Genomic DNA, 57671 nt, shown 5'->3' with positions numbered 1-57671 from the left:
CAACTCCGCGTAGGCTAATCGCACATTTAATTATTACGGATCGCAGATGGATAAACTACTTATTACCGGAGGTCGCCCACTGGATGGCGATATCCGTATTTCCGGCGCAAAAAACTCAGCATTACCTATTTTGGCGGCAACCCTGTTAGCAGAAGGGCCGGTTCGTATTGGTAACCTGCCTCACCTGCATGACATCACAACCATGATCGAGCTATTAAGCTGCATGGGTATTGAACCGGTTGTCGATGAAAAGATGCGTATTGAGGTGGATGCCCGAACGATCCGCAATTGTCACGCTCCCTATGATCTCGTGCGTACTATGCGCGCTTCCATTCTGGTGTTGGGACCCTTGCTGGCTCACTTTGGCGAAGCTCAGGTATCGCTGCCCGGTGGTTGTGCCATTGGTAGTCGTCCGGTGGATCTTCATATTCGTGGTCTTGAAGCCATGGGCGCCGAGATTCTGGTTGAAGATGGTTATATCAAAGCCAAGGTTAATGGTCGCCTGAAAGGTGCTAATATCCTGTTTGATACGGTAACGGTAACCGGTACAGAAAATATCCTGATGGCGGCCTGCCTTGCCGAAGGCACCAGTGTTATTGAAAACGCTGCTCGTGAGCCTGAAGTCACCGACCTGGCTGAATGCCTGATCGCCATGGGGGCAAACATCAAAGGTCTTGGTACTGACCGACTGGTAGTAGAAGGTGTTGAGAAGCTGCACGGTTGTCAGCATGATGTTGTGGCTGACCGTATTGAAACCGGTACTTATCTGGTTGCTGCGGCAGCATCCCGTGGTCGTATTCTGGTTAAAGATACCCGTGCCGATATTCAGGATGCAGTTCTTCTGAAGCTTCAGGAGGCCGGTGCGCATATCTCCACCGGTGAAGGTTTTATCGAGCTGGACATGAAAGGCAATCGCCCTAAAGCGGTTAACCTGCGTACAGCGCCATATCCTGCTTTCCCAACCGATATGCAGGCACAGTTTGTTGCGATGAATGCTGTCGCCGAAGGCACCTCAAGTGTCACCGAAACCATCTTCGAGAACCGCTATATGCACGTTCAGGAAATGTTGCGTATGGGTGCCAAAATCGATGTTCAGGGTAATACCGCGATTATTCAGGGTGTTGAACGCCTGAAAGGTGCCCCGGTAATGGCAACGGATTTACGGGCATCGGCCAGCTTGGTTATTGCTGGTCTGGTGGCTGACGGGGATACTCTGGTTGATCGTATCTATCATATCGACCGTGGCTATGAGTGCATTGAAGAAAAGATGCAACTTTTAGGTGCTAAGATCCGTCGAATCCCAGGCTAACAGGTTTTATTTGTTACTATGAGTCAATCGCAAGAACCGCAACAACTGATTATCGCTCTGTCAAAAGGGCGAATTCTGGATGAAACTCTGCCGCTGTTTGAGCAGGCAGGAATATATCCGCTGGAAGATGTTCGCAAAAGTCGTAAGCTGATTTTTGATACCAATCTGGATCACGTTAAACTCATCATTATCCGTGCTACCGATGTGCCGACGTATGTTGAACTGGGTGCTGCCGATATGGGTGTATCCGGTAAGGATGTGCTGATGGAACATGGTGCGAAAGGTATTTATGAGCCGTTGGATCTGAACATTGCCCGTTGCCGTCTGATGACGGCAGGCATGAAAGGGCAGGAACGCCCTGATGGCCGAATCCGTGTAGCAACCAAGTTTGTTAATGTTGCCAAGCGCTATTATGCGGAGCAGGGCGTTCAGGTTGATCTGATCAAGCTGTATGGCGGTATGGAGCTGGCTCCGATTATGGATCTGGCGGATGAGATTGTTGATATCGTTGATACCGGTAATACGCTGAAGGCGAATGGTCTGGAAGCCCGTGAAGATATCGCCCATATCAGTACACGTTTAGTGGTCAGCCAGGGTGCCATGAAAATGAAGCATCAGCTGATTCAGCCGATTATTGAGCAGCTGCGTTCTGCAGTAAGCTAATAAGACGCAAGCGAGACAACTGACGCTAGGTCGTTTCGCTTTCTGTCCGGAGGTAACTTTCATCCTCCGGTCACTTTTCCTTTAGTCTCTTTTTGGAACCGGAAAATCCCTATGTCTTCGAACGTTTCTGTAAAACGACTTGTTTCTTCTCAAGCTGACTTTTCTCAACAGCTTGATACTCTGCTTGCCTGGGAATCTGTATCAGATACCGCGGTTAACCAAGCGGTTACCGATATTCTGCATCAGGTTAAAAGCCATGGCGATAAAGCGGTTATGGAGTTTACAGAGCGCTTCGACCATTTGCATGTGGATGAATTCTCCCAGCTGGAAATGAGCAAAGAGCGTTTGCAGGAAGCTCTTGATGGACTGCCTGCAGATCAGCGTTCAGCCCTTGAACAGGCCGCAGAGCGCGTTCGTCGCTATCACGAAAAGCAGGCTCAGGGTTCCTGGGAATATACGGAAGAAGATGGCACCCTGCTGGGCCAGCAGGTAATGCCAATGGACCGCGTAGGTGTCTACGTTCCGGGCGGTAAAGCGTCCTACCCATCTTCTGTTCTGATGAATGTGATTCCTGCTAAAGTTGCCGGTGTTGATGAAATCATTATGGTTGTACCGACACCCCGTGGTGAGCTGAACGAACTGGTTCTGGCTGCTGCATGCATTTCGGGCGTAGATCGAGTCTTTACGATCGGTGGTGCTCAGGCGGTTGCGGCATTGGCATACGGTACAGAGACTGTTCCTCGTGTTGATAAGATCGTTGGTCCGGGCAACATCTTTGTCGCGACTGCTAAGCGCATGGTGTTTGGTGCCGTGGGTATTGATATGATTGCTGGGCCATCAGAGATTCTGGTGGTTTGCGATGGTAAAACCGATCCGGACTGGATTGCTATGGACCTTTTCTCTCAGGCTGAGCACGATGAAGATGCCCAGCCAATACTACTGAGTTGGGATAAAAGTTTTATCGATCAGGTGGAAGCCAGTATTCAGAAACTGATGCCAACTATGGAGCGTGAGCCGATTATTCGTGTTTCAATGGCAGAGCGCGCCGCCCTTGTTCAGGTTAAAGATCTGGATGAAGCGATCGAAGTGGCGAACCGTATTGCCCCTGAACACCTTGAGCTTTCTATAGAAGATCCTCAGGCGGTTGTGGGTAAAATTCGCCATGCTGGCGCTATTTTTATGGGGCGTTACACCGCTGAAGCGCTGGGTGACTACTGTGCTGGCCCGAATCACGTATTACCGACCTCAGGCACAGCACGTTTCTCATCGCCACTGGGTGTATACGATTTCCAGAAGCGTTCATCGCTGATTATGTGCTCAGCTGAGGGTGCCTCTGAAATGGGTAAGACCGCATCGGTACTGGCGCGGGGCGAAAGTCTTACAGCTCATGCCCGTTCAGCGGAATATCGCATTAAAGATTAAGCAAGACAGCACTTAAACAGAAAACCGGCCCTGATAAAGGTGCCGGTTTTTTTGTGTCTGACATTTGGCCGTGTCGTCGATTAACTCTGTGACAGCTCGCTTTCTGATGACACTTCGTTTGTTGATCTTAGCTTTGCTTTCGGTGGATTGGCGATGAGACCTCCGGAAATGACCAATACCAGTGCTGTCAGCAGTATCAGGCTCCAGTCACTGATACCTGCGATGACCAGGCTGAATGCTGTGATTAAAGGGGCTGCAAAACTGGATATGGCCAGCAAAGATCGGTTTCCGTGTTTCATACCCGCATCCCACAAGTAAAAAGCACCGCCTACGGGGCCTAAACCCAGCAGTAAAGCGCCTAGGACTTCTGTTTGCGTGAATGGTAAGTAGGTCTTCTCCAAGAGCAAGTGTGCGGTTAGGGATAGCGCGGCAACTGCCAGGGAAAGCCAGCCAATATCGTCAGCACTGCCGCCGTTCTTTGCCAGAGACCAAGAATAAAATGACCAGATCAGAGCGCAGCAAATCGCAAGGGCATAGCCCGTGAGATACTGAGGTGAGATGACAGAGGCAGCTGCACCGGTCTGGTTTTGTGTGATCACCAGACTCACACCAATAAAGCCTGTCATACCTCCCAGTAATGCTCTTTTTCTCTGCCCGGGAGTTGCCACCAACACTGTCAGCAGAAGAGGCCAAAGATAAACGATCAGGCTGACTTGCATGGCAGGCGCAAATTTAAGAGCCATAAAGTAGCAGAAATGAAAACCGAATAAACCTGATATGCCAGTAAGCCATTGATTAACAGTCATATCGGGGCCTTTAAGCACAGGGCGTTTTTGCAATATCCGATTAAGAAACATCAGAGTTGCTGAAATTGAAAAGCAGATGAAAAGTAACTGGAAAGCAGGTACCCGAGTTGTCAGGCTTCCCAGAAGAGCTAATCCACCCCATAACGTAATCGCTGACAACCCTAAAAAAGTAGGCATATCTTCTTCCTGTTGAATAGTTACTGAGATTTGAATGAACACTATTCTAGTGGGATGAAGGTAAAAAAATGTGCTGAAAAGCCGCTGTGATGTTTCGGGAATCTGCTTTTCAGTGGGTTAGGGATCCTAAGAGGGACGATAATCCTTAGGTGACTGACCCCAATAGCTTCGGAACCGTCGACTGAAAGCCGAAGCATCCGAGTAGCCCACAAGCAGGGCAATGAGAGCGATTGGCGTATCGCTGTGACTGAGCAAGGCCCTGGCTTTTTTCATGCGCAGATGCAACAGATACTGGAGGGGTGTTTCCCCCGTAATGGCGCGAAACTTCTCTTTGAAGTGACTCAGACTAAGGCAGGCAAGTTCAGCCAGTTCTCTGAGTTCCGGTGTCCGGCTTAGATCCGATTCAAGGTAGGCTAAGACACGTTCAATACGCTTATCCGTCAGATTGTAAGCGCTTTGCTGAGCGAGCAGGCGGACAAATATATCGGTCATTGCTGTTTCGATTTTTGGGTCAAACTGACTGTTCAGTTGTTGCTCCGCAAACAGGCAAAAATTGAAAAAATGCTCGCTTACACTGAGTAGCGGGGAGCGGCCTGTTGCGGGAGGTTCTGGTAATTCTGCAATATCCGCCACCAGAAAACGTGCGTTTTCATGGGAGGAGAAGCGGTGAATCACCCCGTTTTCAATCAGAACCGCTTGTCCGACCCCTAGTTCAGACTCAAAGAACGCAGAGGTTGGCTCGATAGCATCAAACAGATCTAGGATGATTTTTCCTTTAAGAGGGACTACCACCTGAGCGTAATCATGGTGATGGCTTCTGGGATTTCGGGTATAGGAACGGATTGAAATTCGAGGCTGCACGATTGAATCTTAACCGCTGATGGTAAGCGTTTCAGGGAGAGGGGGGAGTTGGATTTGAATTTTCAGCCCCATGCCAGCTTCCGAGTGGACCTGAATGCTTCCCGTTAGTGCCTGAAAAATCTGGTTATAAACGATATGCATACCTAAACCAGTACATCCGCTACTGCGTTTGGATGTGTGAAAGGGCTCGAAAATCTTTTCCAGCTCTTCTTTGCTCATACCGATGCCATTGTCTTCGTAACAGATATCGAGCCCTTTAGAGTTTTCGGTAATGGTGATCCGAATAAGGTTATCCGGCTTAGCATCCGAAAAACCGTGAACAAGGCTGTTGTCGATTAGCTGATGAAAGATTTGTACCCAGCTATGGGTGATTGTTGGCCAGTTGAGGTTATCCTCACATTCCAGTTGGACACTGACCTGTTTTTTTTGCAGCTTCTGCTGAAGACCTATGATTACGTCACCGAGTAACTGCTTGACGAATACCGATTCAACTTTGTTCTTACCGTTGTGGGCCGCGGTTTGTTTAAAAACCTGTACCAAGCGAACAACCCTTTGTAGATTATCCTGCATAAGCTTGTAGGCTTCGTAGTTGTAGTCACTATTAGAAGGCGGCTCCAACATACTACCTGCCGTAATCGCGACGCCCAGTGGTGTGTTAATTTCATGGGCTATACCGGAAATCAGAGAGGCAAGTGATGCCATTTTTTCCCGTTCAATCAATTGGTTTTGAGTGATTTCAAGCTCACGAAGAGAGTTTTCCAGCTCAAGGGTTCGTTGAACAACTCTTTTTTCAAGGGTGTCATTAAGCTCCTGCAAGGCTTGTTCGGCCCGCTTCTTAGAGGTGATTTCTACGGCAGAGCCGCGCATCACAGCGCTTTGAGACTCTGAATTGACCACCTTGCCATTAAAAACAAAAATTCGCTCTACGCCTTGGATTGCTAACCTAACTTCCAGTCCCTTGAAATCATGTCTGCTTTCAATCGCTGAGGTCAGTGCCTTATCTGGAATCAGGTCGATAAGCTTACGGTTGTACGCCTGGATATCGATGAGCTCCAGTTGGTACAGCATCTGCTCGGATGCAAAAATCAGTTTGTCGTCCTGATCGGTCTCCCAGAGCCAGTCCGAGGCGGCATTGGCAAAATCGGTAAAACGGTCGCGCTCTGTTTCTATTTCAGCATAAAGCCGGTTCAGTGTGTGGCTCAGCTGATTAATAGATAGTGCCAGAATACTGATCTCATCCCGTGCAGAGGTCACAAAAGGTGTTTGTTCCAGTGCCAGAGGCTGATGCCTTTGGTTCGGGCGGAAGTGATCAAGATAACCAAGAATCCCGGTAATACGTCGGTTTACACTAAGCTGGAAAACCCAAAGAATCAGTGCCGAGACAATAAAGGTCTTAATACCATTCGCGATCAGAAGAGAGAGGAACGTCTCCAGAAGTTGCTGATAGATACGTTCACTGGAGGATTCAACATAAAGCTGCCCCAGCATGAAACGGGCGTCACTGCCTTGGTTATTGTATTCCAGTGGGATCAGTTGAGTGATTTTGTCGCCTTTAACCGGAGAGCCGGCTTGCCAGCTCTGACTGCCGGTAGCGGAAGTGACCTGAATAAAAGAGATATCCGGAAGTTTAACCAGCCCTTCAAGTCGGATATTTAACTGCCGTTCATTAAACTCCCAAAGGTTGATCGTCAGAGATTCAACGTGAACGTCTTTCAGCTCCTGAAATCGTGTTTCAACAGCGCTGACTTCATCGTGGTAATCGCCATAGAGCTGAATGATTGTGGAGATTAGGGTGATCAGGCTGCTGATAATTATCAGAATGATAATTATCCGGCGACCAATAATGCTGGCGAAAGGGTGGCGTGAGAGTTTATTCGCGTTCGACAGTTGCATAGAGACTACGGGTCTCCCAACGTAGAAATCATAAATAAATAACTGTTTTTTTCAGCATAAAGGCTGAACACAGGACTCGCAACTTTATTCGGCGCGGTTCGATTGAGTAGAAAAACAAAACCCCGAAATTACTTTCGGGGTTTTGTCAGGCAGCCTGTCTTGTAGTGATGTCGGACAGGTTTTTACGGGGTATTAATGACGGAAGTGGCGCATGCCGGTAAATACCATTGCCATGCCGTGTTCGTCAGCCGCATCGATCACTTCCTGATCGCGCATAGAACCACCCGGCTGAATTACCGCGCTGATACCGGCTTTAGCAGCTGCATCAATACCGTCACGGAACGGGAAGAAGGCATCAGATGCCATCACAGATCCCGGTACTTCCAGACCTTCGTCTTCCGCTTTGATACCGGCGATTTTAGCGCTGTAAACACGGCTCATCTGACCGGCACCCACACCGATCGTCTGACCGTTGCGTACGTACACGATCGCATTGGATTTAACAAACTTTGCTACTTTCCAGGCAAAGGCCAGATCGCGCATCTGCTCTTCGGTCGGTGCTTTCTTAGTGACCACTTTCAGGTCTTCATCAGTCACCATACCCAGATCACGATCCTGAACCAGCAGGCCGCCGTTCACACGCTTGTAGTCTAAGCTGTGATCGCGCTCGCCCGGCCAGTTGTCGCCGCAGTCCAGCAGACGCACGTTAGCTTTGGTTGCCACAATAGCGCTGGCTTCTTCAGAAACCCCCGGTGCGATGATCACTTCCACAAACTGACGATCAACAATCGCTTTTGCAGTGTCAGCATCCAGCGGACGGTTGAACGCGATGATGCCACCGAACGCAGAGGTAGGGTCGGTCTGGAACGCCAGTTCGTAAGCCTGCAGTGGGTTGTCTGCAATAGCTACACCACAAGGGTTAGCATGCTTAACGATCACACAGGCTGGCTCAACGAAGGATTTAACACATTCAAACGCGGCATCAGTATCGGCAACGTTATTGAAAGACAGTTCTTTACCCTGCAGCTGTTTCGCGGTGGAAACACTGGCTTCAACCGGGTTCTTCTCAACGTAGAAGGCCGCTTTCTGGTGTGGGTTCTCGCCGTAGCGCATCTCCTGCTTCTTCTCGTACTGAACATTGTATGTACGGGCGAAGTTTTCGCTGCCACCTTCAACCAGACGGCCGAAGTAGTTGGCGATCATGCCGTCGTAAGCTGCCGTGTGTTCAAAGGCTTTGATGGCCAGATCGAAGCGGGTTTGTTGTTCAACCGCACCGTCGTTGGCATCCATATCCGCCAGAATACGGCTGTAGTCGTTTACATCAACCACGATAGAAACAAAGGCGTGGTTTTTAGCGGTAGAGCGAACCATGGTCGGACCGCCGATGTCGATGTTTTCCACAGCCATTTCCAGGGTGCAGTCATCACGGGCAACCGTGGCTTCGAACGGGTACAGGTTAACGGCAACCAGGTCGATGCCCTGAATGCCATTTTCAGCCATCACGGCATCATCCATACCGCGACGCGCCAGAATGCCACCGTGAATTTTAGGATGCAGTGTTTTAACACGGCCATCCATCATTTCAGGAAAACCGGTGTAATCAGAAACTTCAACTGCTGGTACGCCCTGCTCTTTCAGCAGTTTGTACGTGCCGCCGGTGGACAGAATTTCAACACCGCGCTCGCTCAGAGCTTGGGCAAATTCAACAACACCTGTTTTGTCGGAAACGCTGATAAGCGCTCGGCGAACAGGCAGGTTTTGTGCTTTGGCAGACGTTGTGGCTGACATAGTTTGCTCTTCTTTCTCAAAGGGTGATAAGAAAACAGAAAGCGGCAGATGTTATCTGCCGCTTTCATTAAAAAGTCGGTTTTGGGTTACAGCATGCCGTAGGTTTTCAGCTTTTTGCGCAATGTACCCCGGTTCAGACCCAGAATCTCGGATGCCTGGCTCTGATTATCCTTGGTATAGGTCATAACGGCTTCAAGCAGCGGCGCTTCTACCTCGGCCAGTACCATCTGATACAGGTTGCTTGCGGGCTGACCGTCCAGATGTTCAAAATAGTTTTTCATCGCTTCTTCTACGCTGCTGCGCAGAGTGCGGGGACGATTCTCAGCCTGATTGACGATCTCAGAAGTATTATCGGAGCTATCCATATTGTTCATGTTCTTATCAGTTAGGGCGGTCATAGTACTGTTTCCGCCGCTGGGGTCATCAGGTGGTTAAGCTGCTCGGGTTCCAGGATGAAACTCCTGATCGCCGCCTGCTGGGCTTCTGGCTGATCCAGCTGGTTAAAGTAACGTCTGAAATGACTGCCGGACTCCTGGGTCCCCAGATACCAGTTCACATGTTTGCGTGCGATTCGTACCCCCATTAGCTCACCGTAAAAGGCGTACAGCGCATTGAGGTGGCGGCTGAGGATCTCGTGTTTGGTCTGGTCTTCAGGTTCAGGAAGTTGCTCACCGGTGGCCAGATAATGGCTGATCTGCTTAAAGATCCAGGGTCGCCCCTGTGCGCCACGACCTATCATAACGGCATCGGCTCCGGTGTAGTCCATAACATAGCGGGCTTTTTCCGGAGATGTAATATCACCATTGGCGAATACCGGAATTGAGATGGTCTGTTTTATATCGGCAATGGTGTCGTATTCTGCGTTACCTTTATAAGCATCAGCCCTGGTACGGCCATGGACTGCCAAGGCTGTAATACCGGCATCTTCTGCGATACGGGCAATGGTCACACCGTTACGGTTTTCCGGATTCCAGCCTGTGCGTATCTTGAGGGTAACCGGGATATCCACAGCCCCGACAACGGCTTCAAGAATTTCTGAGACCAGCTTTTCATCTTTCAGAAGTGCTGATCCGGCGGCTTTATTGCAGACTTTTTTCGCCGGGCAACCCATGTTGATGTCGATAATCTGGGCACCATGCTCTGCGTTTAAGCGTGCTGCTTCAGCCAGCATCTCAGGATCGCCCCCCGCAATCTGAACGGAGCGGGGTTCCTCTTCACCGGTGTGATCCATTCTTAAACGGGATTTTCGGGTATTCCACAGGCTGACATCTGAGGTCACCATTTCAGACACCACAAGGCCTGCACCCAATTCGCGACAAAGCTGTCGGAAGGGGCGATCCGTTACCCCTGCCATAGGGGCAAGAATAACCGGTGAGGCTAAGGTGTAAGAACCAATTTTGACCATGGGTAACCGTAAGTATTCAACTTCGTCAGACAGACGAGATGATTAGGGCACGGGACTGCGAAATGTCCGCAAGACCTCGCCAATCGGGCATATCGAGGGGCGCTAATGATACTAGGAATCCTGCAAGAGTAAAGCTGAAGAGGGAAAGATTGATTAAAAAATAGCCAGAAATAGTGCTTCGACGGAGCAAAGAAGCACTTTACCTGTTCAGAATATCAAGGTTACTGAGTGGCAGGAGGGTAGTAGCGAACGGATAGATTTTCGATATTGCTGATTTTTGCCTGGATTGGGAAAGACAGGGCAACCGGTAGCTCGGGGGGTAACATATGATCCGCGAAAGGTTTGTCTTTCAGGTAGGTATCTGGTTGATAAATAATCTCGGATATTATTTTTCCACTACGGTCTCTCAGTTCCAGCATAATTGCGGGGAAAGGGAGTGGGTTGCCCGTTGGGTTATTGAGTACGAGCTCAGCGATGAGTTGTTTGTTAACTTCAAAAATCGCCAGCTGAGAGGCTTTAAGCTCATCAAAATCAGAAGGCAGGTAGTGTTCACAGCCGGTCATACCACAGATCGCTTCTGCAAAACCTGATAAGCCCGGTGATTCACTCAGAGCACGGGTATTTCCCCAAAGCAGTACCAGTATGAGCAGGATAAGGCTGGCTGCCAACGTAGCTGGAATCCAGGGGAGTCCTGTTGCATTTTTAGCTACGGGCTTTTCTTTTGGTTTCTTTTCGTGAGGCTCGTGATCCGGTTCTGCACTGAAGTGCAGCTCTGGGTTGAAGTTAGGCGCATCATCATTGCGGTCTGCTTTTAAAGAAACATCCAACTGATGCTGACGCAGCTCCGGGGCCTGTCGGGCATCACGAATAGCGGACAGATCATTGTCATCCAGCATGATATCCGGAGCATCCGGCAGCGTTTCCAAAAATTCTTCTGTGTTTGCAGGCGTATCGGCTGTCGTTTGTGGGTTGTCAGCAGGCGCTGATTTTTTATCGGGGGAAACGCTTGCGGGTTCCTCCTCAGTTCGATGAGATGCCGCAGGAGCGGTTTCCTGTTCTACAAAGGATTCCGGTGTATCAGCAATGGCGCTAGCAGAGGATGCCAGAGAAACCGAGTTATCATCCGCTTCAAGTTCAAACAGGTGGTTTGCTGCATTGAAGATTTTTTTACAGCGTCCACAGCGAGCGACGCCGAATGCCTGTTGCAGATCCGCATCAGAAATAGCAAAGCAGGTTGAGCAGTGGGGGCAACGGGTTAGCCGGTCATCCATCATCGGTGAGTCATTCTTCCAACAAGAGTCTGAGTTACATCATAAGATTATGAAAGCAAACAGGCAATCCCGTTCAAAGGGGATCACCTGTTTATAACAGCTTCAAGTTATTGAGGAAAGTATGCTTTTTTCGCTGTAGTGTCCGTTAGTGGGTTGCTTCAGGACTGAACCTTAGTGGCACTCAGGCAAACCCACTCATCCTTCTGTTTAATGGGATCGAAGTTGAACCACGGCGCGTAGGCTGCCTTAACATCGTCAGCCTGATGGGAAAGAATGCCGGAAAGCACCAGCTTGCCCTGATCTTTAACAAGAGCTGAAATAGTGGGGGCCAGGTCAATGAGTGGACCCGCCAGAATATTAGCCAGCATCAGATCAGCTTTAACATCACCGATTTTTCCGGGGTAAAACACATCAAAGCTTTCAGCAGGGAGGCCATTACGATTGGTATTTTCTCGGGTAGCGACCAGAGCCTGAGGATCGTTGTCGATACCGTAAGCTTTTTCTGCACCCAGCAGAAGGGCTGCAACACCCAAAATACCTGATCCACAGCCATAATCGATCACCGTCTGACCATCAACGGCGTTTTGATCCAGCCACTCAAGACACATAAAGGTGGTGGGATGGGTGCCGGTTCCGAAGGCAAGCCCCGGATCTAACTGAAGATTGGTTGCGTTAGGGTTTGGTGCTTCTTTCCAGCTTGGGCAGACCCAGAGACGATCACCAACCTGAATCGGGTGGAAGTTTTCCATCCACTCTCGTTCCCAGTCTTTATCTTCCAGGATTTCGATGCGTGGTGACGGGAAGGCCTGATCCGGAAAAACAGAAGCCCAGCCTCTTTGTAAATTTTGCAGCATCGCATCACTATCTTGCTCGGCATCGAACAAACCCGTAATGCGGGTTTGGCTCCAGAGCGGCGTCGTGCCCCGGATAGGCTCGAAAAGAGGCTGATCGGCACCATCTTCCAGAGTAACCGCATTGGCACCTGCGGCCAGTAGAAACTCTTCCAGTACTTCAGCATGAGCTGGATTAGTGTCCATTTTAATTTGAAGCCAAGGCATCTGTGTCTCCGGGTATATTCAGAACGGTTTGAGAACAATAAATGCGAGCCGTAAGGCTCTGTTTGGCGCTATTGTACACCGAATTGTCTGCTTCGTGGGCGATGTTGAGGGGTGTGGGAAGAAGGGGGATCTATATACCTGCAGACGAAAAAAACCGGAAGCGGTAGCTTCCGGTTTTTCAGGTCGTTGTAATCAGAGCTGATGGTTATCAGCGGGCCAGATTACAGAGACAGCTTCTTCTCGAGGTAGTGAATGTTAACACCACCTTCCATAAAGCCACTGTCACGAACTAGATCCTGCTGCAGACCAATGTTGGACTTGATACCGTCAATCACGATCTCATCCAGAGCATTACGCATACGGGTCAGTGCGATCTCACGGGTTTCACCCCAGGTGATCAGCTTGCCGATCAGGGAATCGTAGTACGGTGGTACCACGTAGCCGTCATACAGATGGCTGTCCATACGAACACCCAGACCACCCGGTGAATGGAAATGATCCACTTTACCCGGAGATGGCAGGAAAGTTTTCGCATCTTCCGCATTAATACGGCACTCGAAAGAGTGTCCGCGGATAACGATATCTTCCTGCTTGATGGTCAGAGGCAGACCGCTGGCGATGCGCAGCTGCTCTTTCACGATATCCACACCGGTTACCATTTCAGAAACCGGGTGCTCAACCTGAACACGGGTGTTCATTTCGATGAAGTAGAAACCGCCATCTTCATACAGGAATTCGAAGGTACCGGCACCGCGGTAGCCAATTTCGATACAAGCCTGTACACAGCGTTCCTGAACTTCGCGGCGGATATCATCCGGAATACCCGGTGCCGGTGCTTCTTCCAGAACTTTCTGGTGGCGGCGCTGCAGGGAGCAATCACGGTCGCCCAGATGGATCGCATTGCCCTGGCCGTCAGCCAGAACCTGAATCTCAACGTGACGAGGGTTCTGCAGGAATTTTTCCATGTAAACGGTATCGTCACCGAAAGCGGCTTTAGCTTCAGCTTTGGTTACCTGAACCGCATTTACCAGGTGGGCTTCTGTGTGAACAACACGCATACCACGACCACCGCCACCCGCGGCAGCTTTGATGATCACCGGCAGGCCGATGCGACGTGCGGTCTGAACCACATACTCAGGATCATCCGGCAGAGGGCCATCGGAACCCGGAACGGTAGGAACACCGGCTTTTTTCATTGCGTCGATGGCAGAAACTTTGTCACCCATCAGGCGGATAACGTCTGCTTTTGGACCGATAAATTTGAAGCCGCAGCGTTCAACCTGTTCGGCGAAGTCTGCGTTTTCAGCCAGGAAACCATAGCCTGGGTGGATGCCTTCTGAATCGGTAACTTCAGCAGCGCTGATAATTGCCGGAATATTCAGATAGCTATCGGTAGAAGAAGCCGGACCAATACATACAGATTCGTCTGCCAGACGAACATGCATCAGATCACGGTCTGCTGCAGAGTGAACGGCTACCGTCTTAATGCCTAATTCTTTACAGGCACGCAGGATACGTAGCGCAATTTCACCCCGGTTTGCAATAAGTACTTTATCAAGCATGATCGAGCCTTATGAATTCTGGAGTCAAAAGAAGGTTGTCTGTCGTTGTTAGCAATGGCTTAAACGATAGAAACCAGCGGCTGATCGAACTCAACCGGCTGACCATCTTCAACCAGAATTTCACCGATAGTGCCGTCTTTATCCGCTTCGATCTGGTTCATCATCTTCATCGCTTCAACGATGCAGATGGTGTCACCTTTCTTAACTTGCTGCCCCACTTCAACGAACACTTTTGCACCTGGCGCCGGAGAACGATAGAAAGTACCAACCATTGGAGAAGTCACCAGATGGCCAGCATGTGCCGCCGCCGCAGGTGCTGCTTCTGCTACCGGAGCAGCAGCGGGGGCCGGAGCAGCAGCAGGGGCAGCAGCAAGAGGAGCTGGTGCGTAATGAACCTGAGCACCGCTCATGTTACGGCTGATGCGAACAGATTCTTCGCCTTCCTGAATTTCGATCTCAGCGATGTTGGACTCTTCCAGCAGCTCAATCAGTTTTTTAACTTTGCGAATATCCATGATTAATCTCTTTTCACTTGTGTGTGGAATATGAGCCGAGGCTGCGCATCGGCTATTGTGAGTTTTCTGCAGATGCAGAGAATTTCGGCCAGACCGGAGCGTGTCCGATCAGACTAATTTGGGTGCTTTATTTTCCAGAAACCGGATCGCTGCCATTAGCGCAAAATCATAACCCTGGGCACCGAGACCGCAGATTACTCCCTGAGCCACATCGGACAGGTAGGAATGATGGCGGAAAGATTCCCGGGCATGCACATTTGACAGATGCACTTCAATAAAGGGGATCTGAACACCCAGCAGTGCATCGCGAAGAGCGACACTGGTGTGGGTAAATGCAGCAGGGTTGATAATGATGAAGTCGACACTTTCATCCCGGGCGGCATGAATGCGATCGATCAGAGCGTGTTCTGCATTACTCTGAAAGCACTCCAGTTGATGGCCCTGACTCGATGCTGTTTCCGCAAGAAGCTCTGAAATGTCAGCTAGCGTTTGGCTGCCATAAATTTCGGGCTCGCGGGTGCCGAGCAAGTTCAGATTGGGGCCGTTTAACACCAGAATGGAAGCCATAATCAACAGAGTATCCAGGTGACAAAAAAGCGAAAATAAAAAAGCAAACAGGTGTTTAACTCTGTTTGCTGCTAAAATCGTTAAAAGTAAGTTTAACTGCATTTAATATCGGTTAAATGATGATAAAAAAGCAGTTTTTACTTAGCAAGTAGGCGTAGTTTGCCGAATTTGACAGTTCTTGTCCAGTTTTCGTCTGTTCTGCTTTGTTTGGTTGCTTTTTACTGCGTGTTACTGAATTTTACCTGTTTGTACCTTAAAAGGTAAAATCCAGGTTTTAGTGATCTGAATCAGACAAAAAACGGTCTGTTAATGATGTTATTTACCGGCTTCTTTGGTGGCTGATAAATAGAAATAACCTGCAGGTTGTGCAAGGGCGTTTTTGACTTTAAAAGTGGGCTTTTAAGGCTCTGTTGCCCACCTCTTAATGAACAGTGATTGATCTATCTTGGGATCAGGTTCAGTTGTTGTCGGTGAGGAGGGTAGCAAAGTCCTGCTTCCGCGCAGCCCTGAAAGATGACCTCGACAACAACGCCTTCTTTAAGCTCAGAATCACTGAGATCGAACTGATAAATCAGTTGGACCTTGTCCCGAAGAATTTCAACCCGTCCCTGAAATTCATCATCTACCTTCTCTCCATTGGGAATGCTTACTGGGATAAGTTCAGCATTCTCAGGAACCAGGCTGCGGACCTTAAAGCGTGATCGATAGAGATAGTGAGCCGGTTCAATTTCCCATGTGAGGGTCAGTGTAGACGCTTTTAATGCCCCTTCAAGTCGGAATGCTTCTTCAACCGGCAGAAAGCCTTCAGCAGACGAGCTGCTGAACCCTGAGGTTTTATTGTCAAAAAAACCTGCCCAGCTTGGGCTGGGGGGAAAAGACAAAGCGATGAGTGACAGAGATATCAGCAGCTTATAGGTCAAACGGGAGCGTTTTCTGATCAATAAAATGTTCACCAATGGGGATCCTGTAGACGGTTTGAGATCATTCCTTAACTGAACATCCTGTTCAGCCTCATGTACTGCATTGGGTTTTCAATTAATAAGCCCCATAATACAGATAATGTCGGTCAGATGAGACGCTGTCTTTGTCACAGGGTTCCGGCCAAAGTGAAATTATCAGCACGCATGAGGAATACAGAATGTTAAAGCAGCTAGGAGCGAAAGTCGCTGACCAGTGGGATAACCTCAAAGATCATTTACCCGGAGGGACGCTGGGAAAGGTGGTTGGCGGTGGTCTTGCGCTATACCTGATTGGTGCTGTCGGTGTGGGCTGGTACTGGAGTCAGGAGCCGGAGTCATTTTCCGTTGCAGAGCATGTCCGAACCACCGCAGAGCTTAATGGCCAGACTGAGGATGCTGCTGTAGTGGGTTATGCGACAACAACGACTCTGATTCGTATTGCTGAGACTTTGTTGGATAAGCCGGGCGGCTATTTGGCGAATGATCGTTTTCCACCGGGAGTTTGGCTGGATAACATTCCCAGTTGGGAATATGGGGTTTTGATCCAGCTCAGGGATATGAGTCGTTCTCTGCGTAAAGATATTTCCCGTTCCCAGTCTCAATCGACGGAAGACAAAGATCTGACGATTGTTGAGCCTCAGTTCAACTTTGACAGTAACAGTTGGATTCTGCCCTCCACAGAGGGCGAATACCGTCAGGGTATTAAAGCGCTGATCCGCTATCGCGACCGTTTGGCGGATGACAATCAGAACGATGCTCAGTTTTATGCACGCTCTGATAACCTGCGAAACTGGCTGATGGATGTTGAAACCCGTCTGGGCAGTTTGTCTCAGCGCTTAAGCGCCAGTGTCGGAAAATCTCAGGTGAATATCAATCTGGCGGGTGATCCCTCTGCGACTCAGTCTACCCGTCAACCGGATCTTCAGGAGGTAAAAACCCCCTGGACAGAAGTTGATGATGTTTTCTATGAAGCCCGCGGAACCGCCTGGGCACTGATCCACATTCTGAAAGCAGTTGAGACTGATTTTCAGGGCGTTTTGAAAGATAAAAATGCAGAGGTCAGTCTGCGCCAGATTATTCGTGAGCTGGAAGCAACTCAGGAGCCGCTGTGGAGTCCTATGATCCTCAATGGTAGTGGTTTCGGCATGTTTGCTAACCATTCGCTGGTGATGGCGTCTTACATCTCCCGGGCTAATGCCGCGATTATCGACCTGCGTGAGTTGTTGTCACAGGGCTGATCATCTTTATCGGTATAGGTGAGTATGACCTGACTCAAATTAATCATTAATAGCCATAGGCTTACAGCAAAAAACGGTTTTGTTTGCTTTGCTTTAGCCCGTTTTTTTGTCACTCTCACTTAGCGTTTTAGTTAATAAAACAAAGAATACAAGGATATAAAAGATGAGTACGGAGCATTTTAAGATTGCGGTTATTGGCGCAGGTCATGCCGGTATTGAGCTGCTGCAGAAGCTTTTTGAAGCTGAATTTGTTGATATTATTGGTGTGGCAGATACCAATCAGGATGCACCTGGCATGCTTTTGGCCCGTGAAAACCGGGTTCCTACAACGACCGACATGAATGATCTGTTGGTAAACAGTCAGGAGATCGACATTATTATCGATGTGACTGGTGTAAAAGCGGTGCGGGATGGGCTGCGCAGCCATATGCAGGAGAGTGGTAACTACCATACCGTGATCATGCATGAGCGAATTTCAGCTCTGTTGCTGTCTCTCTTTAGTGGTGAGATGGTTCAAACTAAAGCAAGTGATGATTTCTATTAAGCATTACTGTTTTTAGTGGGTCAGGGTTTTTATTTCCCTGATACAAAAAGGCTCCTTCGGGAGCCTTTTTGCTTTCTATCGCTTTCTATCGCTTTGTTTTCGGTCGGTTTCACTTTCCATCAGCTAAGACCGTTACCATTTTAGCGCTCAATCAGCATGGCAATACCCTGACCACCACCGATACAGAGGCTGATCACCGCATATTTACCCTGCACACGTTCCAGCTCGTAAAGTGCTTTAACGGTGATAATTGCACCTGTTGCACCAACCGGGTGACCCAGAGAGATACCACTACCATTAGGGTTCAGCTTATCTTCCGGCAGGCCCAGATCTTTAGCCACCGCTAATGCCTGCGCGGCAAACGCTTCGTTTACTTCCCAGACATCAATATCGTCAACAGACAGCTTGTGTTTTTCCAGCAGCTGACGAATGGCCGGAACCGGACCAATTCCCATATATTTAGGCTCAACGGCAGCGAAGCTATAACCAACCAGTTTTGCCATTGGTGTCAGCCCGAGTTTCTGGGCTTCTGCTTCAGACATCATGGTGACGGCAGCAGCAGCATCGTTCAGCCCTGATGCATTGCCCGCTGTAACCGAGCCCTCTTTCTGAAATACCGGGCGCAGTTTACCCATATCATCAGCGGTGCAGTCCTGGCGGATATGCTCATCCGTTGCAAACTCAGTGGTGCCTTTACGGGTTTTCAGCTCAACCGGCATGATCTGATCTTTGAAACGCCCCTGTTCGGAGGCTGCCTGTGCACGCTGATGACTGAGTGCCGCCAGCGCATCCTGCTGTTCACGGCTGATCTCCCACTTCTCAGCAACATTCTCGGCAGTGACTCCCATGTGGTAGTTTTCCATCGGGCAGGTCAGAGCACCGGTCATAGAATCGACAATCTGGCCATCGCCCATACGCTGACCAAAACGTGCCGCAGGAACCCAGTACTGAGCACGGCTCATGGACTCTGCACCGCCGGCAACAGCAGCATCACAAACACCCAGTTCAATTTGCTGGGCAGCAGTAATAATCGCCTGAAGGCCGCTGCCACACAGACGGTTTACGGTCAGTGCCGGAGTGTTAACCGGCAGACCTGCTTCAAGGGCTGCAACACGGCTGATGTACATATCGCGACGATCCGTATGCAGAACATTACCAAACACCACATGGCCGATCTGTTCCGGCTGAAGATTCGCGCGGCTAACGGCTTCGCGAGTTACTGATGCTGCCAGCGTCGTCGCGGGGGTGTCTTTCAGACTACCGCCAAAACCGCCAATCGCGGTACGAACACCGCTGAGAAATACTACTTTTTGAGTCATGCCTTGCTCCTGATTCCCGCGATCTGTTCAGACCGCGGGGCTGTGTTAGGTATAAAGTTTACGTCTGACAGAAATTCTGCCAGAGCCTATCGTTGAAGAGGCCCCGGTTATCCGCTCTTAATTCAGCTGCGCACGGATCTCTTTCTTGTTGATCTTACCGACCGATGTTTTCGGGATATCGTCCACCATGCGAATCTGATCCGGAATCGCCCATTTAGAGAGGCGGCCGGAGTCCACATATTGGTTCAGGTGTTCTTGCAGTGCTTCCTGAGTCAGGTCCGGTGTTTTTGGTACAACCATGGCGAAAGGTCGTTCACCCCATTTTTCATCGGGAACGCCAACGACGGCGACGGCGGCAACATCAGCATGCTGGCTGATCAGGTTTTCCAGTTCAATAGAGGAGAGCCACTCACCACCGGTTTTAATCACATCTTTGATGCGATCTTTGATCTCAACAAAGCCATTTTCATGGATGCTGGCGACATCGCCGGTGTGTAACCGACCGCCTTCCCACAGCTCTTCCTGCTTTTCGCTCTCTTTGAAGTAACCCTGTGTCAGCCAGGGAGCCTGAACGGTAATTTCACCAACGGATTGGCCATCATGTGCGACCTTGTTGCCATCGGGCTCGGTGATGGTCAGATCAACCAGGTTTGTTGGGACACCCGTTAGTGTTCGGTATTTTAACTGTTGCTCAACGGGCAGTGACCTTTGTTCTTTATTCAGATGAGTTACTGTCAGCAGCGGGCAGGTTTCAGACATGCCATAGGCGCAATAAATATCGGCCCCTTTGTCCATCGCGGCCTTGGCCAGTCCCTGAGGCAGTGCGCTACCACCGATCAGGATTTTCCAGTTATCAAAGCGTGCATTTTGCCCGCTTTCACAGCCCAGAAGCATCTGCAGAATAGTGGGTACGCAGTGGGAAAAAGTAACGTTATGTTCATGAATCATATTCACTAACATATCGGGCTCATAACGTCCCGGATAGATCTGTGTGCAGTTCAGCATCACTGCTGCGTAGGGTACTCCCCAGGCATGAACATGGAACATAGGGGTGATCGGCATATAAACCGAGTCAGATCTTAAAAGTGGAATACCGGCATAGCTGCCCAGCATGCTCACCATATTCAGGGTATGCAGTACCAGTTGGCGATGGCTGAAGAACACGCCTTTTGGATTGCCAGTCGTACCTGTGGTGTAAAAGGTGGTGGCGATGCTGTCTTCGTCAAAATCAGGGAATTTGCAAGTCGGTTCCTCAGCACGTAGCAGACTTTCGTACTCACCGATAAAGTCGACGTTGCCAACGGCTTCACTACCGGGTTGATCCGTTAGGCGAACATAGTGCTCTACGGTATTCAGGTGATCATTCAGTTGCTGAATCAGAGGGATGAAATCGTCGTGAACCAGTACCACTTTGTCTTCGGCATGATTCATTGTATAAGCGATCTGCTCCGGCGACAGGCGGATGTTTACGTGATGCAGAACCGCACCCAGCATAGGAACCGCAAAATAGCATTCCAGATAACGATGGCTGTCCCAGTCCATGACAGCAACAGTATCACCGGCCTGCACTCCGGCGGCTTTTAACGCATTGGCCAGCTGCTGAACCCGTTGATGGAACTGGCGGTAGCTGAAGCGGGTGTCACCCCGATAAATAATTTCATTGTCTGGCTCAAACCGACCTGCAGAAGCAAAAATCTGTTTGATTAGCAGTGGATAGGACTTAGCGGCTTTTGCACCCTGTAAAATTTTAGTTGGCATACTGCATCTCCGATTGTTTTTGTTATGAAGTCAGAAGCCCGCTTATGCCCTATGGGGCAACCAACAGTGCTTCCCGTTGACCTGAGGGGGACTTTGTTAGAGGTGATTCAGTTACGGGGTGTTCACCCCTGAATAATGTTCGTTCTCAAATCAACCCGTCTGATTTTTGAGCGAAAGCGAGGTCAGCAACAAGATGCTGACGCCCAAAGAATAGTTAATGGCGTGAAATGATAATTTTTTTGCCCTAATATGATGCCTGAACAGACAGTGTGGTAACGGACTCATGAGTCACTCTAATTGGCAGGAGCTGTAACTTGAGCGAAATTGTGATCCGGTCTTCAGAGCGTTATGAGGCAACAGTGATTGGCAGTTGGCCTTTGGTAATCAGTCGGGCATTGGATCAATATCATATTGATGGCAGCTCGCTGCTGGCGCGGGTGGGTATCGAACAAAGTGTGGCTAACCAGCCGGAAACGCGTTATCCACTGGCGACCATTGACCGTCTCTGGCGATTGGCCCGAAATCTGACGGGTGATGAAGCGGTAGGTTTGACCGTTGCCCGTTTTGTAAGGCCTACATCCTGGCATGCCCTGGGGTTTGCTATTTGGGCAAGTGACACTCTGATGGAGTGCTTCAGAAGGCTAGCAGAAAATCTGCGCATGTTTGCTGATTACGCTGAAATGACCATTACTCCCTTTGGCGCAGATATTGAGATCAGTGTTTGTCGTCGGCCGGGTCTGAGCAGGGAGCAGTTGTCACCGGAAGAGATGGATGCATTTATCGGTACTTCTGTACTGACATCGCGTCATATCTATCGCCCGGGATTTTCACCTAAAAGTGTTTGGTTAAGCCGCTCTCAGCCGATGGATCCAACACCCTGGCAGCGTCTTTTTAAATGCCCTGTCTTTTTTAATGCTTCCCATGACAAGATTATTTTTGAGGCTGCCGCTATGTACCAGCCTCTGCTGACAGCGAGCCCTGAGTTAGCGGAACAGAACGATGCGCTGGTGGCCGAGTATCTGGCCCGGCTGGGCCGGAGTGATCTGAGAACCCGCCTTGAGTCTCTGTTGTTGAATCATCTGCCTCTGGGGCGTTTGTCTATAGAAGAGGTCGCGGGGCAGCTCAATATGAGTCCGCGAACGCTTCAGAGAAGACTTCAGGAGAAAGCGACCAGTTATCAGCAAGTTCTGGATGAACTGCGTCAAAAGCAGGCATTGCACTGGGTTCGTCTGAATTATCTCAGCATAGGTGAGATCAGCTATCGTTTAGGGTTCAATCATCCTGCTAATTTTACCCGGGCGTTTAAGCGCTGGTTTGATGAGACGCCAAAGAAACTGCGTCAGAGCCTTGTGCGGATGGATCTTTCATAACGACGCAAGGTGCCGCCTTAAAAAACGACATGGGAATAAATAACAGGCATAAAAAAACGCCGGACTGACCGGCGTGTTTTTTCGAGCCATAAAACGTAAGCTTATTTGCTTGCGTTGAAGGCTTCGATAGATTTAACGATTGCGTCACGCGCTTCTGCAGCGTTGCCCCAACCTTCAACCTTAACCCACTTACCTTCTTCCAGATCTTTGTAGTTCTCGAAGAAGTGAGTGATCTGCTCACGCAGCAGAGTAGGGATATCGTCTACGTCCTGAATCTCTTTATAAACGGTGGTCAGCTTGTCGTGTGGAACAGCAACCAGTTTAGCGTCAGGACCGGCTTCGTCAGACATGTTCAGAACGCCAACAGGACGGCAGCGGATTACTGAACCTGGCAGAACCGGGTATGGAGTGATAACCAGTACGTCCAGGGCATCGCCATCTTCAGACAGGGTGTTCGGAATGAAGCCGTAGTTTGCAGGGTAGAACATTGGGGTTGCCATGAAACGGTCAACCATGATCGCACTGTAATCTTTCTCAATCTCGTACTTGATTGGAGAGCTTTGTGCCGGAATTTCAATGGCTACATAGATATCGTTTGGTGCGTCTTTGCCCGCTGGAATTTTATCAAAATCCATAGTTCTGACCCCAGAAAGAGAAATGTGAATAGTAAAGTAGGGACTAACCCCTCTTAAAAGCTGGCAGGATTATATAGTTACCGAAGTTTGATTGCCATTGCTCAGGCTTCGATTCCTACTAAAGAACACACTCTGCGCGGTGTTGGGCTCAGGGGGAGTCATTAATGACGTCAAAAAGACGGGATTTTGTCACATACCTTTTGGGTGAGGGATAGGCAGGCTGGCAGACACTATTGCATAATATTTGCATAGCCCCAGATGAGTTAACCTGTTGCGGGTTAGCGGCCCTCTTACGCAGTATTTTGGGCAGATCTGAAGAGCAAAAACGAGCAATTTATGGAAAACCGATCCGAGTTGGTGCAATGACCCGAGACAGTCAACTAAAAATCAGTTATGGCCAGGCTTTTATTGCGCCGGACAGAAGTTCTATACGCTCTACCATGTCCATCAGAATTCCTGAAGGGTCTGGTTTGGCCGCTAAGGGCATTTCTGCTGTTGTCGCTGACTCTACCTGGCGTAATGTCATTGCGAAGCAGGCAGCGGAGACCTGTGTGCGGGGGTTTTTGGCAGATTACTATGCCACGCCCGACAACTGGGATGTGAAAACCTCAGCGACGAAGGTACTGAGTGCCCTGAACGGCTGGTTGTTCAGCCAGGGTAAAAATGTCACTAACGGTAATTACATCAGCTCCTTCAGTGGCGTGGTGCTGAAAGGCCGTCATGGTCATCTTTTTCACATGGGCGATACGCTGGTTTATCGCCTGCGCGGTGGTGAGTTTGAACAGCTTAACCGTGAACATACCAACTTTATCGGCGGCTATCGTTATCCTTCCCGTGCGCTGGGGCTTGATCCCAGTGTGGATATTGATTACCACCAGTTCTCGATTAAGCAGGGTGATATCCTGCTGTTCACCACTCAGGCCAGCAAAGGCACTCTGGTGGCGTCTGATTATGTGCAGCAGATTCGCCATAATGCATCTGACCTGAATGAAGCCTGTGATCAGCTCCTGAATGTTGCTATGGAGAAAGCCAGCGCCCGGGGTTACAGCAGTACGCATTTTTGTTTTCAGTTGGTGCGTATCGATATGTTACCGGAGGAATCCGGTGACACCATCGGTGAAGCTTTTGGTGCGCTTCCTGTCCCCCGTGAGCTTAATGTGGGTGATGATCTGGATGGCTATCGGGTGATGGAAGTGCTCAACAAGAGCAATATGAGCTGCATCTATCGGGTTGAAGATAAACATACCGGCCGTGTGATGGTATTAAAGGCACCCTCGCCGCAGCTTGAGAGTCGCAAAGATTTCCTCCGGCAATTTATCATGCAGCAATGGGTGGTAGAGCGCGTAAACTCGCCTTATGTTGCCAAGATTGTCGATGCTTCACGACCACGCAATTACCTCTATTATCTGCGGGAATATGTCGATGGTCGTACGCTTACAGACTGGATGGCCCAGAATCCGCATGCTGAACTACGTCGACTTATTGATCTGATCGAGCAGATGGTGAAGGCGATTCGCGCTTTGCATCGCCGGGATATTCTCTGCCAGGGTCTCCACCCGGATAACATCCTTGTGGATCAGCAGGGTATGATCAAACTGATCGACTTTGCTTCCTGTGCGGTGCCGGGAACAGATGATCTGCCCTCGCCCTTGTCGATTCTGCGGATGGTGGGTTTAACACCCTATAGTGCTCCGGAGTATCGTCTGAACCGTGAGCCGGGGCCGAATGCGGATCAGTTCTCACTGGCAGTGATCGCCTACTGGATGCTGACCGGCCAGCAACCTTATGCGGATCAGATGGATAATTTCCATAGTCGGGCGGATTTTTCCCGTTTGGAATACCTGCCCAGTTATCAGTTCAATCCTATGGTGCCTGTCTGGTTAGATGGGGCTTTGCGTCGTGCGTTGCAGCCGAATCCTGAGTTGCGTTATCGGCGCTTGTCCGAATTTATCTACGATCTGAAAAAGCCCAATCCTCACTACATGAAAGAGGGAAGCATTCCCTTGGCCGAGCGTAATCCGCTGATGTTCTGGAAAGGCTTATCAGGTATCCTGCTACTTTTACTAATTGGCAGCATGGTTTTTTAGACAGGCGGTTGATCTTATTCAGATAGCCGTGCAGACCCGCCGACAGCTAAACAGAGTATTAATACAAAAGGAGTCGTTTCGGCTCCTTTTTAGTTAGGGCACTCAGCCTGATTCAGAATGATCCTTTAGAGAAATGAGTTAAGTAATGACCGAACGAGCACAACCGGATAACTCTCCACAGGCCCCCTCACAGAACCCTTCTCGTCAGAACAGCAATAAAGACCCGCTGCATGGCGTTAAATTAGAGCAGATTCTAAAGGAACTGGTGGCTGAATATGACTGGTCAGGGCTGCATCAGAAAATTGCCGTCAACTGTTTCAAGTCTGACCCGAGCATCAAATCCAGTCTTAAGTTCCTGCGCAAAACGCCATGGGCACGGCAAAAGGTTGAGAGCTTGTATCTGAGGATGAAAGGCTTCTCCACCGCCAAGCGTGCAACCAAAACGGAGGCGCAGCTGGTTGCTGAAGTGAAAAAAAGTATTCGTCAGAATATAGACAGTGCTGGTGCTAAAAGCGCTACGGCTGGAATCTGGGCGGCTGCCCGTAAAAATCTGGCGGATAAAGACTAATGAGGATTGGAGTGACCCTAGTCTAGGTCATCTGAAGAGAAGTGAGGCATCCTGCCTCGCCGTCATCCGTTACGGCTATTCCATACAAGCTTTCCTGAAACGAAACTGGCTAAACCCTGAGAGCCTCTGCATCGGCTCTTAGGTTGAAGAGGACCTGTTTCTCTTCAACCTGATCACACTTTACCCCGTTGCTGTGACAGTCTTATGACAGCTTACGCCGGTTTAAACTCGGCTTGTGCGAAACGTTTTGGTGTCAGGGGCAGATGTACCAGAGCGGCCAGTAAACCAAGACCCGCGCTCAGGCTCAGGGCGATGCTGTAGTCGCCATACCATTCAAATAACAAACCGCCCCACCAGCTACCGAAGAAGGCTCCAACCTGATGGCTGAACATCACGATACCAAACAAAGAAGCCAGATTTTTGGTGCCAAACAGGTGTGCTACACAGCCACTGGTCAGAGGGACTGTCGAGAGCCAAAGCATCCCCATGACGATGGAAAAGGCATAAAACACCTCGTAGGTCGGTGGCAAAATCATCAGCATGATAATCAGCAGGGTTCTCAGGCCGTAGATAAGTGTCAGTAGGTAGGGTTTGTGCCAGCGATCACCTGCCCAGCCAACGGTGACGGCCCCGATTACATTGATCAGGCCAATCAGAGCGATAGAGTTTGAGGCAACGCTGGAAGGCAATCCGCAGAAATTTACAAAACCCGCCATATGCACCGTGATAAAGGCAACGTGGAAACCGCAGACAAAGAAGCCAATATTCAGCAGTTGGTATTCCGGCACCCTGATCGCTTTACCAATCGCCTGCCAGTCAAAAAGCCGGGTTGGTGAGCTGATCTGGGCCTCCCGCCTTTCTTCCCTGAGCTGTTTGCTCTCGGCCAGTAACCAGGCCAGTGCAAAGACTACCAGAGTAGAGCCGGCAAACCACATGAAGGTATCGGACCAGCCGATGACCGGGCTGATTTTTCCGAGAATAAAAGCATAACCAAACTGTCCCAGAGAGCCCCCCGCACTGGCAATACCAAGAGCCAGGGTGCGTTTACGGGCAGGGAATTTCTGACCCACAGCGGCGAGAACAATCGGAAAAGTTGTGGCTCCAACACCAATACCCACCAGCAGGGCATTACCGATAAAGAACAGGGTATTGTCCTGTGCAATAGCCGCCAGGACCATGCCCAATCCATAAAGCACCGCACCGATCAGCAGGACACGGACAGTGCCGAATCGTTCTGCCAACAAACCCGCAACGGGTGACACCGCCCCCCAAAGTAGATTCTGTACCGCAAAGCCAAAGGCGAGGTCTGCCTGACTGATGCTGATATCGCGATTGATATCCGGAATCAGAAGACCAGTGGAAAGGCGAACGCCCATGTTGTAAGCCAGAATAACGCCAGCGGCGAGAACAACCCACCAGGGGTTAATACGTGCGGTGTTCATATTTGAGTCCCTATTCAGCAATCCCCCCTTAGATGAGGATCGAATATGTTCCTTCAAAATGGTTATTAAGTGAAATGAGTTTTGTGAATAAAGGTTATTCGTAGGGGAAGGACTGTGGAGAGAGCATAGAAAAGTGTAAGGGGTCATAAACGAAAAAGCCCCGATGAATTCATCGGGGCTTTTTCTTGCCGGTGCTAAAGCGGGTATCTAATGATATTACGCTTTAAATTCCGGCAGTTTCTTTTCAGCCAGCTGATGGCTCAGACGAACATAAGTCGGCAGACCGGTTTTCTCGTCGTAAGGCAGTTCTGCTTCACCACGGATCAGAGGTTCCAGATATTCACGGCACGCTTCGGTGATACCAAAACCGTCTTCAGTGATAAAGTCGCGTGGCATGAATTTCTCAACGTTTGCTACTTTATCCAGAGGCGCTTCTTCAATCACCCACTCAAACGGCGCGTTGCTCTTACGGATGATCGCTGGCATGACGGCATTCTTGCCTTCAACCGCCATCTCAACCGCGGCCTGACCTACGGCGTAAGCCTGCTCAACGTCCGTTTTGGAAGAGATGTGACGTGCGGCGCGCTGCAGGTAGTCCGCAACCGCCCAGTGGTATTTGTAACCCAGATCTTCACGCACCATGTTTGCCAGAGTCGGAGCGACACCGCCCAGCTGAGTGTGGCCGAAGGCATCTTTCGTACCGGCATCTGCGATGAAGGTTCCGTCTTCGTAGTGAGCACCTTCAGACACGACGATGACACAGTAGCCGTTGTCTTTAACGCTCTGATCGACTTTCTTCATGAAGGCTTCACGGTCGAAAGCGATCTCAGGGAAGATGATGATATGTGGCGGCTGACCTTCAGCCTGCTGTGCCAGACCACCGGCTGCAGCGATCCAGCCTGCGTGACGGCCCATCACCTCAAGGATAAATACCTTGGTAGAGGTTTCGCACATAGACTGAATATCCAGACCTGCTTCCATCGTGGACAGCGCGATGTACTTAGCCACAGAACCAAAACCCGGGCAGGTATCGGTGATTGGCAGATCGTTGTCTACAGTCTTAGGAACGTGGATCGCTTTGATCGGGTAACCCAGCTTCTCAGAGATCTGAGACACTTTCAGACAGGTGTCTGCAGAGTCGTTACCGCCATTGTAGAAGAAGTAGCCGATATCGTGGGCTTTGAATACTTCAATCAGACGCTCGTACTGCTCGCGGTGTGTCTCGATATCTTTCAGCTTGTAACGGCAGGAACCGAAAGCACCGCCTGGAGTATGACGCAGAGCGGCAACGTCCTGTTCAGAGATCGCATTTGTATCGATCAGCTCTTCAACCAGCGCACCAATGATGCCGTTCTGACCTGCATATACGGTACCGATTTTGTCGCTGTGTTTACGTGCGGTTTCGATCACACCACAGGCACTGGCATTGATAACTGAAGTCACGCCACCTGACTGGGCATAAAACGCGTTTTGCTTGCTCATCTCTGAACTGGCTCCTGAGAGTCGTTGAGGTCTATAAATATGTGGCCTAAGCGAATGAGATTTTATTCTCAAACGAAACTTTTTCGGCCCCGAAAAATGTCGGCAATACTACTCGAAATTGCCCGCTTTTGCATGACTGGAGACCGCTTTTTTCATGCTTTATTAGCATCGGCTCTGTAACCATCTGTTTTACGGTTGGTATTCTGTCACTCAAACGGATTTATCCGATGCCTGTGTTTGGGGGAAAAGCCTTCTCATGCTAATCTTCTGGCATTTTTTTCAGGCTCGCGCCGGATGCCTTATTGCAATCGCTGCGTGATCAAAATGCTTTAGGGAGTTTTTATGCATCTGCATATTCTGGGTATCTGCGGAACCTTTATGGGCAGTCTGGCGATTCTGGCCCGTGAGTTGGGCTATAAGGTCACAGGTTCCGATGCTAACGTCTATCCGCCGATGAGCACTCAGCTGGAAGAGCAGGGCATAGCGATCACGCAAGGTTTTGATCCTGAACAGCTGGATCCGGCACCGGATCTGGTGATTGTTGGTAATGCTATGAGCCGGGGCAATCCGGCGGTTGAGCATGTTATGAACAAGGGTATCCCTTATACCTCCGGTCCTCAGTGGTTGTCTGAGCATGTGCTGAAAGATAAGTGGGTGATGGCAGTGTCCGGTACCCATGGCAAAACCACCACCACCAGTATGCTGGCGCAGATATTAGACTATGCCAAAATGGCACCGGGTTTTCTGGTGGGTGGTGTGCCGGAAAACTTCGGTATCTCGGCCCGTTTGGGTGAAACTCCTTTCTTTGTTATCGAAGCGGATGAATACGACTCGGCCTTTTTCGATAAGCGTTCCAAGTTTGTGCACTATCACCCACGCACCCTGATTATGAATAATCTGGAGTTTGACCACGCGGATATCTTCCCGGATCTGGCAGCGATCCAGCGTCAGTTCCACCATCTGATCCGCACCGTGCCTTCTGAAGGTCTGGTTGTGTATTCAGATTGTGAGCCACTTAAAGGTGTTCTGGAGCAAGGGTGTTGGACTCCGGCGCAACCCATCAGGCCTTCAGGCAGTAAGAGTGCTGGCTGGTCAACCCGTATGCTGCGTGAAGATGGCAGTCGCTTTAAGGTTTTGTTGGACGGTGAAGACGTGGCGGAAGTGAACTGGTCGCTATCTGGTCAGCACAATGTGGCCAATGCCGTAGCCGCAATTGCAGCTGCCCGCCATGTGGGTGTGACACCAGAGATTGCGGCTCAGGGGCTGGCGGAATTCCGCAATGTGAAGCGACGTATGGAGCTGCGTGGCGAAGTGGATGGGGTTAAGGTTTATGACGACTTTGCCCATCACCCGACAGCGATTAATACCACGCTGGAAGGGGCTAAAGCCCAGCTGGCGCTGGATCCGCATCTGCAGGAAGGTGAAGGTCGTATCCTTGCGGTTATCGAACCTCGCTCCAATACCATGCGCTTGGGCACTCTGCAGTCTCAGCTGATCGATTGTACACAACATGCGGATGAAGCCTTTTGGTATCAGCCTCCGGGCTTAGATTGGAATCTGGGGTCGGTTGTTGCCAATTCTCCGGTTCCGTCAGAACTGGTTGGCGATCTGGAGCATCTGATTGTCCGCCTGGTTGAAGTAAGTCGCCCCGGTGATCGTATCGTTGTCATGAGTAATGGCGGTTTTGGCGGGATTCATCAGAAGCTGCTGGATGCTTTGGCCACCAAGTCCTGAGGCTCACTTAGTCTGAGCACGCCTTGCCTGAACACAGGAAATAGCTCAACCCGTCAGTATGGCTTCGACTAAGGTTCATTATCCACGGATGCACTGAGTCACGATGACTCCCGTAAGAGGGTTGTCGTGCACTCGGGGCTGCTTTTGCCGTTGATGTTATTCTTGTCTTTCCGCTTTGCCGGATATAACGACAGTTATAGCCTTGCGGTAATCGTAGCCCCGTTTATTTTGGTAATCCCTGCTACTGTTTACTTTGTTCCTTCTATTCAAGAGTCCTATATGAGTCATCCCGAACAGCCTTCTACTGATTCCGCCGTGTGCCCCTCTGCAGCATTAAGCGCCGATAAGCGCGTGACGGTTGCCCTGACCGGAGCGTCCGGTGCACAGTACGGCATCCGCCTGATCGAGTGTCTGGTGGCGCTGGGTTGTGAAGTTTCTGTGATGGTGTCAAAGGCGGCTCAGGTCGTGATTGCGACTGAGACCGAAGAGCGTTTCCTGTCTGCCAGCGATAAGTTACAGGCTTATCTGGTGGAGCGTTTTAAGGCCGAAGCCTGGCAGATTAAGGTTTATGGCCGTGAGAACTGGATGGCTCCGGTAGCTTCCGGTTCCGGTGCGCCTCACAAAATGGTGATTTGCCCTTGTTCAACAGGCACGTTGTCTGCCATTGCCACGGCAGCCAGTAATAACCTGATCGAACGGGCGGCTGATGTCGCGTTAAAAGAGCGTCGTCAGCTGATTCTGGTGCATCGGGAGGCGCCTTATCATGAGGTGCATTTGCAGCACATGCTGACGCTGACCCGGATGGGGGCTCTGGTGATGCCGGCAAGTCCTGGCTTTTATCACAACCCGCAAAGCATTGAGGATATGGTGGACTTTATTGTTGCCCGTATTCTGGATCAGCTGGGTTTTGAACAGAAACTGATGCCTAAGTGGGGCGAGTAGCCCCGGTCTCTACAGCACGTTCAAAATCTTCTCAGGAAACAAGGATGTTTATGTATCGACTTTCAGCCATCTTACTGACACTTCTGATGCTGTCCGGTTGCGTAGGCTATATCGGTGGTGATCTGGAAAATATTGAAACGGAACATTCTGTTTCCTACTGCTGGAGTGAACCTAAGCGTTACCAGCTAAGAGTGCACACGGATGCTCCCTACGATTACGCCAGTGAAAACCCTTCCGGTTATATCGCTTCCTGGACGCTGGGAATCATTCCGACCTATTGGCTCGACTTTGAAGAAAGCCGGGTTGAAATTCTGGATACAGGTGCCGACTCGAAACCGGTTTATCAGCGAGAAGATCGCAGCCGAATCCACAAATTCTATGGCATTTTGTGGATGTTGATCCTGCCCGATACAGAAGATGCTATAGCATCGGATGAAGGTGCCGGTATGCGGGTGCCGGAAGGGATCAGAAGAAGGGCTATCGATAAAACGCTGAATCAATTACCGGAAGGAATCGACAGAGATCTGCTTTGTGTGCAGTCTGCTGAGGATTCCTGAATCCCCTGATCTGGTCGTATGCTGTTCTGGCGTTTGGTATCAGGCTTTCTTTTTGCTCAGGGTTTCATTAACCGCCGCCGCAATAATCAGGCTGCCGCCGATCAGAGTCATGGTTTCTGCCTGTTCGCCCAAAATAAGGAAGGCCAGTAGTGCCCCATAAACGGGCTGCAGGCAGGAGATCAGGCTGATACTGGCGGCTTTCAGATAGCGCAGGCTGTTGGCCAGAAGCGTATGAGGCGCTGCGGTAAAGACTGTCGCCAGCAGGAAAAGCTGGAACCATTGTTCGCTAGGGAGGGTAAAGAGTTTCCCGGAGACGAAAGGCAGCAGCATCAGTGCAACCAATAGTGACTGCCAACCCATGGTTAGCAGGGGGCTGTACCGGCTGTAGTACTTCTTCATAAAGAGATTGCGCAGGGTAAACAGAAACGCTGAAATCACACCCCAGAAAACCCCCAAAGCGATCGGATCATCGGGGTTCAGCGAGGGTGTCATCAGGGTAATGCCGCCAACCACCAGCAGTGCTGCGAACAGATCTTTGCCTTTGAGGCGCACCCGGTCAAAGACAGGTTCCAGAAGTACGGTCATTACCGGAAAGGTAAACAAAGCCAGAATTCCGACCGTGACTCCGGCAATCTGCATGGCGTGGAAGTAGGTTACCCAATGTAGCCCCATCACGACTGATAACCCGAGAATGCCGATGTTCAGTTGTATCTGCTCGAAGCCAAGAGGTTTGCCTCTGAGTTTTAACCAGCCCAGCAAAAGAACGCCTGCGATCAGGCAGCGCCAGGCTGTCATATCCAGGGCATTAAGATTCAGAGTCTGGGAGAATAGTGCCGTACCGCCAAACAGAAGCAGTCCGCTGTGAAGGCTCAGCAGTCCCTTCAGGTGATCAGAGTGCACTGCGGTTGTCCGGTACCGAGTTTCCTAGTGCCCTTTCAAGAAATTGCTGGGAATCCTCGCTGGCTTGTAAGGTCGCTGGGTTGAGACCTAAATCCTGGGTGATGAGTGACAGTTCTATATGTTCTGCAACCTGCTGAACCAAGCGTTCCTGAAGTACGATGCAGCCATTGATTGATGTGTTCGGCAGTAGAAGCAAGAAGCTGTTACCACTCATGCGGTAGATCTCATCACCGCTACGGCTGACATCTTTCATTGTCTTATAGATCTTCAGTAGCAGGTTACGGGTTTTGTATTCTCCATGCCGGAGCGTGAAGTCTTCGAAGTTGTAAATAGTGAAGAGAAGAGTTGATAGTGGTCGACGGGTCTCTTTGGCCCTGGCAACCTCTGCCAACAGGCGTTTACTTAATTGGTTAGCTGAAAATGCACTGGTCAGGCTGTCTTTACCACTCAGGCGCTCGAGTGTCCGAGTCTGACTTTCTTGCGTATAGGCGAAGATAAAACTGATTCCGGAGAAAAGGCTGAGGTTGATTGCTAAGTCAACCAAAATTAAAGGGTTGATTTCTTCAACAGCAAAAATGACAAATAGCGAAAAGAATACCAGCAGGCTGATAGAGGCCTGGCGGACTGGCAGAATAAAATAGGTCAGCACAGGAATCATATAGAGCCACTGACGATACAGGGGGTCAAACAGCGGGCCACTGTTCAAAACTGTTAATCCCAGAATTGTTAGCAGAGGATATGGGGTCAGATCACGACTGTCTTTACTCTGAAAGAAACGAATCAATGCCAGCACCAGAACAAAGGGGCTCGATAGTGCCGGCCATAGGATCTGACTATAATGCCCAAGCATGTAGTGATACCAGGCGATAACGGCTAATGCGATTGCCAGCGACAGATAAAGTCCAGAGGTAATATTGTCACGCATTTTGGAAAGGTTCTGGCCCAGATCAATCATGGAATTCCTGCTCATTCTGGATATCAATAAAGTCACTTTTCAGGTAAAGAGGGGCGTTTACATCCTGTTGTGAGGCAAAAGCGATAGCGGCGGCTGCCTTATCCAGGAGTTCATCTTCTGTTTCATGTTCTCCAGGTACAACTGCTGCCAAGTGCATTCGGTCATTAAAATTATTGTAGTACTGGTAGCAGATACTCAGGCTGTCTCTGAATGAACCGGAGGGGGTTAGTGCAACCAGATAGTCGTCCACTCTGTACAGGCGGTCAAAAGGACGAAGGTCTTCACTGATTACGTCTGAGGTCTTTCTCAGCGTGAGTTCAGAATGCTCGGTCCGCCCTTTGAAGCAAAGAAGAGCAAGGCTTGTGTTTTCGCGGTCAGCGCGTGCAAGCTCCCTTGGCAGGTCGTCCATCAGTTGTTGGGTGTTGTAGGCTGTGCTTTCCGCATCCAGACTGACAACCTGCTGCAGCCGCAGTTGTTTTTCGCGATTCGTAAAGATCAGGATGCAGGCGATCGAGGTTGCTGACCAGAAAAGATAGAGTACCTGAAGTCGTTCAATCCCCTCCAGCTGAACGGTCGTGGACAGGTTGAAAAACAGTGCGTATCCCAACGTTAAAGAAAGTGCTGTCCTGAATGGCAGAAGGCTGAACAGATACAGTGGCAGGATATAGGCCCAATGCGCTGTCAGTATGACCGGAACCCAAAAGCCGGCAATTGTCAGAGTGGCGACGACAGCCATAATCAGTAGCGGTAATAATCTTGATGGCTTTTGTGTGAACCAGAAGTTATAGATGCCTGTCGTCATTAAGGTCGCGCTGACCAGCATCAGAGTCTGGCCGGCTTCCGGTAGTTGGTTCAGGTACTGAGTCCATCCCAGCAGCAGAGTGAATACCCCAGCCAGAATAAAATAAACAGCATTCAGGCGTGCTTTGTACTTGGTGTCCATTCGCGTATAGTTGCCTGTTCGGGAAAATGATTACAACGAATTATAACGGTTAAAGTCCTTAAAGGTAGGGGCGTTCCGGATATATTTCTTGTTCAGATTTAAGCGTTTAGACCTTCTGTTATTTCACTGAGCTTCTGTTACCCGCAGAGCGCTATACACGGAAGGTACAGTCAAACGACTATTCCGATAGAATGGCTTGGATTTCGGCCATTTAATGGTATGCCGGCGCCGAGTGAATCATTTTCTGAGCAGATAACGCTTGTTTATTTGTTTCAGGGTGATGACCTTTGCCGGATAACAACGTGTGTACACTTTGGAGCAGAGCCTCAAAGTGGGAAACACCAGGCATGGCAGAAAGTATCTGCCTGCGAATAACGAGAGCATCAGGGTTTACACCATGAATATCAAAGAGTACATGCAGGAGATGGGACAGAATGCCCGTCTTGCGTCTCGCGCAATTGCGAAAGCAGATACCGGTCTGAAGAATAAGGCAATTATGGCCACCGCAGATGCCCTGAATGCGGCCCGACCGGCACTGGCAGCAGCGAATGAAAAAGATCTGGAAAATGGTCGTAACAACGGTCTGGACAGTGCGTTACTGGATCGTCTGGCGCTGACGCCGAAAGTGATCGACACCATGATTGAAGGCCTGCGTCAGGTCGCGGCGTTGCCGGATCCTGTCGGTGAAATTACCGATATGAATTACCGTCCAAGCGGAATTCAGCTGGGTAAGATGCGTGTACCGCTGGGTGTCATCGGCATTATTTACGAATCACGCCCGAACGTAACGGTTGAAGCCGCCAGTCTATGCCTGAAGTCCGGTAATGCTGTGATTCTGCGCGGTGGTTCTGAAGCGATTCATTCCAATCAGGCGATTGCCAAATGCCTGGCTGAAGGTCTTGAAGCTGCAGGTCTGCCAGCAGCGACGGTTCAGGTTGTGGAAACAACGGACCGCGCAGCGGTTGGTGAGCTGATCACCATGCCGGAATTTGTTGATGTGATCGTCCCCCGTGGTGGTAAAGGTCTGATCGAGCGGATCAGTCGCGATGCCTCTGTGCCGGTAATTAAGCACCTTGATGGTATCTGCCATGTTTATATCGATGATCAGGCGGATCTGGAAAAAGCCGTTAAAATTGCGGTAAATGCCAAGACTCATCGTTATGGCACCTGTAATACCATGGAGACCCTGCTGGTTGCTGAATCTGTGGCATCACAGGTGCTTCCTCTGCTGGCTGAAGAATACGCTGCTAAAGGTGTTGAGCTGCGGGGCTGTGAAAAGACCCGTGCTATTCTGACGGATGCGGTTCCTGCGACGGAAGAGGACTGGAGCACGGAATATCTGGCTCCGGTTCTTGCAATCAAAGTGGTGTCATCGATAGATGAAGCGATCGATCATATTAATGATTTTGGCTCTCATCACACCGATGCCATCGTGACTGAGAATTATACCTTGGCGCGCCGTTTCCTGGCGGAGGTGGATTCCAGCTCTGTTATGGTTAATGCTTCGACCCGTTTTGCCGATGGCTTTGAGTATGGTTTAGGTGCTGAAATCGGCATCTCTACTGATAAAATTCATGCTCGTGGTCCTGTTGGGCTGGAAGGTCTGACCTCTCAGAAATACGTTGTCTTTGGTGATGGCCATATCCGGGATTAATGTATCTTCCGGTAAAACTGAAACGGCAGGCTGTTTAGTCTGCCGTTTTTGTTTGTCGCTGCATCGTTGTTAATCGGGGCTTTTCTCGTGGTTTTCTGATTGTTATTGATCGCCCTGTGAGATGTCGTTAGCTTTGAGTGTTTCCCTCTGTTGAATCTTTTTTTATTCAGAAAAAATTATGTCAGATAAATCTAGTGTAGTTGCTGTCATGGGCGGTACCTTTGATCCGGTACATAACGGTCATCTGAGATCAGCGCTTGAGTTAAAGCAGAAGCTGGCGCTCGATGAGGTGCATCTTGTGCCCTGCCATCAGACGACACATCGTCAGCAGCCGGGGCGAACCAGTCAACAGCGATTAGAGATGCTCCAGTTGGCCGTGTCCGGTGAAGAAAGCCTCTGTATTGATGACAGAGAGCTTTGTCGGGATCAGGCCTCCTATTCTGTTCTGACGCTTCAGAGCCTGAGAGACGAGTTGGGTGAAAGCACGGTGATCTGTTGGGTGTTGGGTGTGGATGCTTTTGCTCACTTTACTCGCTGGCATCAGTGGCAGCGTATTTTAGAACTGGCCAATCTGGTGGTCATAACCCGACCGGGTTTTGAGTTGGATCCTCAATCAGAAGAAGCTCGGTTATGGCGGGATTTGAATACGAATCCGGAAATGCTGTCAGCGCATCGTTATGGTCGGATCGTTCCGGTTCGCCTGCCTACGCAACTCGAGATATCGGCAACCTATATCCGTCAACAGCTGGCCGATAACCAATCGGTCCGCTATCTGTTGCCGGAATCGGTCTTGGCTTATATCGAAAAGCACGGGCTTTACAGGACATCTTCTGACTGAATTTTCTGCCACTTTATGTTTGTTATGCTCGATTTAAATGTTCATGTGTTTAATTGTCGGACTTTTTGACGTGAAATGACGAGTTTTTACAGTGAAATGAACATTAAGGCTACAAAGCTGCTCTAAGTTGTAAGACAATTACGCTCTTATTCGATTAATCCTGAATGTGTCTGGTTAATCCTGGAAATCTGAGGTCCTATGCAAACAGAACAACTCAAGCAGCTGGTTATTGACTCGCTGGAAGAGATGAAAGGTAACGAAATTGTTGTACTTGATGTTCAAGGCAACACCAGTGTTACTGATTTTATGATTATCGCCAGCGGTACATCTACCCGCCATGTGGCTTCTCTGGCTAATAATGTTGTGGTGAATGTTAAAGAACAGGGCGTTCGTCCTTTGGGTGTTGAAGGTCAGTCCGGCAGCGAGTGGGTTTTGGTGGATCTGGGGGATATCGTGGTTCACATCATGCAGCCTGCTACCCGTCAGTTCTACGACCTGGAGCGACTGTGGAGTGATCTGCCGGAAGACTCTGTTCAGGAGACGGCTAATCAGGAATCGGCGGAGAGCCATTCTTGAAGATCAAGCTTATTGCAGTGGGCACTAAAATGCCCAAGTGGGTGGAGCAAGGCTACGATGAGTATGCTAAGCGTCTGCCCCGGGAGTTCTCTCTTGAGTTGATTGAGATCGCTCCCGGCAATCGCGGCAAGAACGCTGATATCGAGCGTGCAATCCGCAAAGAAGGTGAGCTGATGCTGTCTAAAATCAGCCCATCCGATCATGTGGTTGCCCTTGAAGTGTTGGGTAAGCCCTGGTCAACGGAGCAACTGGCCAGAGAGGCTGAAGGCTGGCAGATGCTGGGCAGTGATGTTTGTCTTTTGGTGGGTGGCCCGGAAGGGTTAGCTCCGGAATGCAAACAGAGGGCTAATCAGCAGTGGTCATTATCACCTCTGACATTGCCGCATCCTATGGTTAGAATCCTGCTGGCTGAGCAGGTATATCGCGCCTGGAGTGTCATTCAGGGTCACCCGTATCATCGCTAACCCCCTCTTTTTTCAAGAACGGTGACATCCTGATGTCAGAAAAACGCACACTGAAAAACCTCGACCTTGAGTATCGACTCTTCAAGGAAAGGATCTTTGTTGCTTTTGCCATCGTTATCCTTCTTGTGATGGTGCTGATCGCGCGTATGGTCTACCTGCAGGTTTACCAATACGATGTTTACAGTACCAAATCTGATAAAAACCGGATGCACGTCCGGGCGATACCTCCGACCCGTGGTCTGATCTTTGATGGTAAAGGCCGTGTACTGGCTGAAAACCTCCCCAGTTACAACCTTATGTTTGTGAGGGAGCAGGCGGAAGATATTCAAAGCGTGCTGAATTCTCTGGCTGAAATTCTTGAGCTGAATGATGAGCAACGGGAAGAAATGGCCACTCAGGCATACAGCCAGCGGCGTCCTTTCCATTCTGCACTTCTATTAAGCCAGCTGACTGAAGAGCAAATTGCTAAAATTTCGGTTAATCGCTACCGCTTGCCGGGTGTAGAGATTGAAGCTCAGCTGATCCGTCACTATCCCTATGGTCCTATGACGGCCCACGTGTTGGGTTACGTATCCCGCATCAGCGAGCGTGACTTACAAAAAGTTGATCGATCCCAGTATGCGGGTACTTACTATATCGGTAAAAGTGGAATTGAGCGCCAGTACGAAGAAACGTTACATGGCAAAGTGGGCGTTCAAACCGTAGAAACAAATGCCCGGGGGCGGGTATTGAGTGTTCTTGATGAGACTTTACCTCAGCCTGGGCAGTCGTTGAAATTGCACCTAGATGCGGATCTGCAATATGCCGCTATGCGTGCTCTGACGGGGTTTCGGGGAGCAATTGTTGCGATTGAGCCTAAAACCGGCGGTATTCTTGCCATAGTTAGTACGCCCAGCTTTGACCCCAATCTTTTCGTGTCGGGCATTGATAGTAAAACATATCAAGAGCTGATTACGTCACGAGATTTGCCAATGTTTAATCGAAGTATTCGAGGTAATTACCCTCCTGCTTCAACGATTAAGTCCTTCCTAGCTATCGCTGGCCTTGAGGAGGGAGTCATCGATGAAAATCAGACGATTGAGGATCCGGGGTGGTATCAACTACCGAATGATGACCGGTATTATCGAAACTGGAAACGCTCGGGCCATGGTACTGTGAATCTCAGAAGAGCGATTGTCGTCTCCAATGATACCTATTTTTATGACCTTGCTTACAATCTGGGGATTGATCGTATTCATCCATTTATGCAGCGTTTTGGTTTTGGCCTGAATACGTCTCTGGATATGCCTCAGGCTTCCGCAGGCCTGATGCCAAGCCGAGAATGGAAAAAGACAAAACGAAAATCCCCTTGGTTTCCGGGTGAGACATTAAGTGTTGGGATTGGGCAAGGGTACTGGCAGGCAACGCCTCTGCAAATTGCGACGTCCATGGCTGTTTTGGCCAATAAGGGCAAGTGGATTCAGCCGCGAATGGTGAAAAGCATCGGTAATCAGAGCATTCCGATTAAGACTCCAAATGCGCCGGATGATGTGGTTCTTTCCGATGAAAGACACTGGGACATGGTAATTGATGCCATGGTAGCCGTTGTTCACAGCAGCCAGGGAACAGCCCGTAAGCTTGGGCGAAAAATCGATTATATAATGGCGGGAAAAACCGGTACGGCTCAAGTGAAAAGTATCAAGCAGGATGAGGTTTACGATGAAAGCAAGCTGGCTGAGCGCCACCGTGATCACGCGATGTTTGCCGGCTTTGCTCCTGCAGATGATCCTAAAATTGCTTTGGCTGTCATCGTAGAAAATGCCGGTAGCGGTAGTGCAACGGCTGCGCCTATTGCTCAAATGGTCTTCGATGCCTATTTGAAAAAAAGTAATACAACTGAGAATGCAACAATATCGGAGGCAAAAACTCAGTGAGTACACGGGACTTTCTTCATCGGTTGCCTGGTGCTACCCATGCGTTCCAGCGTCCCGCGGGGTGGCTCGAACGAGTGCATATCGACTTCTGGTTGTTAATGATATTTTTTGTACTGATAGGCAGCGGCCTATTTATACTTTATAGCGCTTCTGGTGAGAGTATTCATGATGTGCAGCGGCAGGGTATGCGCTTTCTGGTGGCATTGGGAGGGATGTTTGTTATTGCTCAGATAGAACCCCGGCATCTGCAGCGCTGGTCCCCAGTGTTTTATTTTGGCGGAGCAGTCCTTCTGCTATGTGTCTTGCTGTTTGGTGTCGGAGCGAAAGGTGCTCAGCGATGGATCCAGATTCCAGGGGTTGGCTTCCGTTTTCAGCCTTCTGAGATTATGAAGCTGGCGATGCCGATGATGGTTGCCTGGTTTCTGGCTAACCGGCCATTACCGCCAAGTTGGAAACATTTGTTCATTTCTGCGGTCATTATTGGTGTTCCGGTTCTGATGATTGCCCGTCAGCCTGATTTGGGGACCTCTTTGCTGGTCGCTGCAGCGGCACTTTTTGTTGTTCTGCTTGCAGGGCTGAGTTGGAAGCTGATCGGTGGGTTTATCGCTTTGGGAATCGCGGCTATGCCTGCGCTTTGGTATGTGATGCATGATTACCAGCGACAGAGGGTGCTGACCTTTCTGAATCCTGAGAGCGATCCGCTGGGGTCGGGCTGGAATATTATTCAGTCTAAGACGGCAATTGGTTCCGGTGGCCTGTACGGTAAGGGTTGGCTTGAAGGTACACAGTCGCAGTTGGAGTTCCTTCCGGAACGCCACACGGACTTTATTATTGCGGTGCTAGCCGAAGAGTTTGGCCTGATCGGAGTTTGCCTGATTCTTTTGGTCTATATGGCCATCATTGGGCGTGGGCTTTTTATTGCTCTTAATGCTCAGGATACTTACGGACGTCTTGTGGCCGGCAGTATAACCCTGACGTTCTTTGTTTACGTGTTTGTGAATATCGGTATGGTAAGTGGCCTGCTTCCGGTTGTAGGGGTGCCACTGCCTCTGGTGAGTTTTGGTGGGACGTCCATTGTAACTCTGATGGCGGGTTTTGGCATTCTGATGTCGATACATACCCACCGGAGCCTGGTCAGGAAGTAGCTCCTCGTTGTGATCGGTGGGGATTAATAAATGTTTTTCATGTGCTTGTTTGCTAGAGTGCGGACTCCTGAAAACAAGCCAATTCAGTTTTGGAAATGACATCATGGGATATCTGATGAGTATCAAAGCTACACTTCAGCGCTGGTTAGGGAGTGGTACGGTTGTAACGCTGGCAGTCCTGCCTGTTGGTTGTGCTACTGCCAATACACCGGAGCAACCAGCGCAGACAGAATATGAGCGTAATGTTCTGATTGAGGACTTTGTTACTGAAATGGTGCGTGACCATGGCTTTACTCCATCTCCGCTTAAGTCGGTGCTTGATAAAGCTGAGAAAAAGCAGAGTATCTTGGATGCAATATCTCGTCCGGCAGAAAAAACGCTGGAGTGGAAAGATTACCGCAAGATTTTTATCACCCAAAAGAGAATTGATGGCGGTGTTCGCTTTATGCGTAAACACCGTGCTGTGCTTGAACGCGCGGAGATGGTTTACGGTGTGCCAAAAGAGATCGTAACGGCCATTATCGGTGTTGAAACCTACTATGGACGGATGGCCGGCAATTACCGCGTTGTTGATGCCTTAAGTACTCTGGCTTTTGATTATCCGCCTCGTGCTGAGTTTTTCCGTGGCCAGCTGAAGGAATACTTCATTCTTGCCCGTGAAGAAGGTATTGATCCACTTTCTATTAAAGGTTCCTACGCTGGCGCGATGGGTTATGGTCAGTTTATTCCAAGCAGTTATCGCAACTTTGCTGTTGATTTTGATGGCGATAAAAAGCGCGATATCTGGAATAACCCAACCGATGCGATCGGCAGTGTTGCTAACTACTTTAAAGAGCATGGATGGGAGACTGGTGAACCGGTTGTTGTTCCTGCAACGGTCAAAGGTAATGAGATTAAAGAGTTCCTAAATATCGGTCTGAAACCTGAATCCTCGGTTGACGAGTTGGCGTCGAAGGGCTTTACCCCTTCGAATGGCCGTCGTTACAGTGGCTTAGCAACGGCTATGGAGTTGCAGGGGGCGAGGGGAGCAGAGTACTGGCTAGGTTTAGAAAATTTCTATGTGATCACCCGCTACAACCACAGTAAGCTCTATGCTATGGCTGTTTACCAGCTAAGTCAGGAGATCAAAAAAGCGGATCAGAAGGGATAGGTGGAATAAGACGATGCCAGCGATGTTTTCTGGTACAGCTATGCTGTCTTTGATGAGTGTTATGTCCAGTCAGAAGCCCATCGCTCGCTTCTCCCGCTTTGGTGTAGTGCTTACTTTTTTAGCTTTAATTAGCGGTTGTTCATCCAATTCTTCGGACTCGCGTTATGAGCTTCATCAAGATGCGGCACCAGATGAAGCCTTTGATATGAGTAAGATTAAGGAGCTTTATCCTGTCTATGAGCCACCTAGTCGAGCCGGTAATAAATCACCTTATACTGTTTGGGGTAAAAGTTATTCTGTTATGCCCACCAGTAAGGGTTATAAGGCTGAAGGAATAGCATCTTGGTATGGTAAAAAATTTCATGGATACCACACCTCTAATGGTGAAATCTATGATATGTACCAGCTTTCTGCAGCGCATAAGAGCCTACCGCTTCCTTCTTATGTCCTTGTGACTCATCTGGGTAATGGCAGGCAAGTTTTGGTCCGCGTTAATGATCGAGGCCCTTTTCATGATGGCCGGGTGATTGACCTTTCTTATGCTGCCGCAGCACGCCTCGATATGTTGGGTTCTGGAACGGCCCCTGTTCGTATTGAAGCTATTGACCCTGTCACTTGGAAAGGCGGTATGAACTTGGCCGTCAACCAACTTCAGCCTCCCCTACTTGTTCAGGTGGCTGCTTTGAGTAAGTCTTCTTCAGCACAGCAGCTGGGTTCTCAGCTTGAAAGGGCTACTGGTCACAAGATGACTATTGTCACTGCAACTATAAACGGCCGTTTGTTGCATAAAGTACAGTTGGGCCCAGTAAAATCCCGTTCAGACCTTCAGAGTCTGATTGACCAGTTAGCTAATAATGGTTTTGTTCGTCCTATTATAATTCCTTTCGATCATTGATTTCCGCTATGAACCCTGAAGCTGAATGGTGGTCAAAAACATGTACTGTTTTGCTGCTGGTTAAGCAACTCAGGTGCGATTTTGGTTTGGCATGATATACTTGCTAGTTTTAACAGCTTTACCCATCTTTCGGGTAATGGACACACACGCAGTTTCCTGCTGCATACACAAAGGTTAAGAGTTAGTCATCATGAGGATTTTTCGAAAAATTCGAACTAAGGCCGTGCTCATCTTCTCTATTCTTGGGCTTTTTTTATCGGTGACAGCTCAGGCTGCTTTGATTCCTGCTCCCCCTAAACTAGCTGCAAAATCCTATATTTTAATTGATGCCGATAGTGGTGATGTGTTGGTTGAGCACAATGCCGATAAACAACTCCCTCCGGCCAGCCTGACTAAGATGATGACTGCTTATTTGGTTGAGTCTGAGATTTCAAAAAACAACCTTAGCTCTAATGATAAAGTACGTGTCAGTGTTAAAGCTTGGAAAGCACCCGGATCCCGTATGTTTATCAAGGAGGGTGACTTTGTCACTATCCAGAATTTGCTGAAAGGCATTATTATTCAATCAGGTAATGATGCGAGTATTGCTGTGGCAGAGCATATAGCGGGAAGTGAAGAGGCTTTTGCGGATCTGATGACTCAACATGCTCAAGTTATGGGCATGAAAAATACCCAGTTTATGAATGCAACAGGTCTCCCCATAGAAGGGCATTACTCAACGGCTCATGATTTAGCGATTTTGGCAAGTCATATCATTCAAGACTTTCCGGATCTTTACAGCGTGTATTCCCAGCAGTATTTCACCTATAACGGTATCCGACAGGCAAACCGTAATCGTTTGTTATGGCGTGATAAATCGGTTGATGGCCTGAAAACTGGCCATACGGATGAAGCCGGATACTGCTTGGTTTCATCTGCTAAACGCGGTGACATGCGCTTGATTTCTGTCGTTATGGGAACCAATAGCGAAGAAGCTCGTGCCCGGGAAAGTCAGAAACTGTTGGCATACGGTTTCCGTTACTTTGAAACCCTGAAGCCCTATTCGGCCGGTGATGTATTGAATGAGCCTAAAGTTTGGGGTGGTCAGCAAGTTGATGTGAAGCTGGGGATCCGCGAAGATTTGAATATTACCATTCCAAGAGGTCAGGCTAAGCGTCTGACGGCTAAGCTGAATGTTAATAAAGTGATTAAGGCTCCGGTAAGTGAAGGTCAGGCTATGGGGGTTATCCAGATCAGTCTGGATGATGAGGTTTTGGCTGAACGTCCGCTTGTGGCTCTGGAGTCTGTCGAGCAGGGTGGTTTCTTCAAACGTTTGTGGGACAGTATTGTGCTCTTCTTTATGGGGCTTCTGGACTAGAAATTTACCTATGCAGCCCCTATATCGGTTTTGTATCGGGTTATAGCATTAAAAGATAAAGACCAACTGGATTCGTTGGTTAAAACCAAAGACAATACCGAGTACTTTGGTTAATGGCTCACCGGCGTAGCTCGGTGAAGAGGACGGGGCCTGAGGCCCCGTTTTGCTATTTCCGGACTGGAGTTTGTCTGAGCCTCGGTTAGAAGTTTCTAAGGTTGTAATAGAATGAGTAATCAAGAAGCGCCAAAAATTGAGTTTCCCTGCGATTATCCTTTAAAAGTCGTGGGTCGCTCAGGTAATGATTTTCAACAGGTGGTGTTGGATGTGATTGAGATTCATGCCCCTGGTTTTGACCAGACGAGCGTCAGTATTCAGGAAAGTAGTGGTGGCAAGTTTCAGTCGGTGCGTGTGACGATAACAGCGACCGGTGAGCCCCAGTTGAAATCAATTTTTGAAGATCTGAAAGCCACTGGCCGTGTCCAGATGGTGATCTAAGGGGCTGCTTTGACCGAACAGCAAGAGTCTGCACCGGCATTGAAAGTTTGCTATTTGGGGCAGGTCCCTTACGAGGAAACCCTGCAGCAGATGCAGGATTATACTAATGGACGCACATCTGACGATGCGGATCAGATCTGGGTGCTTGAGCATCCACCGGTATTTACTCAGGGGTTGGCCGGAAAAGCTGAGCACTTACTGGCTCCGGGGGATATTCCTGTCATTCAGGTCGATCGCGGTGGCCAGGTGACTTATCACGGCCCTGGGCAATTAGTGGTTTATCTGTTGTTGGATGTTAAGCGCCTGGGAACAGGCGTGCGTCAGTTGGTCACTCTGATTGAAAACTCAGTTGTGGAAAGCCTGAAGCAGGCTGGAGTTAAGGCTTATCCCAAACCAGATGCCCCTGGCGTTTATGTTCAGATTGAAGGTGAAGAGTGTAAGATCGCCTCTCTGGGGCTTCGTATTCGAAGAGGCTGTTCATTTCATGGGCTGGCTTTCAATCTGGATATGGATACCTCGCCTTTTTTAAGAATTAATCCCTGTGGTTATCAGGGGTTGAGAATGACACAGCTTAAAGAAGTTGCACCTCAGGTCACCCCTGAGCAAGCGACGCAATGGGTTCTGAATCACCTTATCAAGGGATTAGGAAACCCGACTATCACAGAACAGAAGGGGCTGGATTAGTCTATGAGTGATACGCGCTCACAATTCGTTGATGCGATGGCCGACGTCAGTGAAAACAACGGTCAGAAAGTGGTCAAGAAAACCGGTAAAGTTGAGCAGGGTGTTAAGCTGCGAGGTGCCGATAAAACAGATCGAATTCCGGTAAAAATCATTCCAACAGAAGAGATCCCCCGTAAGCCGAAGTGGCTTAAAGTGCGTATGTATGCCACGCCGGAAGTTCGTCGCATCAAAGATACGCTGCGTACCCGTAAACTTCACACTGTTTGCGAAGAAGCTGCTTGTCCTAATCTGGGTGAATGCTTCAATGGCGGTACCGCAACGTTCATGATCATGGGTGATATCTGTACCCGTCGTTGTCCTTTCTGTGATGTAGCCCATGGCCGTCCGAATGCGCTGAATCAGGATGAGCCTCGTGAGTTGGCTGAGGCAATCGCGGATATGCGTCTTAAATATGTGGTGATTACCTCCGTGGATCGTGATGATCTGCGTGATGGTGGTGCTCAGCACTTTGCGGACTGCATCTCTGAAACCCGTAAGCGTATGGACAGTATTGAAATTGAAGTACTGGTTCCGGATTTCCGGGGGCGTATGGATATTGCTCTGGATATCTTGCAGCAGACACGACCTGATGTCTTTAACCACAATTTAGAAACCGTGCCGGCACTTTACCGTAAGGTGCGTCCGGGTGCTGACTATCAGTGGTCTTTGGATCTTCTTAAACAATATAAAGACCGTTGCCCGGATGTTCTGACTAAGTCTGGTTTAATGCTAGGTGTTGGTGAAACCAAAGAAGAAGTAATTGAGGTTATGAAGGATCTGCGTGCCCACAATGTGGATATGCTGACCTTAGGTCAATATATGCAGCCATCCAAGAATCACCTGGCGATTGATCGCTGGGTGCATCCGGATGAGTTTGATGAGCTTCGGGTTATCGCTGAAGGCCTTGGCTTTAAGCATGTGGCGTCCGGCCCGTTGGTTCGGTCTTCTTACCATGCAGACAAGCAAGCGCATGGTGAAACAGTTAAGTAATAAATAAAAAGCCTTTTGTAATATGCAAAAGGCTTTTTTATTGCGATGACGCAAGTTCTTGTCTAAGCTGAAGTTAGTCCCTTTACACGGATGACTTTATGTCTCGTTTTTCATTAACCCTATCAGTACTTGTTTTTTTTCTGCTGTTGATCCTGCAGGGAAATAACGTTCAGGTATTTGAGCCTGCCGAAGATTCGGCAATGGTTGTTACGGATATCGCCTGTGATACTGATAACGGGTCTGATGATTCTGTATTGCTGGCAGAGAGAATAAGTCTGACGCCGCTTCGCTTGTGTCGGGTTGTCGCTTTCTCTTTGCCTGCTCCTGTCTTGGGGCTCCCAGTCTCAAGTTCTCTTATTCGAGCCCCACCAGTAATGCCCGCCTGACGCTAGTATTTTTTTATTATCAAAATAAGGGCATTACCATGAAAACACTGCAACTATTACCTGTAGGTAATGATTATCACTTGGTGCATCCGGAAGAGTTTAATCATTTGGATCCAAGTGCACCTGCGTTAGCAATCTTTACAGACTTCAAAAAACATGTTCCGCAATCTGTGATGGCTAATCTGGCTGCTGTTCATGCAGAATCCTTAATGCGCAAGGCCCATGTCCGAATGAAAGTGGTTCTGGACAAAGAGGGGGAGCTGGTTGGGATTGTTAGTTTGAATGAACTGGATGAACAGAACTTCTTTAAAGTTCAGCACGAAGAGCGGATCAAGCATGATGAGGTACTTGTCCAGCATCTGATGATTCCACGCCAGGAACTGATGGCGCTCGATTATAACGAGCTGGCTGCTGCTAATATTGATCAGGTACTGGAAACGCTCAAACAGAATAAACAGCAGCACTGTCTGGTCGTCGATAGTGAAAATGAGCAAATCAGGGGCTTGATTTCGGCAACAGATATCGCCCGTCGCCTTCATATTCCTTTAGAGATTGAAAAGCCGACGACTTTCTTTGATATCTTTATGGCAATTAAGCATTAGCACGATATTAGATTGAATAAAGACAAAAAAGCAGCTTTAAAGCTGCTTTTTTGTCGTTTTGGATGATATCCGGATTATTCTGAAAAGCGTTCGTCCATCGCTTCACAAAGCCAATGACCAATGACCATGTGCGCTTCCTGAATACGGGCTGTTTCCTTTGAAGGCATACGCAGGGTGGAGTCGGCAATGTCGAGAAGCCCACCGCCGGTTTCACCGGTCCAGGCATAGGTATAACAACCAATCTCTTTTGCTACTTTTATTGCATCGATCACATTGGCGCTGTTACCGGACGTAGAGAGGCCAATCACGATATCTTCCGATCGAGCAAGCGCTTCGATCTGGCGACTGAATACCGTATCAAAACTGTAGTCGTTGGAGTGGGCCGTGATGATAGAGGTATCTGTCGTTAGTGCAATCGAGGCTAATGTGGGGCGCTCTTTTTTATACCTAACGACAAACTCTGCGGCGAGATGCTGGCTATCTGCAGCACTCCCACCATTTCCCATAAAAATGATTTTGCCGCCATTGCGAATCGATAACTCTACTTTATTAGCCAATTGTTGAATGTCACTCTCAAGGCCCTGAAGTTTGCTTAGGGTGTCCATGTGGCGTTGTAAGGCGGCCAAAAAGCTCATAACGTATACCTGAGTCAGAAAATTCAGAATGATGGATTGTACATTAGATTGTTTTTTTAAGGCAGTTCGTTGGTAGTGATGGGGTGCAACAAAATGTATCTGGGAATTGATCTTGGCGGGACAAAGATAGAGGCCGTTGTTCTGACTACAGCTGAGGGAGACCAGTTCGGAGATATTCTATATCGCAAGCGGGTCAACACACCGATGAAGGATTATGAAGCGACATTAAGAGCAATCAAAACACTCATTGATCAGGCAGATAATGATTATGGTCCCTTTTATGCTGTTGGTGTAGGCACGCCGGGAGCGGTTTCTACAAAAACAGGTGCTATGAAAAATTGCAATTCCACTTGCCTCAACGGCCAATACTTGCTGAATGATCTTGAACAGATAACAGGAAAGCGTGTTGTGCAGGCCAATGATGCTAATTGCTTTGCACTGTCAGAGGCTATTGATGGAAGTGCTGCTGGTGACCGTGTTGTCTTTGGCGTCATTCTTGGTACCGGGGTTGGTGGTGGCGTGGTTATTAATGGAGAGGTTTTGCAGGGCGTCAATCGAATAGCGGGTGAGTGGGGACATAATCCGATGCCTCTTTCCATGCTGCCTGAGGGTGAAAGGCGTGCCTGTTATTGTGGGAAAATAAACTGTGTAGAGACTTATCTGTCCGGTCATGGTTTTGCTCAAACCTACCAAACCTTGATTGGTGCTCAGAGTGGGTTGGTTGGTAGTCCGATGGCTCATGACATTGCGCTGCTAATTGATCGGAAAGATAAACAGGCGCTCTGTGCTTTGGATATTTACAGTAAGCAGTTAGCAGCTGCCTTGTCAGAGGTTATCAATATTCTTGACCCTGATACTATTGTGTTGGGCGGAGGCATGAGCAATATTGAAGAGCTTTATTCCCGCGTCCTGCGCTGGTTGCCGGAGTTTGTTTTTTCGGATTCTGTCGAGACTAAAGTCCGGCCGCCAACGTATAGTGATTCAAGCGGTGTTCGCGGAGCTGCTTGGCTTGTAAGGGGAGAGGTATAGTGGATCTTTCTATAGGCATCGGGTCATTTGTTGCCCGTTTTTTCTGCTACCTTTGTCTTAAAAATGACTGATTAGGTGGGTCTTATCCACTCTAATTTTTGTCTTTAATTTTTTTTTGTAGTATTTTTACAAAACTGACTGGCCAGCCACAAAATTGCTGGCTCCAGTTTGTTTAAAGACAGACCGGCTATCGTGGGTCTGCAGTTCTTTAAATCATTTCGCACTCGCGATATGAAATGGTCGCAAAATTTCAGTTAAAAGCCTGAATTTTTTGCTTCAGATTAAAAAGTCCGAAATGTTCCTGATGTAAATAAACTACAAGTGCTGCACAAAGCGCGATGATAGGAACTGTCACATGATCTGTGACTCGGCTGAATCGGAAAAATGCGGAGAGTTGATAATATGAGTCTGGATACACGAGCAGATCTTGATCCGATAGAAACCCAGGAATGGCTAGATTCACTGGATTCTGTAATGGATCGCGAGGGTGAAGATCGTGCTCAGTTTCTGCTAAGCGAACTGGGTAACCGTTTACGTCGTGAGGGTGCTCAGCCCCCTTTCTCTATCACTACACCACACCGCAACACTATTCCGGTTCACCGTGAAGCTCGTATGCCGGGTGATCTGTTTATGGAGCGGCGTATCCGTTCTGTGATTCGTTGGAATGCGATTGCGATGGTAATGCGTGCCAACAAGAAAAACCCCGGTATTGGCGGCCACATCTCCAGCTTTATGTCCAGCGCTACGCTGTACGACGTGGGCTTTAACTACTTCTTCCGTGCGCCAAATGGTGATTTTGAAGGTGACCTGGTTTATATCCAGGGCCACACTGCACCGGGTATCTATTCCCGTTCCTTCCTGGAAGGTCGTCTTAGCGAAGAGCAACTGGATAAGTTCCGTCAGGAAGTGGATGGGGACGGTCTTTCATCTTATCCACACCCTTGGCTGATGCCGGACTACTGGCAGTTCCCAACCGTATCTATGGGGCTGGGTCCTCTGGGCGCGATTTATCAGGCCCATGTGATGAAGTATCTGGACAGCCGCGGCAAGAAGCCGATGGATGACCGTAAAATCTGGGCTTTCCTGGGTGACGGTGAGTGCGATGAGCCGGAAACTCTGGGTGCGATCTCTCTGGCTGGTCGTGAAAAACTGGACAACCTGATCTTTGTGATTAACTGCAACCTGCAGCGTCTGGATGGTCCTGTTCGTGGTAACGGCCGTATCATGGATGAGCTTGAAGGCGTATTCCGTGGCGCTGGTTGGAATGTGATCAAAGTGGTTTGGGGTCGTTTCTGGGATCCTCTGTTTGAACGCGACAACAAAGACATCATGCAAAAGCGCATGGATGAAGTCGTTGATGGCGAATATCAGAATTACAAGCAGAAGGGCGGTGCTTATACCCGTGAACATTTCTTTGGCAAATATCCTGAGCTGGCGGATATGGTTAAAGATATGTCCGATGAAGACATCTACCGTTTGAACCGAGGTGGCCACGATCCTTACAAGGTATACGCGGCGTACCATGAAGCGGTGAACACAACCGGTAAACCTACCGTTATTCTGGCGCATACCGTCAAAGGTTACGGCATCGGTGAAGATGGCGAAGCGAAGAACGATACCCACTCTGTGAAATCTCTGCAGATAGCGGGCCTGAAAAAATTCCGTGACCGTTTTGGCATCCCTCTGACCGACGAGCAGCTGGAAGACGTTCCGTATTACAAGCCTGCAGATGACAGCCCTGAGATGCAGTACATGCAAACTCAGCGTGAACGCTTGGGTGGTTATCTGCCAGCGCGTCGTAAGAGTTTTGAGCCGCTTGAGATTCCGGGTCTGGACAACAAGATCTTTGAAGCCCAGCTGAAAGGCTCCGGTGATCGTGAAATCTCCACGACGATGGCCTTTGTCCGCATCCTGTCCGGTCTGGTGAAAGACAAGCAGATTGGTGAGCGTGTGGTGCCTATCGTACCGGACGAAGCCCGTACCTTTGGTATGGAAGGCATGTTCCGTCAGCTGGGTATCTACACCTCTGAAGGCCAGAAATACAAGCCGGAAGATGCTGATCAGATCATGTACTACAAGGAAGACAAGAAAGGTCAGATCCTTGAAGAGGGCATCTCTGAAGCCGGTGCGATGTCCGCATGGGTTGCCGCAGGTTCCAGTTACAGCAACCACAACTATGCCCTGATTCCATTCTACATCTACTACTCGATGTTTGGTTTCCAGCGTATTGGTGATATTGCCTGGCTGGCCGGTGATATTCAGGCGAAAGGCTTCCTGGTGGGTGGTACTGCCGGTCGTACAACGCTGAATGGTGAAGGTCTGCAGCACCAGGATGGTCACAGCCATATTCTGGCAGGCACGATCCCGAACTGTGTTACCTATGATCCTGCTTACGCTTACGAGATGGCGGTGATTATTCAGGATGGTCTGCGTCGCATGTACCAGGAGCAGGAAAACTGCTTCTATTACCTGACCGCGATGAACGAAAACTACGAGCAGCCAGCCATGCCGGAAGGTGCCGAAGAAGGCATTCTGAAGGGTATGTACCTGCTGAAAGAGTCTGCTGACAGCAAGCTGAAAGTTCAGCTGATGGGTTCCGGTACCATTCTGCGTGAAGTGATCGCTGGTGCCGAACTGCTGAAAGAAGACTTTGGTGTTGATGCCGATATCTGGAGTGTGACCAGCTTCAACGAGCTGCGCCGCGATGGTCTGGCGGCAGATCGTCAGAACTTCCTGCATCCGGAAGCGGACGAGAAAGAAGCCTACATCACTACATGTCTGAAAGGCCGCCAGGGTCCTGTGATCGCTTCGACCGATTACATGAAACTGCATGCTGACCAGGTACGCAGCTTTATCCCGACCGATTACCGCGTACTGGGTACCGACGGTTTCGGCCGCTCTGATACCCGCGAGAAGCTGCGTCACTTCTTTGAAGTGGACCGTTACTTCGTTGCTGTTGCCGCGCTGAAAGCCTTGGCGGATCGTGGTGAGGTTGAACGTAAAGTGGTTGCCGAAGCGATCAAGAAGTACAACATCAACCCGGAAAAATGTGACCCACTGACCTGTTAATCGTTGTCCTAAACAGCCAACGGGGTGGCTGTAAAACAGTGCCACCCCTTTTTAACCGTTAACAGGTAACCGTTCTGATCCGGCAACGATAACGAAGCCGGATCAAACCAATCGAATAGGAGCGAAAGCTTTGAGTACTGAAATCATCAAAGTGCCGGATATTGGCGGAGATTCAGATGTCGAGGTCATCGAGGTCTGTGTTGCAGTGGGCGACCGTGTTGAAGCAGAAGACTCACTGATCGTACTGGAATCAGATAAAGCGTCTATGGACGTACCCAGCCCGCAAAGCGGCGTGGTTAAAGCGATTAAACTGAATATTGGCGACAAAGTTTCAGAAGGTCACGACATTCTGGAGCTGGAAATTGAAGGTGGTGCTGAAACGGCAGCGGAAGCAGCTCCTGCCGTTGAAACGGCTCCTGCACCGCAGGCACCGGCTGCTTCTACGCCTCAGGCGGCCGCAGCGCCATCTGTAGAAACCATCAACGTACCGGATATCGGTGATGATGGTGAAGTGGAAGTTATCGAAATCAGCGTTGCTGTCGGTGATGAGATTGCGGAAGAAGATTCTCTGGTCGTACTGGAATCTGATAAAGCATCTATGGAAGTGCCATCACCGGTTGCTGGAAAAGTCGTGGAAATTCTTGTTGAAACCGGAGCAAAGGTTTCTGAAGGTTCTCCAGTAGTGCGTGTTGAAACTGCTGGTGGCGCTGTTGTAGCTGCACCGGCTGAAGCTGAAGCTACTGCTCCGTCGACCGAGCCTGCCCAGGCTGAAGCGCCTGCGGCACCTGCACCGGCTGCAGGTCCTGTTCGCAAAGAAGTTCATGTACCGGATCTGAGCGGTAACAGCGACGTGCCGGTTATTGAAGTATCCGTAGCGGTCGGCGATGAACTGCAGGAAGAAGATGCCCTGTTTGTTCTGGAAACCGACAAAGCGACCATGGAAGTGCCTGCACCGTTTGCCGGTAAACTGGTTGAGTTCTTTGTAACGGAAGGCCAGAACGTCAATCAGGGTGATCTGGTTGCGGTCATGGAAGTGATGGAAGCGGCACCTGCTCAGGCTGCAGCTCCGGCGGCGTCTGCCCCGGCTCAGAATGCTCCGGCATCGGCTGCGCCTGAACAAGCTACGACTGCCGCATCAGCTCCAGCTGAAGCTGCTACCGCGGACAGTGGTCGTAAAACCGGTAAAGTTCACGCGGGTCCCGCAGTACGTATGATCGCCCGTGAATTCGGTGTCGATCTGCTGGATGTGACACCAACAGGCCCCCGTAGCCGTGTTCTGAAAGAAGACGTTCAGGCGTACGTTAAACAGGTGATGCAGCAATCCAAAGCGGCACCTCAGGCATCTGCTCCGGCTGCAACAGTTGGTGCAGGTATTCCGCCGATCCCTGCGGTTGATTTCAGCCAGTTCGGTGAGATCGAAGAGAAGCCGATGGGTCGTCTGCTGAAAGCAGGAGCTATGAATCTGCACCGCTCCTGGCTGAATGTGCCACATGTAACCCAGTTTGACGAAGCGGACATTACGGAACTGGAGAAATTCCGTAAGTCGATGAAGGGTGAAGCAGAGAAGCGTGGTTCTAAGCTGACGCCACTGCCGTTTCTGCTGAAAGCCTGTGCTTATGCGATGCAGAAATACCCTCAGTTCAATGTGTCCCTGCACCCGGATGGCGATAAGCTGATCCACAAGAAATATATCAATATTGGTTTTGCGGTAGATACGCCGGACGGACTGCTAGTGCCAGTGGTTCGTGATGTTGACCAGATGTCTCTCTGGGAACTGGCTGATGCTACTGCAGATCTGGCTTCACGCGCTCAGAAAAAGCAGCTGAAAGCGGATGACATGAAGGGTGGTTGTTTCACCATTTCGAGCCTGGGCTCGATCGGTGGTACTGCATTTACTCCGATTGTTAATGCGCCGGAAGTGGCTATTTTGGGTGTTTCCAAAGCCAGTATGAAGCCTGTGTGGAACGGAAGTGACTTTGTGCCACGGCAGATGCTGCCGTTGTCACTCTCCTATGACCACCGGGCGATCAACGGGGCTGATGCTGCACGCTTTACTGCGTTCATCGCAGCAGTTCTCGCTGATATTCGTCAGATGCTGATGTAAGAGCTGTGCCGGCTCTGTAGCTGACGAAACTCCATTATTACCCGAAAGGGTAGTTGTGCCTGTAGGCGGTATTCTTCGGAATACCGCCTTTTTGCGTTTGGAAATGCTATGTTCCTATCCGTTGTTGAATACGTTTGAGATATGATTCACCCGTAGTTCTTTGGGGGAAGTTTATTTGGCAATGTATAGGGCGTGACATGATTGAACTTTTACAGCAAAGCGGTATATCACTGGATTCAGCGCTCTGGACTTTTTTAGTCGCGATTACACTGCTTACGATGTCGCCAGGCGTAGACACTATTGTGGTGATCAGAAACACCCTCCGTGGTGGAGTTCTGGATGGTGCGATTACCAGTGTTGCGATTTGCCTGGGTTTGTTTGTTCATGCTGTTATTTCTGCTGGTGGTATATCGCTGATCCTGCTGCAGTCGGCGATGTTGTTTACTGCACTTAAGCTGGTTGGTGCTCTTTATCTGATATGGCTGGGCTATAAAAGCTTATCTTCTGCCCTTAGCCGAAACACGGACTCGACATTAGCTACCGCCGTCAAAGAGTCAACGGATCAAAGTAGGGTTTCGGTTTGGCGTTCATTTCGGGAAGGTTTTCTGAGTAATGTTCTTAATCCTAAGACAATCGTATTCTACATGGCTTTCTTACCGCAGTTTATTCAGGCAGGTGAACCGGCGATGATGAAATCCCTTCTGCTGGCGGCTATTCACTTTCTGATTGCGAATATTTGGCAAATTCTGATTGTTCTTATGGTGAGTAAGGCTTCATCTTTACTGCTAAAAGGTGCAGTCATGAAGGGCATTGATGGTGCGATAGGTACGGTGATGGTGGGTTTCGGGCTTAAATTAGCGTTTGATCGTAGCTAGAAATCAATCAAACAGATGTTTGCCGGCTACAACGAATGTATCCTTGTTTTTGCACTTGTGGACGGGTATTGTCGTTTTCCAGTTTGCCAGAGTTTTGACTGATGAGTCTGTTACCTTCTGGTGGGACGGGTTGTTTTATCTTCGATGAAAGTATATTGGCCGGTTTGAGACAGGCTAACAATCTGACCGATAAAGATTACAGATCAGATGTAGGACACGGGACATCTGATTAAAAAGAATAAACGATTTAATAATTACATTAAGGGAGCATTACTCCATGCGTTTAATTTTGTTGGGCGCTCCGGGCGCAGGTAAAGGTACTCAGGCTCAGTTTATTTGTGAGAAATTTGGTATTCCTCAGATCTCTACCGGTGACATGCTGCGCGCAGCGGTTAAAGAAGGTTCGGAGCTGGGCCTTAAAGTGAAAGAGATCATGGAAACTGGTGGTCTGGTATCCGATGAGCTGATTATCTCTCTGGTCAAAGAGCGTATTGCTCAGGATGATTGCAAAGCGGGCTTCCTGTTTGATGGTTTCCCACGCACGATTCCTCAGGCTGACGCGATGAAAGACGCGGGCGTTCAGCTGGATCACGTTGTTGAGATCGATGTTGCGGATGAAGAGATCATTAAACGCATGAGTGGACGTCGTGTTCACCCTGCTTCAGGTCGTACTTATCATGTTGTTTTCAACCAGCCTGAGGTTGAAGGTAAAGATGACGTAACCGGTGAAGATCTGATTCAGCGTGAAGATGATAAAGAAGAAACTGTACGCCACCGTCTTGGTGTTTACCATGAGCAGACAGCCCCTCTGGTTGATTACTACAAGTCATGGGAAGCGACTGGTGCAAGCGAAGCCCCTAAATACACTCACATTGCCGGTGTCGGTAGTGTAGATGATATTCGTGACAAGGTATTTGCTGCTCTTTCATAAGATGCAAAAAGCTTTACTCTAAAACTGTAGAATAGTTCCTCATGTTAAAGGAGCGCTATCGGTATTAGAGGCAGCGAAAGAAATCCGGTATTCTCTGATGATTCAGCGATGCCGGATTTTTTTATGGGCGAAACAATCAGCCCTTCAGATCCTAGAGCAGCGTTTCTTCTTGATAAACATACAGGTTGAGTTATGAATCAAACAATTGAGACCATTCTTGCCCATCGTTCTATTCGTAAATTTACTGAACAACCGATCTCTTCTGAGGTATTGGCAACGTTGGTCGATTGTGCAAGAGCTGCTTCTTCTTCGAGCAATATCCAGTGTGTCAGTATCATTCGTATCGTCGACAGTAAGAAAAGAGAGTTGCTGGCAGAATATGCCGGTGGTCAGGCATATGTAGTGAGTGCTGCCGAATTTCTTGTTTTTTGTGCCGACTTTAATCGTCATCAGCAAATCAAGCCGGACTCTAAATTGGGTTATACCGAGCAAACTCTGATCGGAGCTGTAGACTCAGCTCTTATGGCTCAGAACTGTTTGTTAGCTGCTGAGTCCTTAGGCTTGGGTGGTGTTTATATTGGAGGTCTGCGGAACAATCCTGATCAGGTCTGTGGATTATTAGACCTTCCGGAAAATGTGTTTCCGATGTTTGGTATGTGCCTAGGTTATCCCGACCAGGATCCTGCTTTAAAGCCTAGACTGCCCAGTGATTTAATTATGCATACCGATGGCTACCAATCTATGGATACAGAAAAGCTATCAAAATATGATGCCACTGTGCGCGAATACTACGATATCAGAACAGGCGGTAAGCTTGACCAATCCTGGTCAGAGCAGGTTAGTGCGATCTTGAGTAAAGAAGCCCGTCCGTTTATGCAGCAGTCCCTGAACAAACAGGGTTTTGCTAAAAAATAAGATGCTATTTACCTTTTAAGGCCCGACACCGTAAGGTATCGGGCTTTTCTTTTGCTTGCAAATCGTTAACTCCAATCCTATATCCCATGTTGTGATTTCAGGCTTGTTAGCTTTATTTTCATTTTTTATGCACTTTTCTCATTTTAGGGCTTGTACTGCCCCGCTTTGTGCGTATAATTCGCCCTCGTTGTCACG

General features: G+C 49.3%; 52 protein-coding genes (1 of these 52 running past the window's edge). 31 read left to right on the top strand and 21 right to left on the bottom strand.

All coding sequences use genetic code 11. From position 1 onward, the window contains the following. The 4 genes from AC4GL5_RS06625 to hisD all read left to right on the top strand — a co-directional run. Positions 1 to 18: the end of a BolA family protein gene (locus AC4GL5_RS06625; RefSeq protein WP_490382006.1), read on the top strand. Its footprint begins 240 nt before the window's first position; the window shows 18 of its 258 coding nt (coding positions 241–258); the start codon falls outside the window, past its left edge; its stop codon occupies positions 16 to 18. Positions 19 to 46: 28 nt separating this feature from the next. Then, positions 47 to 1309: a UDP-N-acetylglucosamine 1-carboxyvinyltransferase gene (gene murA, locus AC4GL5_RS06620; protein ID WP_490382005.1), complete on the top strand. Its 1263-nt coding sequence runs from the start codon at positions 47 to 49 to the stop codon at positions 1307 to 1309. Between the two features lie 18 nt (positions 1310 to 1327). Then, on the top strand, positions 1328 to 1972 hold the full coding sequence (hisG, locus tag AC4GL5_RS06615) for an ATP phosphoribosyltransferase (protein ID WP_490382004.1): 645 nt from the start codon (positions 1328 to 1330) through the stop codon (positions 1970 to 1972). Between the two features lie 111 nt (positions 1973 to 2083). After that, positions 2084 to 3394, top strand: coding sequence for a histidinol dehydrogenase (hisD, locus tag AC4GL5_RS06610; protein WP_490382003.1), 1311 nt, complete (start codon positions 2084 to 2086; stop codon positions 3392 to 3394). Between the two features lie 80 nt (positions 3395 to 3474). Here the strand turns inward: hisD and AC4GL5_RS06605 are convergent, their stop codons facing one another. The 12 genes from AC4GL5_RS06605 to AC4GL5_RS06550 form a co-directional block, all read right to left on the bottom strand. Continuing rightward, positions 3475 to 4377: a DMT family transporter gene (locus AC4GL5_RS06605; protein ID WP_490382002.1), complete on the bottom strand. Its 903-nt coding sequence runs from the start codon at positions 4375 to 4377 to the stop codon at positions 3475 to 3477. 126 nt (positions 4378 to 4503) lie between these two features. Continuing rightward, entirely contained in the window at positions 4504 to 5238 is a 735-nt protein-coding gene (locus AC4GL5_RS06600) for an AraC family transcriptional regulator (RefSeq protein WP_490382001.1), read from the bottom strand. Positions 5239 to 5247: 9 nt separating this feature from the next. Beyond that, the gene (locus AC4GL5_RS06595) at positions 5248 to 7131 is read right to left on the bottom strand and encodes a sensor histidine kinase (RefSeq protein ID WP_490382000.1); all 1884 of its coding nucleotides are present in this window, start codon (positions 7129 to 7131) and stop codon (positions 5248 to 5250) included. A 192-nt stretch (positions 7132 to 7323) separates the two neighbouring features. Continuing rightward, positions 7324 to 8919 carry a bifunctional phosphoribosylaminoimidazolecarboxamide formyltransferase/IMP cyclohydrolase gene (purH, locus tag AC4GL5_RS06590; protein WP_490381999.1) on the bottom strand — a complete coding sequence of 532 codons (1596 nt, stop codon included), beginning with the start codon at positions 8917 to 8919 and terminating at the stop codon, positions 7324 to 7326. Between the two features lie 86 nt (positions 8920 to 9005). Then, positions 9006 to 9284, bottom strand: coding sequence for a DNA-binding transcriptional regulator Fis (gene fis / locus AC4GL5_RS06585; protein WP_490382061.1), 279 nt, complete (start codon positions 9282 to 9284; stop codon positions 9006 to 9008). A 29-nt stretch (positions 9285 to 9313) separates the two neighbouring features. Then, the gene (gene dusB, locus AC4GL5_RS06580; protein WP_490381998.1) at positions 9314 to 10324 is read right to left on the bottom strand and encodes a tRNA dihydrouridine synthase DusB; all 1011 of its coding nucleotides are present in this window, start codon (positions 10322 to 10324) and stop codon (positions 9314 to 9316) included. 221 nt (positions 10325 to 10545) lie between these two features. Beyond that, on the bottom strand, positions 10546 to 11598 hold the full coding sequence (locus tag AC4GL5_RS06575; protein ID WP_490381997.1) for a DUF3426 domain-containing protein: 1053 nt from the start codon (positions 11596 to 11598) through the stop codon (positions 10546 to 10548). 155 nt (positions 11599 to 11753) lie between these two features. Further along, the gene (gene prmA, locus AC4GL5_RS06570; RefSeq protein ID WP_490381996.1) at positions 11754 to 12653 is read right to left on the bottom strand and encodes a 50S ribosomal protein L11 methyltransferase; all 900 of its coding nucleotides are present in this window, start codon (positions 12651 to 12653) and stop codon (positions 11754 to 11756) included. Between the two features lie 221 nt (positions 12654 to 12874). Next, a complete protein-coding gene (gene accC / locus AC4GL5_RS06565) occupies positions 12875 to 14215 on the bottom strand; it encodes an acetyl-CoA carboxylase biotin carboxylase subunit (RefSeq protein WP_490381995.1) in 1341 nt (446 codons plus the stop codon). Between the two features lie 59 nt (positions 14216 to 14274). Next, a complete protein-coding gene (gene accB, locus AC4GL5_RS06560) occupies positions 14275 to 14730 on the bottom strand; it encodes an acetyl-CoA carboxylase biotin carboxyl carrier protein (RefSeq protein ID WP_490381994.1) in 456 nt (151 codons plus the stop codon). A gap of 108 nt (positions 14731 to 14838) precedes the next feature. Next, positions 14839 to 15297 (bottom strand): type II 3-dehydroquinate dehydratase, encoded by a 459-nt coding sequence (aroQ, locus tag AC4GL5_RS06555; RefSeq protein ID WP_490381993.1) that lies wholly within the window; start codon positions 15295 to 15297, stop codon positions 14839 to 14841. A 440-nt stretch (positions 15298 to 15737) separates the two neighbouring features. Next, on the bottom strand, positions 15738 to 16250 hold the full coding sequence (locus tag AC4GL5_RS06550; protein WP_490381992.1) for a protein-disulfide reductase DsbD domain-containing protein: 513 nt from the start codon (positions 16248 to 16250) through the stop codon (positions 15738 to 15740). A 185-nt stretch (positions 16251 to 16435) separates the two neighbouring features. On the opposite strand from AC4GL5_RS06550, the gene AC4GL5_RS06545 reads away from it, so the two are divergent. Then, on the top strand, positions 16436 to 17494 hold the full coding sequence (locus tag AC4GL5_RS06545; RefSeq protein WP_490381991.1) for a DUF2333 family protein: 1059 nt from the start codon (positions 16436 to 16438) through the stop codon (positions 17492 to 17494). A gap of 163 nt (positions 17495 to 17657) precedes the next feature. Next, a complete protein-coding gene (locus AC4GL5_RS06540) occupies positions 17658 to 18038 on the top strand; it encodes a hypothetical protein (protein ID WP_490381990.1) in 381 nt (126 codons plus the stop codon). A gap of 140 nt (positions 18039 to 18178) precedes the next feature. Here the strand turns inward: AC4GL5_RS06540 and bktB are convergent, their stop codons facing one another. Together bktB and AC4GL5_RS06530 are read right to left on the bottom strand one after the other, a co-directional pair. After that, positions 18179 to 19357, bottom strand: a complete 1179-nt coding sequence (gene bktB, locus AC4GL5_RS06535) for a beta-ketothiolase BktB (RefSeq protein WP_490381989.1) — start codon at positions 19355 to 19357, stop codon at positions 18179 to 18181. Between the two features lie 117 nt (positions 19358 to 19474). After that, positions 19475 to 21115, bottom strand: coding sequence for a fatty acid--CoA ligase (locus AC4GL5_RS06530; RefSeq protein WP_490381988.1), 1641 nt, complete (start codon positions 21113 to 21115; stop codon positions 19475 to 19477). A gap of 314 nt (positions 21116 to 21429) precedes the next feature. Between AC4GL5_RS06530 and AC4GL5_RS06525 the strand changes: the two genes are divergently transcribed. After that, positions 21430 to 22485, top strand: a complete 1056-nt coding sequence (locus AC4GL5_RS06525; RefSeq protein WP_490381987.1) for an AraC family transcriptional regulator — start codon at positions 21430 to 21432, stop codon at positions 22483 to 22485. A 101-nt stretch (positions 22486 to 22586) separates the two neighbouring features. On the opposite strand, the gene ppa is transcribed toward AC4GL5_RS06525, so the two are convergent. Continuing rightward, complete coding sequence (gene ppa / locus AC4GL5_RS06520) at positions 22587 to 23120, bottom strand: inorganic diphosphatase (RefSeq protein WP_490381986.1); 534 nt, start codon at positions 23118 to 23120, stop codon at positions 22587 to 22589. 362 nt (positions 23121 to 23482) lie between these two features. Here ppa and AC4GL5_RS06515 point away from each other — a divergent pair, with 362 nt between their 5' ends. Both AC4GL5_RS06515 and AC4GL5_RS06510 read left to right on the top strand, forming a co-directional pair. Next, entirely contained in the window at positions 23483 to 25207 is a 1725-nt protein-coding gene (locus AC4GL5_RS06515) for a protein kinase domain-containing protein (RefSeq protein ID WP_490381985.1), read from the top strand. Positions 25208 to 25352: 145 nt separating this feature from the next. Then, positions 25353 to 25775, top strand: a complete 423-nt coding sequence (locus tag AC4GL5_RS06510) for a VF530 family protein (RefSeq protein ID WP_490381984.1) — start codon at positions 25353 to 25355, stop codon at positions 25773 to 25775. Between the two features lie 212 nt (positions 25776 to 25987). On the opposite strand, the gene AC4GL5_RS06505 is transcribed toward AC4GL5_RS06510, so the two are convergent. Beyond that, positions 25988 to 27217 (bottom strand): MFS transporter, encoded by a 1230-nt coding sequence (locus AC4GL5_RS06505; RefSeq protein WP_490381983.1) that lies wholly within the window; start codon positions 27215 to 27217, stop codon positions 25988 to 25990. 216 nt (positions 27218 to 27433) lie between these two features. Beyond that, positions 27434 to 28699, bottom strand: coding sequence for a 6-phosphofructokinase (locus tag AC4GL5_RS06500; protein ID WP_490381982.1), 1266 nt, complete (start codon positions 28697 to 28699; stop codon positions 27434 to 27436). Between the two features lie 342 nt (positions 28700 to 29041). Between AC4GL5_RS06500 and mpl the strand changes: the two genes are divergently transcribed. The 3 genes from mpl to AC4GL5_RS06485 all read left to right on the top strand — a co-directional run bounded on the left by mpl (position 29042) and on the right by AC4GL5_RS06485 (position 31932). Next, the gene (gene mpl / locus AC4GL5_RS06495) at positions 29042 to 30433 is read left to right on the top strand and encodes a UDP-N-acetylmuramate:L-alanyl-gamma-D-glutamyl-meso-diaminopimelate ligase (RefSeq protein WP_490381981.1); all 1392 of its coding nucleotides are present in this window, start codon (positions 29042 to 29044) and stop codon (positions 30431 to 30433) included. Between the two features lie 279 nt (positions 30434 to 30712). Next, the gene (locus AC4GL5_RS06490) at positions 30713 to 31375 is read left to right on the top strand and encodes a flavin prenyltransferase UbiX (RefSeq protein ID WP_490381980.1); all 663 of its coding nucleotides are present in this window, start codon (positions 30713 to 30715) and stop codon (positions 31373 to 31375) included. Between the two features lie 50 nt (positions 31376 to 31425). Continuing rightward, complete coding sequence (locus AC4GL5_RS06485; RefSeq protein ID WP_490381979.1) at positions 31426 to 31932, top strand: hypothetical protein; 507 nt, start codon at positions 31426 to 31428, stop codon at positions 31930 to 31932. Between the two features lie 39 nt (positions 31933 to 31971). On the opposite strand, the gene AC4GL5_RS06480 is transcribed toward AC4GL5_RS06485, so the two are convergent. From AC4GL5_RS06480 to AC4GL5_RS06470, 3 genes are read right to left on the bottom strand one after another with little or no spacing between them, the layout of a single operon-like run. Next, positions 31972 to 32832, bottom strand: coding sequence for a DMT family transporter (locus AC4GL5_RS06480; protein WP_490381978.1), 861 nt, complete (start codon positions 32830 to 32832; stop codon positions 31972 to 31974). Continuing rightward, positions 32822 to 33787 (bottom strand): GGDEF domain-containing protein, encoded by a 966-nt coding sequence (locus AC4GL5_RS06475; RefSeq protein ID WP_490381977.1) that lies wholly within the window; start codon positions 33785 to 33787, stop codon positions 32822 to 32824. Before AC4GL5_RS06475 ends, AC4GL5_RS06480 begins: the two co-directional genes overlap by 11 nt. Then, positions 33780 to 34730 (bottom strand): hypothetical protein, encoded by a 951-nt coding sequence (locus AC4GL5_RS06470; protein ID WP_490381976.1) that lies wholly within the window; start codon positions 34728 to 34730, stop codon positions 33780 to 33782. Before AC4GL5_RS06470 ends, AC4GL5_RS06475 begins: the two co-directional genes overlap by 8 nt. Before the next feature lie 361 nt (positions 34731 to 35091). Between AC4GL5_RS06470 and AC4GL5_RS06465 the strand changes: the two genes are divergently transcribed. The 13 genes from AC4GL5_RS06465 to AC4GL5_RS06405 all read left to right on the top strand — a co-directional run bounded on the left by AC4GL5_RS06465 (position 35092) and on the right by AC4GL5_RS06405 (position 47918). Further along, complete coding sequence (locus AC4GL5_RS06465; RefSeq protein WP_490382060.1) at positions 35092 to 36384, top strand: glutamate-5-semialdehyde dehydrogenase; 1293 nt, start codon at positions 35092 to 35094, stop codon at positions 36382 to 36384. Positions 36385 to 36562: 178 nt separating this feature from the next. Then, positions 36563 to 37222 (top strand): nicotinate-nucleotide adenylyltransferase, encoded by a 660-nt coding sequence (gene nadD / locus AC4GL5_RS06460; RefSeq protein WP_490381975.1) that lies wholly within the window; start codon positions 36563 to 36565, stop codon positions 37220 to 37222. A 198-nt stretch (positions 37223 to 37420) separates the two neighbouring features. Then, positions 37421 to 37798, top strand: a complete 378-nt coding sequence (gene rsfS / locus AC4GL5_RS06455; protein ID WP_490381974.1) for a ribosome silencing factor — start codon at positions 37421 to 37423, stop codon at positions 37796 to 37798. Next, positions 37795 to 38262 (top strand): 23S rRNA (pseudouridine(1915)-N(3))-methyltransferase RlmH, encoded by a 468-nt coding sequence (gene rlmH, locus AC4GL5_RS06450; protein ID WP_490381973.1) that lies wholly within the window; start codon positions 37795 to 37797, stop codon positions 38260 to 38262. The genes rsfS and rlmH overlap by 4 nt, the downstream gene beginning before the upstream one ends. Before the next feature lie 32 nt (positions 38263 to 38294). Beyond that, positions 38295 to 40175 (top strand): penicillin-binding protein 2, encoded by a 1881-nt coding sequence (mrdA, locus tag AC4GL5_RS06445; protein ID WP_490381972.1) that lies wholly within the window; start codon positions 38295 to 38297, stop codon positions 40173 to 40175. Beyond that, positions 40172 to 41320: a rod shape-determining protein RodA gene (rodA, locus tag AC4GL5_RS06440; protein ID WP_490381971.1), complete on the top strand. Its 1149-nt coding sequence runs from the start codon at positions 40172 to 40174 to the stop codon at positions 41318 to 41320. Before mrdA ends, rodA begins: the two co-directional genes overlap by 4 nt. Positions 41321 to 41435: 115 nt before the next feature. Continuing rightward, positions 41436 to 42470: a lytic murein transglycosylase B gene (mltB, locus tag AC4GL5_RS06435; RefSeq protein ID WP_490381970.1), complete on the top strand. Its 1035-nt coding sequence runs from the start codon at positions 41436 to 41438 to the stop codon at positions 42468 to 42470. A 13-nt stretch (positions 42471 to 42483) separates the two neighbouring features. Next, the gene (locus AC4GL5_RS06430) at positions 42484 to 43365 is read left to right on the top strand and encodes a septal ring lytic transglycosylase RlpA family protein (RefSeq protein ID WP_490381969.1); all 882 of its coding nucleotides are present in this window, start codon (positions 42484 to 42486) and stop codon (positions 43363 to 43365) included. A 190-nt stretch (positions 43366 to 43555) separates the two neighbouring features. Continuing rightward, positions 43556 to 44722 carry a D-alanyl-D-alanine carboxypeptidase family protein gene (locus AC4GL5_RS06425; protein WP_490381968.1) on the top strand — a complete coding sequence of 389 codons (1167 nt, stop codon included), beginning with the start codon at positions 43556 to 43558 and terminating at the stop codon, positions 44720 to 44722. Between the two features lie 225 nt (positions 44723 to 44947). Then, positions 44948 to 45217: an HP0495 family protein gene (locus AC4GL5_RS06420; protein WP_490381967.1), complete on the top strand. Its 270-nt coding sequence runs from the start codon at positions 44948 to 44950 to the stop codon at positions 45215 to 45217. A gap of 90 nt (positions 45218 to 45307) precedes the next feature. After that, on the top strand, positions 45308 to 45901 hold the full coding sequence (gene lipB / locus AC4GL5_RS06415) for a lipoyl(octanoyl) transferase LipB (RefSeq protein WP_490382059.1): 594 nt from the start codon (positions 45308 to 45310) through the stop codon (positions 45899 to 45901). A 36-nt stretch (positions 45902 to 45937) separates the two neighbouring features. Beyond that, positions 45938 to 46930 carry a lipoyl synthase gene (gene lipA, locus AC4GL5_RS06410; protein WP_490382058.1) on the top strand — a complete coding sequence of 331 codons (993 nt, stop codon included), beginning with the start codon at positions 45938 to 45940 and terminating at the stop codon, positions 46928 to 46930. A 424-nt stretch (positions 46931 to 47354) separates the two neighbouring features. After that, the gene (locus AC4GL5_RS06405) at positions 47355 to 47918 is read left to right on the top strand and encodes a CBS domain-containing protein (protein WP_490381966.1); all 564 of its coding nucleotides are present in this window, start codon (positions 47355 to 47357) and stop codon (positions 47916 to 47918) included. Positions 47919 to 47992: 74 nt separating this feature from the next. Here the strand turns inward: AC4GL5_RS06405 and AC4GL5_RS06400 are convergent, their stop codons facing one another. Then, positions 47993 to 48553 (bottom strand): D-sedoheptulose-7-phosphate isomerase, encoded by a 561-nt coding sequence (locus AC4GL5_RS06400; protein ID WP_490381965.1) that lies wholly within the window; start codon positions 48551 to 48553, stop codon positions 47993 to 47995. 93 nt (positions 48554 to 48646) lie between these two features. Between AC4GL5_RS06400 and AC4GL5_RS06395 the strand changes: the two genes are divergently transcribed. The 6 genes from AC4GL5_RS06395 (at position 48647) to nfsA (ending at position 57476) form a co-directional block, all read left to right on the top strand. Next, complete coding sequence (locus AC4GL5_RS06395; RefSeq protein WP_490381964.1) at positions 48647 to 49582, top strand: ROK family protein; 936 nt, start codon at positions 48647 to 48649, stop codon at positions 49580 to 49582. Positions 49583 to 49984: 402 nt separating this feature from the next. After that, a complete protein-coding gene (gene aceE / locus AC4GL5_RS06390; RefSeq protein ID WP_490381963.1) occupies positions 49985 to 52651 on the top strand; it encodes a pyruvate dehydrogenase (acetyl-transferring), homodimeric type in 2667 nt (888 codons plus the stop codon). 130 nt (positions 52652 to 52781) lie between these two features. After that, on the top strand, positions 52782 to 54755 hold the full coding sequence (gene aceF, locus AC4GL5_RS06385; protein WP_490381962.1) for a pyruvate dehydrogenase complex dihydrolipoyllysine-residue acetyltransferase: 1974 nt from the start codon (positions 52782 to 52784) through the stop codon (positions 54753 to 54755). A 197-nt stretch (positions 54756 to 54952) separates the two neighbouring features. Further along, on the top strand, positions 54953 to 55630 hold the full coding sequence (locus AC4GL5_RS06380; protein WP_490381961.1) for a LysE family translocator: 678 nt from the start codon (positions 54953 to 54955) through the stop codon (positions 55628 to 55630). A 277-nt stretch (positions 55631 to 55907) separates the two neighbouring features. Beyond that, positions 55908 to 56561 (top strand): adenylate kinase, encoded by a 654-nt coding sequence (gene adk, locus AC4GL5_RS06375; protein ID WP_490381960.1) that lies wholly within the window; start codon positions 55908 to 55910, stop codon positions 56559 to 56561. 192 nt (positions 56562 to 56753) lie between these two features. Next, positions 56754 to 57476, top strand: a complete 723-nt coding sequence (gene nfsA, locus AC4GL5_RS06370) for an oxygen-insensitive NADPH nitroreductase (RefSeq protein WP_490381959.1) — start codon at positions 56754 to 56756, stop codon at positions 57474 to 57476. The last annotated feature ends 195 nt before the right edge of the window (positions 57477 to 57671 follow it).

It is taken from the genome of Oceanospirillum sp., from assembly GCF_982874595.1.
This window is presented reverse-complemented; position numbering and strand designations above follow the sequence as displayed.

Excerpts from the sequence above, each read along its gene's own strand:
- AC4GL5_RS06575 (WP_490381997.1), bottom strand. The coding sequence starts at position 11,598 with ATGATGGATGACCGGCTAACCCGTTGCCCCCACTGCTCAACCTGCTTT.
- AC4GL5_RS06545 (WP_490381991.1), top strand. The coding sequence starts at position 16,436 with ATGTTAAAGCAGCTAGGAGCGAAAGTCGCTGACCAGTGGGATAACCTC.
- AC4GL5_RS06380 (WP_490381961.1), top strand. The coding sequence starts at position 54,953 with ATGATTGAACTTTTACAGCAAAGCGGTATATCACTGGATTCAGCGCTC.
- prmA (WP_490381996.1), bottom strand. The coding sequence starts at position 12,653 with ATGCCTTGGCTTCAAATTAAAATGGACACTAATCCAGCTCATGCTGAA.
- lipA (WP_490382058.1), top strand. The coding sequence starts at position 45,938 with ATGGCCGACGTCAGTGAAAACAACGGTCAGAAAGTGGTCAAGAAAACC.
- AC4GL5_RS06595 (WP_490382000.1), bottom strand. The coding sequence starts at position 7,131 with ATGCAACTGTCGAACGCGAATAAACTCTCACGCCACCCTTTCGCCAGC.
- AC4GL5_RS06540 (WP_490381990.1), top strand. The coding sequence starts at position 17,658 with ATGAGTACGGAGCATTTTAAGATTGCGGTTATTGGCGCAGGTCATGCC.
- mrdA (WP_490381972.1), top strand. The coding sequence starts at position 38,295 with ATGTCAGAAAAACGCACACTGAAAAACCTCGACCTTGAGTATCGACTC.
- dusB (WP_490381998.1), bottom strand. The coding sequence starts at position 10,324 with ATGGTCAAAATTGGTTCTTACACCTTAGCCTCACCGGTTATTCTTGCC.
- aroQ (WP_490381993.1), bottom strand. The coding sequence starts at position 15,297 with ATGGCTTCCATTCTGGTGTTAAACGGCCCCAATCTGAACTTGCTCGGC.
- murA (WP_490382005.1), top strand. The coding sequence starts at position 47 with ATGGATAAACTACTTATTACCGGAGGTCGCCCACTGGATGGCGATATC.
- AC4GL5_RS06510 (WP_490381984.1), top strand. The coding sequence starts at position 25,353 with ATGACCGAACGAGCACAACCGGATAACTCTCCACAGGCCCCCTCACAG.
- AC4GL5_RS06490 (WP_490381980.1), top strand. The coding sequence starts at position 30,713 with ATGAGTCATCCCGAACAGCCTTCTACTGATTCCGCCGTGTGCCCCTCT.
- AC4GL5_RS06405 (WP_490381966.1), top strand. The coding sequence starts at position 47,355 with ATGAAAACACTGCAACTATTACCTGTAGGTAATGATTATCACTTGGTG.
- rsfS (WP_490381974.1), top strand. The coding sequence starts at position 37,421 with ATGCAAACAGAACAACTCAAGCAGCTGGTTATTGACTCGCTGGAAGAG.
- AC4GL5_RS06485 (WP_490381979.1), top strand. The coding sequence starts at position 31,426 with ATGTATCGACTTTCAGCCATCTTACTGACACTTCTGATGCTGTCCGGT.
- AC4GL5_RS06420 (WP_490381967.1), top strand. The coding sequence starts at position 44,948 with ATGAGTAATCAAGAAGCGCCAAAAATTGAGTTTCCCTGCGATTATCCT.
- AC4GL5_RS06605 (WP_490382002.1), bottom strand. The coding sequence starts at position 4,377 with ATGCCTACTTTTTTAGGGTTGTCAGCGATTACGTTATGGGGTGGATTA.
- purH (WP_490381999.1), bottom strand. The coding sequence starts at position 8,919 with ATGTCAGCCACAACGTCTGCCAAAGCACAAAACCTGCCTGTTCGCCGA.
- AC4GL5_RS06500 (WP_490381982.1), bottom strand. The coding sequence starts at position 28,699 with ATGAGCAAGCAAAACGCGTTTTATGCCCAGTCAGGTGGCGTGACTTCA.
- hisG (WP_490382004.1), top strand. The coding sequence starts at position 1,328 with ATGAGTCAATCGCAAGAACCGCAACAACTGATTATCGCTCTGTCAAAA.
- adk (WP_490381960.1), top strand. The coding sequence starts at position 55,908 with ATGCGTTTAATTTTGTTGGGCGCTCCGGGCGCAGGTAAAGGTACTCAG.
- mltB (WP_490381970.1), top strand. The coding sequence starts at position 41,436 with ATGAGTATCAAAGCTACACTTCAGCGCTGGTTAGGGAGTGGTACGGTT.
- bktB (WP_490381989.1), bottom strand. The coding sequence starts at position 19,357 with ATGACTCAAAAAGTAGTATTTCTCAGCGGTGTTCGTACCGCGATTGGC.
- AC4GL5_RS06400 (WP_490381965.1), bottom strand. The coding sequence starts at position 48,553 with ATGAGCTTTTTGGCCGCCTTACAACGCCACATGGACACCCTAAGCAAA.
- AC4GL5_RS06425 (WP_490381968.1), top strand. The coding sequence starts at position 43,556 with ATGAGGATTTTTCGAAAAATTCGAACTAAGGCCGTGCTCATCTTCTCT.
- hisD (WP_490382003.1), top strand. The coding sequence starts at position 2,084 with ATGTCTTCGAACGTTTCTGTAAAACGACTTGTTTCTTCTCAAGCTGAC.
- lipB (WP_490382059.1), top strand. The coding sequence starts at position 45,308 with ATGCAGGATTATACTAATGGACGCACATCTGACGATGCGGATCAGATC.
- accB (WP_490381994.1), bottom strand. The coding sequence starts at position 14,730 with ATGGATATTCGCAAAGTTAAAAAACTGATTGAGCTGCTGGAAGAGTCC.
- AC4GL5_RS06470 (WP_490381976.1), bottom strand. The coding sequence starts at position 34,730 with ATGGACACCAAGTACAAAGCACGCCTGAATGCTGTTTATTTTATTCTG.
- AC4GL5_RS06505 (WP_490381983.1), bottom strand. The coding sequence starts at position 27,217 with ATGAACACCGCACGTATTAACCCCTGGTGGGTTGTTCTCGCCGCTGGC.
- nfsA (WP_490381959.1), top strand. The coding sequence starts at position 56,754 with ATGAATCAAACAATTGAGACCATTCTTGCCCATCGTTCTATTCGTAAA.
- accC (WP_490381995.1), bottom strand. The coding sequence starts at position 14,215 with ATGCTTGATAAAGTACTTATTGCAAACCGGGGTGAAATTGCGCTACGT.
- AC4GL5_RS06430 (WP_490381969.1), top strand. The coding sequence starts at position 42,484 with ATGCCAGCGATGTTTTCTGGTACAGCTATGCTGTCTTTGATGAGTGTT.
- nadD (WP_490381975.1), top strand. The coding sequence starts at position 36,563 with ATGTCAGATAAATCTAGTGTAGTTGCTGTCATGGGCGGTACCTTTGAT.
- AC4GL5_RS06475 (WP_490381977.1), bottom strand. The coding sequence starts at position 33,787 with ATGATTGATCTGGGCCAGAACCTTTCCAAAATGCGTGACAATATTACC.
- aceE (WP_490381963.1), top strand. The coding sequence starts at position 49,985 with ATGAGTCTGGATACACGAGCAGATCTTGATCCGATAGAAACCCAGGAA.
- ppa (WP_490381986.1), bottom strand. The coding sequence starts at position 23,120 with ATGGATTTTGATAAAATTCCAGCGGGCAAAGACGCACCAAACGATATC.
- AC4GL5_RS06515 (WP_490381985.1), top strand. The coding sequence starts at position 23,483 with ATGACCCGAGACAGTCAACTAAAAATCAGTTATGGCCAGGCTTTTATT.
- AC4GL5_RS06530 (WP_490381988.1), bottom strand. The coding sequence starts at position 21,115 with ATGCCAACTAAAATTTTACAGGGTGCAAAAGCCGCTAAGTCCTATCCA.
- fis (WP_490382061.1), bottom strand. The coding sequence starts at position 9,284 with ATGGATAGCTCCGATAATACTTCTGAGATCGTCAATCAGGCTGAGAAT.
- AC4GL5_RS06395 (WP_490381964.1), top strand. The coding sequence starts at position 48,647 with ATGTATCTGGGAATTGATCTTGGCGGGACAAAGATAGAGGCCGTTGTT.
- mpl (WP_490381981.1), top strand. The coding sequence starts at position 29,042 with ATGCATCTGCATATTCTGGGTATCTGCGGAACCTTTATGGGCAGTCTG.